Source organism: Comamonas sp. HJ-2, from assembly GCF_053615495.1.
Window position 1 is genome coordinate 1 of sequence record NZ_JBSIFD010000022.1, and the last position, 54,431, is coordinate 54,431.

55 protein-coding genes and 1 pseudogene are annotated in these 54,431 nt (G+C 63.2%); 28 read left to right on the plus strand and 28 right to left on the minus strand.

What is annotated here, in order from left to right; all coding sequences use genetic code 11:
• Positions 1-246 precede the first annotated feature (246 nt).
• The 6 genes from ACWGXF_RS17705 to ACWGXF_RS17730 form a co-directional block, all read right to left on the minus strand.
• Positions 247-1,014 carry a class II glutamine amidotransferase gene (locus tag ACWGXF_RS17705; RefSeq protein WP_003068169.1) on the minus strand — a complete coding sequence of 256 codons (768 nt, stop codon included), beginning with the start codon at positions 1,012-1,014 and terminating at the stop codon, positions 247-249.
• A gap of 157 nt (positions 1,015-1,171) precedes the next feature.
• The gene (locus ACWGXF_RS17710) at positions 1,172-1,360 is read right to left on the minus strand and encodes a 4-oxalocrotonate tautomerase (protein ID WP_003060524.1); all 189 of its coding nucleotides are present in this window, start codon (positions 1,358-1,360) and stop codon (positions 1,172-1,174) included.
• Positions 1,361-1,462: 102 nt separating this feature from the next.
• Complete coding sequence (locus ACWGXF_RS17715) at positions 1,463-1,651, minus strand: 4-oxalocrotonate tautomerase (protein ID WP_003060526.1); 189 nt, start codon at positions 1,649-1,651, stop codon at positions 1,463-1,465.
• A 54-nt stretch (positions 1,652-1,705) separates the two neighbouring features.
• On the minus strand, positions 1,706-1,924 hold the full coding sequence (locus tag ACWGXF_RS17720) for a cysteine-rich CWC family protein (protein ID WP_039050272.1): 219 nt from the start codon (positions 1,922-1,924) through the stop codon (positions 1,706-1,708).
• Between the two features lie 191 nt (positions 1,925-2,115).
• Positions 2,116-4,308 (minus strand): malate synthase G, encoded by a 2,193-nt coding sequence (locus ACWGXF_RS17725; RefSeq protein WP_039050227.1) that lies wholly within the window; start codon positions 4,306-4,308, stop codon positions 2,116-2,118.
• A gap of 183 nt (positions 4,309-4,491) precedes the next feature.
• Entirely contained in the window at positions 4,492-4,704 is a 213-nt protein-coding gene (locus tag ACWGXF_RS17730) for a hypothetical protein (RefSeq protein WP_452102220.1), read from the minus strand.
• Positions 4,705-4,799: 95 nt separating this feature from the next.
• Between ACWGXF_RS17730 and ACWGXF_RS17735 the strand changes: the two genes are divergently transcribed.
• The gene (locus ACWGXF_RS17735; RefSeq protein ID WP_003068180.1) at positions 4,800-5,159 is read left to right on the plus strand and encodes a hypothetical protein; all 360 of its coding nucleotides are present in this window, start codon (positions 4,800-4,802) and stop codon (positions 5,157-5,159) included.
• Between the two features lie 64 nt (positions 5,160-5,223).
• On the opposite strand, the gene ACWGXF_RS17740 is transcribed toward ACWGXF_RS17735, so the two are convergent.
• Together ACWGXF_RS17740 and ACWGXF_RS17745 are read right to left on the minus strand one after the other, a co-directional pair.
• Positions 5,224-5,910, minus strand: a complete 687-nt coding sequence (locus ACWGXF_RS17740) for a response regulator transcription factor (RefSeq protein ID WP_039050226.1) — start codon at positions 5,908-5,910, stop codon at positions 5,224-5,226.
• Positions 5,911-5,922: 12 nt separating this feature from the next.
• Complete coding sequence (locus ACWGXF_RS17745; RefSeq protein WP_202787835.1) at positions 5,923-7,116, minus strand: sensor histidine kinase; 1,194 nt, start codon at positions 7,114-7,116, stop codon at positions 5,923-5,925.
• 388 nt (positions 7,117-7,504) lie between these two features.
• Here ACWGXF_RS17745 and ACWGXF_RS17750 point away from each other — a divergent pair, with 388 nt between their 5' ends.
• From ACWGXF_RS17750 to ACWGXF_RS17785, 8 genes are all read left to right on the plus strand, one after another.
• Complete coding sequence (locus ACWGXF_RS17750; RefSeq protein ID WP_034355246.1) at positions 7,505-8,440, plus strand: LysR family transcriptional regulator; 936 nt, start codon at positions 7,505-7,507, stop codon at positions 8,438-8,440.
• Positions 8,441-8,524: 84 nt separating this feature from the next.
• Complete coding sequence (locus tag ACWGXF_RS17755; RefSeq protein ID WP_452102221.1) at positions 8,525-8,971, plus strand: DUF2214 family protein; 447 nt, start codon at positions 8,525-8,527, stop codon at positions 8,969-8,971.
• Between the two features lie 378 nt (positions 8,972-9,349).
• Positions 9,350-11,059, plus strand: coding sequence for an arginine--tRNA ligase (argS, locus tag ACWGXF_RS17760; RefSeq protein WP_452102222.1), 1,710 nt, complete (start codon positions 9,350-9,352; stop codon positions 11,057-11,059).
• Between the two features lie 101 nt (positions 11,060-11,160).
• Positions 11,161-11,862 (plus strand): SPOR domain-containing protein, encoded by a 702-nt coding sequence (locus ACWGXF_RS17765; RefSeq protein ID WP_039050223.1) that lies wholly within the window; start codon positions 11,161-11,163, stop codon positions 11,860-11,862.
• A 159-nt stretch (positions 11,863-12,021) separates the two neighbouring features.
• Entirely contained in the window at positions 12,022-12,672 is a 651-nt protein-coding gene (locus tag ACWGXF_RS17770) for a thiol:disulfide interchange protein DsbA/DsbL (protein WP_256629049.1), read from the plus strand.
• A 130-nt stretch (positions 12,673-12,802) separates the two neighbouring features.
• Positions 12,803-13,459 carry a lipopolysaccharide transport periplasmic protein LptA gene (gene lptA / locus ACWGXF_RS17775; RefSeq protein WP_003068194.1) on the plus strand — a complete coding sequence of 219 codons (657 nt, stop codon included), beginning with the start codon at positions 12,803-12,805 and terminating at the stop codon, positions 13,457-13,459.
• A complete protein-coding gene (lptB, locus tag ACWGXF_RS17780) occupies positions 13,456-14,238 on the plus strand; it encodes an LPS export ABC transporter ATP-binding protein (RefSeq protein ID WP_012840179.1) in 783 nt (260 codons plus the stop codon). The genes lptA and lptB overlap by 4 nt, the downstream gene beginning before the upstream one ends.
• A 145-nt stretch (positions 14,239-14,383) precedes the next feature.
• Positions 14,384-15,985 carry an RNA polymerase factor sigma-54 gene (locus ACWGXF_RS17785; RefSeq protein ID WP_256629047.1) on the plus strand — a complete coding sequence of 534 codons (1,602 nt, stop codon included), beginning with the start codon at positions 14,384-14,386 and terminating at the stop codon, positions 15,983-15,985.
• 189 nt (positions 15,986-16,174) lie between these two features.
• Here the strand turns inward: ACWGXF_RS17785 and ACWGXF_RS17790 are convergent, their stop codons facing one another.
• The 3 genes from ACWGXF_RS17790 to ACWGXF_RS17800 all read right to left on the minus strand — a co-directional run bounded on the left by ACWGXF_RS17790 (position 16,175) and on the right by ACWGXF_RS17800 (position 18,859).
• Positions 16,175-17,095 (minus strand): aspartyl/asparaginyl beta-hydroxylase domain-containing protein, encoded by a 921-nt coding sequence (locus ACWGXF_RS17790; protein WP_080746150.1) that lies wholly within the window; start codon positions 17,093-17,095, stop codon positions 16,175-16,177.
• Between the two features lie 135 nt (positions 17,096-17,230).
• On the minus strand, positions 17,231-18,463 hold the full coding sequence (locus ACWGXF_RS17795; RefSeq protein WP_256629044.1) for a DUF711 family protein: 1,233 nt from the start codon (positions 18,461-18,463) through the stop codon (positions 17,231-17,233).
• Between the two features lie 57 nt (positions 18,464-18,520).
• Complete coding sequence (locus ACWGXF_RS17800) at positions 18,521-18,859, minus strand: tRNA-binding protein (RefSeq protein WP_039050220.1); 339 nt, start codon at positions 18,857-18,859, stop codon at positions 18,521-18,523.
• Positions 18,860-19,038: 179 nt separating this feature from the next.
• Between ACWGXF_RS17800 and ACWGXF_RS17805 the strand changes: the two genes are divergently transcribed.
• The gene (locus tag ACWGXF_RS17805; protein ID WP_452102223.1) at positions 19,039-20,337 is read left to right on the plus strand and encodes a THUMP domain-containing class I SAM-dependent RNA methyltransferase; all 1,299 of its coding nucleotides are present in this window, start codon (positions 19,039-19,041) and stop codon (positions 20,335-20,337) included.
• Positions 20,334-20,825, plus strand: a complete 492-nt coding sequence (locus ACWGXF_RS17810; RefSeq protein WP_256629041.1) for a PIN domain-containing protein — start codon at positions 20,334-20,336, stop codon at positions 20,823-20,825. Before ACWGXF_RS17805 ends, ACWGXF_RS17810 begins: the two co-directional genes overlap by 4 nt.
• Positions 20,826-20,945: 120 nt before the next feature.
• Here the strand turns inward: ACWGXF_RS17810 and ACWGXF_RS17815 are convergent, their stop codons facing one another.
• Positions 20,946-21,356 carry a VOC family protein gene (locus ACWGXF_RS17815; RefSeq protein ID WP_256631288.1) on the minus strand — a complete coding sequence of 137 codons (411 nt, stop codon included), beginning with the start codon at positions 21,354-21,356 and terminating at the stop codon, positions 20,946-20,948.
• Positions 21,357-21,753: 397 nt separating this feature from the next.
• On the opposite strand from ACWGXF_RS17815, the gene ACWGXF_RS17820 reads away from it, so the two are divergent.
• Both ACWGXF_RS17820 and ACWGXF_RS17825 read left to right on the plus strand, forming a co-directional pair.
• The gene (locus ACWGXF_RS17820; RefSeq protein WP_452102224.1) at positions 21,754-22,071 is read left to right on the plus strand and encodes a DMT family transporter; all 318 of its coding nucleotides are present in this window, start codon (positions 21,754-21,756) and stop codon (positions 22,069-22,071) included.
• 122 nt (positions 22,072-22,193) lie between these two features.
• Positions 22,194-23,330, plus strand: a complete 1,137-nt coding sequence (locus ACWGXF_RS17825; protein WP_256629039.1) for a 3-deoxy-7-phosphoheptulonate synthase — start codon at positions 22,194-22,196, stop codon at positions 23,328-23,330.
• Positions 23,331-23,430: 100 nt separating this feature from the next.
• On the opposite strand, the gene ACWGXF_RS17830 is transcribed toward ACWGXF_RS17825, so the two are convergent.
• The 5 genes and pseudogenes from ACWGXF_RS17830 to ureE all read right to left on the minus strand — a co-directional run.
• Complete coding sequence (locus ACWGXF_RS17830; protein ID WP_012840170.1) at positions 23,431-23,946, minus strand: GNAT family N-acetyltransferase; 516 nt, start codon at positions 23,944-23,946, stop codon at positions 23,431-23,433.
• A 625-nt stretch (positions 23,947-24,571) separates the two neighbouring features.
• Complete coding sequence (gene ureG / locus ACWGXF_RS17835; RefSeq protein WP_003068221.1) at positions 24,572-25,231, minus strand: urease accessory protein UreG; 660 nt, start codon at positions 25,229-25,231, stop codon at positions 24,572-24,574.
• Positions 25,232-25,263: 32 nt separating this feature from the next.
• On the minus strand, positions 25,264-25,596 hold the full coding sequence (locus ACWGXF_RS17840) for an antibiotic biosynthesis monooxygenase family protein (protein ID WP_003068222.1): 333 nt from the start codon (positions 25,594-25,596) through the stop codon (positions 25,264-25,266).
• Between the two features lie 13 nt (positions 25,597-25,609).
• Complete coding sequence (locus ACWGXF_RS17845; protein ID WP_256629037.1) at positions 25,610-26,326, minus strand: urease accessory protein UreF; 717 nt, start codon at positions 26,324-26,326, stop codon at positions 25,610-25,612.
• A pseudogene (gene ureE, locus ACWGXF_RS17850) lies at positions 26,313-26,831 on the minus strand (urease accessory protein UreE); the annotation flags it as partial. The gene ACWGXF_RS17845 and the pseudogene ureE, both read right to left, overlap by 14 nt.
• 109 nt (positions 26,832-26,940) lie before the next feature.
• Here ureE and ACWGXF_RS17855 point away from each other — a divergent pair.
• On the plus strand, positions 26,941-27,447 hold the full coding sequence (locus ACWGXF_RS17855; RefSeq protein WP_256629035.1) for a gamma-glutamylcyclotransferase family protein: 507 nt from the start codon (positions 26,941-26,943) through the stop codon (positions 27,445-27,447).
• On the opposite strand, the gene ureC is transcribed toward ACWGXF_RS17855, so the two are convergent.
• From ureC to ACWGXF_RS17880, 5 genes are all read right to left on the minus strand, one after another.
• Positions 27,432-29,174 carry an urease subunit alpha gene (ureC, locus tag ACWGXF_RS17860; protein ID WP_256629034.1) on the minus strand — a complete coding sequence of 581 codons (1,743 nt, stop codon included), beginning with the start codon at positions 29,172-29,174 and terminating at the stop codon, positions 27,432-27,434. The two genes, ACWGXF_RS17855 and ureC, sit on opposite strands and share 16 nt — an antisense overlap.
• A 23-nt stretch (positions 29,175-29,197) precedes the next feature.
• Positions 29,198-29,869 carry a LysE family transporter gene (locus ACWGXF_RS17865; protein ID WP_039050214.1) on the minus strand — a complete coding sequence of 224 codons (672 nt, stop codon included), beginning with the start codon at positions 29,867-29,869 and terminating at the stop codon, positions 29,198-29,200.
• 6 nt (positions 29,870-29,875) lie between these two features.
• The gene (locus ACWGXF_RS17870; RefSeq protein ID WP_039050213.1) at positions 29,876-30,199 is read right to left on the minus strand and encodes an urease subunit beta; all 324 of its coding nucleotides are present in this window, start codon (positions 30,197-30,199) and stop codon (positions 29,876-29,878) included.
• A 54-nt stretch (positions 30,200-30,253) separates the two neighbouring features.
• The gene (locus ACWGXF_RS17875) at positions 30,254-30,871 is read right to left on the minus strand and encodes a HupE/UreJ family protein (RefSeq protein ID WP_452102225.1); all 618 of its coding nucleotides are present in this window, start codon (positions 30,869-30,871) and stop codon (positions 30,254-30,256) included.
• 64 nt (positions 30,872-30,935) lie between these two features.
• Positions 30,936-31,238 carry an urease subunit gamma gene (locus ACWGXF_RS17880; RefSeq protein WP_003068240.1) on the minus strand — a complete coding sequence of 101 codons (303 nt, stop codon included), beginning with the start codon at positions 31,236-31,238 and terminating at the stop codon, positions 30,936-30,938.
• Between the two features lie 65 nt (positions 31,239-31,303).
• Between ACWGXF_RS17880 and ACWGXF_RS17885 the strand changes: the two genes are divergently transcribed.
• From ACWGXF_RS17885 to urtE, 9 genes are all read left to right on the plus strand, one after another.
• Entirely contained in the window at positions 31,304-31,534 is a 231-nt protein-coding gene (locus ACWGXF_RS17885) for a hypothetical protein (RefSeq protein ID WP_256629030.1), read from the plus strand.
• A complete protein-coding gene (locus ACWGXF_RS17890) occupies positions 31,527-33,596 on the plus strand; it encodes a TonB-dependent receptor (protein ID WP_256629028.1) in 2,070 nt (689 codons plus the stop codon). The genes ACWGXF_RS17885 and ACWGXF_RS17890 overlap by 8 nt, the downstream gene beginning before the upstream one ends.
• A 14-nt stretch (positions 33,597-33,610) precedes the next feature.
• The gene (locus ACWGXF_RS17895; RefSeq protein WP_256629026.1) at positions 33,611-34,342 is read left to right on the plus strand and encodes a DUF4198 domain-containing protein; all 732 of its coding nucleotides are present in this window, start codon (positions 33,611-33,613) and stop codon (positions 34,340-34,342) included.
• Positions 34,342-34,572, plus strand: a complete 231-nt coding sequence (locus ACWGXF_RS17900; protein WP_152965007.1) for a hypothetical protein — start codon at positions 34,342-34,344, stop codon at positions 34,570-34,572. The genes ACWGXF_RS17895 and ACWGXF_RS17900 overlap by 1 nt, the downstream gene beginning before the upstream one ends.
• Positions 34,573-34,828: 256 nt before the next feature.
• Positions 34,829-36,097: an urea ABC transporter substrate-binding protein gene (urtA, locus tag ACWGXF_RS17905; protein WP_224649186.1), complete on the plus strand. Its 1,269-nt coding sequence runs from the start codon at positions 34,829-34,831 to the stop codon at positions 36,095-36,097.
• 106 nt (positions 36,098-36,203) lie between these two features.
• Positions 36,204-37,817: an urea ABC transporter permease subunit UrtB gene (gene urtB / locus ACWGXF_RS17910; protein WP_256629022.1), complete on the plus strand. Its 1,614-nt coding sequence runs from the start codon at positions 36,204-36,206 to the stop codon at positions 37,815-37,817.
• A 165-nt stretch (positions 37,818-37,982) separates the two neighbouring features.
• The gene (gene urtC / locus ACWGXF_RS17915; RefSeq protein WP_256629021.1) at positions 37,983-39,191 is read left to right on the plus strand and encodes an urea ABC transporter permease subunit UrtC; all 1,209 of its coding nucleotides are present in this window, start codon (positions 37,983-37,985) and stop codon (positions 39,189-39,191) included.
• Entirely contained in the window at positions 39,188-40,063 is an 876-nt protein-coding gene (gene urtD, locus ACWGXF_RS17920) for an urea ABC transporter ATP-binding protein UrtD (RefSeq protein ID WP_034355169.1), read from the plus strand. Before urtC ends, urtD begins: the two co-directional genes overlap by 4 nt.
• 212 nt (positions 40,064-40,275) lie before the next feature.
• On the plus strand, positions 40,276-40,968 hold the full coding sequence (urtE, locus tag ACWGXF_RS17925; RefSeq protein ID WP_256629018.1) for an urea ABC transporter ATP-binding subunit UrtE: 693 nt from the start codon (positions 40,276-40,278) through the stop codon (positions 40,966-40,968).
• Between the two features lie 77 nt (positions 40,969-41,045).
• Here urtE and ACWGXF_RS17930 read toward each other — a convergent pair whose 3' ends face one another.
• Together ACWGXF_RS17930 and ACWGXF_RS17935 are read right to left on the minus strand one after the other, a co-directional pair.
• Positions 41,046-42,035, minus strand: coding sequence for a TauD/TfdA dioxygenase family protein (locus tag ACWGXF_RS17930; protein WP_054073684.1), 990 nt, complete (start codon positions 42,033-42,035; stop codon positions 41,046-41,048).
• 27 nt (positions 42,036-42,062) lie between these two features.
• The gene (locus ACWGXF_RS17935) at positions 42,063-43,130 is read right to left on the minus strand and encodes a tripartite tricarboxylate transporter substrate binding protein (protein WP_229227759.1); all 1,068 of its coding nucleotides are present in this window, start codon (positions 43,128-43,130) and stop codon (positions 42,063-42,065) included.
• Between the two features lie 166 nt (positions 43,131-43,296).
• On the opposite strand from ACWGXF_RS17935, the gene ACWGXF_RS17940 reads away from it, so the two are divergent.
• Positions 43,297-44,127, plus strand: coding sequence for an urease accessory protein UreD (locus tag ACWGXF_RS17940; protein ID WP_012840152.1), 831 nt, complete (start codon positions 43,297-43,299; stop codon positions 44,125-44,127).
• A gap of 28 nt (positions 44,128-44,155) precedes the next feature.
• On the opposite strand, the gene ACWGXF_RS17945 is transcribed toward ACWGXF_RS17940, so the two are convergent.
• The 3 genes from ACWGXF_RS17945 to ACWGXF_RS17955 all read right to left on the minus strand — a co-directional run bounded on the left by ACWGXF_RS17945 (position 44,156) and on the right by ACWGXF_RS17955 (position 49,023).
• Positions 44,156-45,463: a hypothetical protein gene (locus tag ACWGXF_RS17945; RefSeq protein WP_256629014.1), complete on the minus strand. Its 1,308-nt coding sequence runs from the start codon at positions 45,461-45,463 to the stop codon at positions 44,156-44,158.
• A gap of 118 nt (positions 45,464-45,581) precedes the next feature.
• Complete coding sequence (locus ACWGXF_RS17950; protein WP_256629013.1) at positions 45,582-47,933, minus strand: cytochrome P450/oxidoreductase; 2,352 nt, start codon at positions 47,931-47,933, stop codon at positions 45,582-45,584.
• Positions 47,934-48,036: 103 nt separating this feature from the next.
• Positions 48,037-49,023 (minus strand): Bug family tripartite tricarboxylate transporter substrate binding protein, encoded by a 987-nt coding sequence (locus ACWGXF_RS17955; protein WP_256629011.1) that lies wholly within the window; start codon positions 49,021-49,023, stop codon positions 48,037-48,039.
• A gap of 230 nt (positions 49,024-49,253) precedes the next feature.
• Here ACWGXF_RS17955 and ACWGXF_RS17960 point away from each other — a divergent pair, with 230 nt between their 5' ends.
• On the plus strand, positions 49,254-50,096 hold the full coding sequence (locus ACWGXF_RS17960; protein WP_256629010.1) for an IclR family transcriptional regulator: 843 nt from the start codon (positions 49,254-49,256) through the stop codon (positions 50,094-50,096).
• Between the two features lie 3 nt (positions 50,097-50,099).
• On the opposite strand, the gene ACWGXF_RS17965 is transcribed toward ACWGXF_RS17960, so the two are convergent.
• Positions 50,100-50,927, minus strand: coding sequence for an IclR family transcriptional regulator (locus tag ACWGXF_RS17965; protein WP_012840147.1), 828 nt, complete (start codon positions 50,925-50,927; stop codon positions 50,100-50,102).
• A 147-nt stretch (positions 50,928-51,074) separates the two neighbouring features.
• Here ACWGXF_RS17965 and ACWGXF_RS17970 point away from each other — a divergent pair, with 147 nt between their 5' ends.
• The 3 genes from ACWGXF_RS17970 (at position 51,075) to ACWGXF_RS17980 (ending at position 54,389) form a co-directional block, all read left to right on the plus strand.
• Positions 51,075-52,031, plus strand: a complete 957-nt coding sequence (locus tag ACWGXF_RS17970; protein WP_256629008.1) for an MBL fold metallo-hydrolase — start codon at positions 51,075-51,077, stop codon at positions 52,029-52,031.
• A gap of 254 nt (positions 52,032-52,285) precedes the next feature.
• Positions 52,286-53,956 (plus strand): FAD-dependent oxidoreductase, encoded by a 1,671-nt coding sequence (locus ACWGXF_RS17975; protein WP_039050263.1) that lies wholly within the window; start codon positions 52,286-52,288, stop codon positions 53,954-53,956.
• Positions 53,957-54,122: 166 nt separating this feature from the next.
• The gene (locus ACWGXF_RS17980) at positions 54,123-54,389 is read left to right on the plus strand and encodes a DUF2783 domain-containing protein (protein ID WP_003068276.1); all 267 of its coding nucleotides are present in this window, start codon (positions 54,123-54,125) and stop codon (positions 54,387-54,389) included.
• The last annotated feature ends 42 nt before the right edge of the window (positions 54,390-54,431 follow it).

A 54,431-nucleotide genomic window follows, 5' to 3' on the forward strand; every position in this document is an offset into this window, starting at 1 on the left:
AACAGGACAGTGAAACGACTTTGCGCCGATGATAGTGCGGGTTCCCGTGTGAAAGTAGGTCATCGTCAGGCTCTTACAGTGAAAACCCCGTAGTCGAAAGATTACGGGGTTTTTTATTGGGTGCTTCGAAACGAGGAGCGCCTGTCGTACGCAGTCAAAGCATTGCAGCTGCAAAAATACCGGAAACCCATAAAAAGAGAGCGCTAGGCGCTCTCTTTTTATTTCTCAATGCCGGCCTGGCGCACTTCAATAAGGCGCCGCCTGACCATGCACAAACACGCGCAGCTCGCCGTTCTGGAAGGGGGTCCACTGCTCGTTCTGTGTCAGAGGGGCGGTGACGATGATGGCCACCTTGTCCTGGGGGGTGGTTTCGCGGGAGAAATCCACGCTGAGGTCTTCGTCGGACAGCTGCGCCTGGGTGAAGGGATGGCGGCGCTCGACATAGCAGAGGTGGGTCGTGGCATGGGCCCAGAGCGCTTCGCCGTTGGAGAGCAGGAAGTTGAACGTGCCGTGCGGTGCGATCTTGGCGGCCAGCTCGCGCAGGGTGTGGGTCAGCTCTTCGATGCTGGGCACGCCGGCATGGGACTTCCACAGCTCCTGCATGATCCAGCAGAAGGCCTGCTCGCTGTCCGTGTTGCCAATGGGCTGGAAGTGGGCGTGCAGCTTGGGGGCGAAGTTCTTGAGATCGCCGTTGTGCGCGAAGACCCAGTTGCGTCCCCAGAGCTCGCGCACAAAGGGATGGCAGTTCTGCAGGCTGACCACGCCCTGAGTGGCCTTGCGGATATGGGCGATGACGTTGGTGCTCTTGATCGGGTATTCGCGGATGAGCTTGGCGATCTGGGAGTCGATGGCGCGTTCGTGATCGACGAAGTGGCGCAGGCCCTTGTCTTCGAAGAAGGCGATGCCCCAGCCGTCGGTGTGGTCGCCGGTGTTGCCTGCGCGCTGCGTGAAGCCTGAGAAGCTAAAGCGCACATCGGTAGGCGTGTTGCAGTTCATTCCAAGCAGCTGGCACATGGCTTCGTCATATCTTTCAAGCAAAAAAGCTTTATAGCCCAAGAATCTATGGATGATCTCGTCAATGATGGTGCTGTATGGCAGAGATCGTCAACCGCTGCCCAGCCGGCATGAAAAAAGCAGCCTAAGCTGCTTTGCGCAAGAGGGCGGCGATGGCCTATTCGCGGTCCAGCCAGAGCTTGCCGCCGGTGGCCCAGTCGTGACGCTTGATGTCGGTGATGATGATGTCCACCGATTCGGGCGAGCCGCCCAGCACTTCAACGCTGACGCGGGTGATTTCTTCGACCAGCTTGCGCTTTTGTTCGACGGTTCGGCCTTCCATCATTTCGACATGGTAGGTGGGCATGTGCAGGTTTCCTTGCTGGCTTGGGGTTGGGAAAAGAGGTCCATCATAAGGCCGGGCTGGGCAAGAGCCGTCCCAGGACGGCCTCGGCCGCGTGCGGGTCGGTCAGCTTTGCTCCGACCAGAGCTTGCCGCCGGTGGCCCAGTTGTGGCGCGGCACGTCGGTGATGATGATGTCCACGGACTCGGGGGCACTGCCCAGCACCTCGGTGGTCACGCGGGTGATTTCTTCGGCCAGCTTGCGCTTTTGTTCAACGCTGCGGCCTTCAAACAGTTCAATGCGATAGGTGGGCATCAAGGTCTCCTTGCTGATGTTGAATGCCCGAGCTGCAAGGCGGTGAGCGCAGGATCAGGCAGGGGTGGAATCGTCGGCGACCGGCCGCGCACAGGCGGGGCAGATGCAGGCCTTGCCACGTGCGTCTGCGGGCAGTCGCTGCAGCGCGTCCGGGGAAACCGGGATCTGCATGCACCAGCAGCTGTTCGGCGGCAGGCCGGCGCTGATGGCGCACTGGTTGGGCTGGCCGCACAGAGGGCAGCGGCTGGCGTCTATGAGGGGATCGGTGGGCATGGCAGCAGTGTAGAAGCCATACCGCACCACTAGGGCCGTGGCCAAGAAAAATGCACTCGATGTGCTGACATGGAGTGCATTTTGATAGCGGATTGCGCAATTGAATCAATGGATTCGAGTAAAAATGTCTTTCAAATCCATTGGTATCAAGCGGGAGCCACTCCTTGTTCAGGAGCGGCCTTGCCCGGCCATCAGGCGCCGGCCTTGACCTTCAGGCGCCAGGCGTGCAGCAGGGGTTCGGTGTAGCCGGAAGGCTGTTCCTTGCCCTTGAACACCAGGTCCAGAGCCGCCTGATAGGCTGCGCCATCGGGATTGGCCACCAGGCTCTTGTAGGCTGCGTCGCCGGCGTTCTGCTCGTCAACGATCTTGGCCATGCGGGCATAGCTGTCGCGCACCATGGCTTCGGTGACGATGCCGTGCTGCAGCCAGTTGGCGATGTGCTGGCTGGAGATGCGCAGCGTGGCGCGGTCTTCCATCAGGCCCACGTTGTGGATGTCGGGCACCTTGGAGCAGCCCACGCCCTGGTCGATCCAGCGCACCACATAGCCCAGGATGCCTTGCACGTTGTTGTCCACTTCCTGCTGCTTTTCCGCATCGCTCCAGTTGGGGTTGGTGGACACGGGCACTTGCAGGATGGCGTTCAGCAGCTCGTCGCACTCGGCGTCGGCGTTGGGGCTTTCCAGACCCTTTTGCACTTCGGCCACATTGATCTGGTGATAGTGCAGGGCGTGCAGCGTGGCGCCGGTGGGCGAGGGCACCCAGGCGGTGTTGGCACCGGCCTTGGGCTGGGCAATCTTCTGCTCCAGCATGGCCTTCATCAGATCGGGCATGGCCCACATGCCCTTGCCGATCTGGGCGCGGCCGCGCAGGCCCATGTTCAGGCCGACCAGCACATTGTTCTTTTCATAGGCGGGCAGCCAGGCGCAGGTCTTCATGTCGGCCTTGCGGACCATGGGGCCGGCATACATGGCGGTGTGCATTTCATCGCCGGTGCGGTCCAGGAAGCCGGTGTTGATGAAGGCAACGCGTGCCGGGGCGGCTGCAATGGCGGCCTTCAGATTGGTCGAGGTGCGGCGCTCTTCGTCCATGATGCCCAGCTTGACGGTGTTCTCGGGCAGGCCCAGAACCTTTTCCACGCGGCCGAACAGTTCGTTCGCGAAAGCGGCTTCGGCAGGGCCGTGCATCTTGGGCTTGACGATGTAGACGCTGCCGGTGCGGCTGTTCCTGATGCCGTTGGCACCGTTGCCCTTGAGGTCATGGATGGCGATGGCGGTGGTCACCAGCGCGTCCATGATGCCTTCGGGGATTTCCTTCTGCTCGGGGCCCCACAGCACGGCGGGGTTGGTCATCAGATGGCCCACGTTGCGCACGAACATCAGCGAGCGGCCGTGCAGCTTCACGGGCTTGCCGTCGGCGCCGGTGTACTCGCGGTCGGGGTTCAGGCCACGGGTCACGGTCTTGCCGCCCTTTTCAAAGGATTCGGTCAGCGTGCCCTTGAGAATGCCCAGCCAGTTGGCGTAGCCGTTGACCTTGTCTTCGGCATCCACGGCGGCTACGGAGTCTTCCAGATCCAGAATGGTGGACAGGGCGGCCTCGACCACCACATCGGCCACGCCGGCAGCATCGGTGCTGCCGATGGGGGTGGACTTGTTGATGATGATGTCGATGTGGATGCCGTTGTTCTTGAGCAGCACCGACTTGGGAGCCGCAGCATCGCCCTGGTAGCCGATGAACTTGGCTTCGTCCTTCAGGCCGGTCTTGCTGCCGTCCTTCAGGGACACGACCAGCTTGCCGCCTTCGACGGCGTAGCCGGTGGAGTCCTTGTGCGAGCCGGAAGCCAGGGGCACGGCCTGATCGAGGAAGTTGCGTGCGAATGCGATGACCTTGGCGCCGCGCACAGGGTTGTAGCCCTTGCCCTTCTCGGCGCCGCCTTCTTCGCTGATGGCGTCCGTGCCATACAGCGCGTCGTACAGCGAGCCCCAGCGGGCGTTGGCGGCGTTCAGCGCGTAGCGGGCGTTCAGAATGGGCACCACCAGCTGGGGGCCGGCCTGAATGGCCAGTTCGGCGTCGACGTTTTCGGTCGTGGCCTTGGCGTCCTTGGGAGACTCCACCAGATAGCCGATGCTGGTCAGAAACTGGCGGTAGGCCGCCATGTCGGCGATGGGGCCGGGGTTGGCCTTGTGCCAGGTATCGAGCTGCGTCTGCAGGCGATCGCGCTCGGCCAGCAGGGCTGCGTTCTTGGGCGCCAGATCGGCCACGATGGCGTCGAAGCCCTTCCAGTAGGTGTCCTGGTCCACGCCCGTGCCAGGCAGCACTTGCGTGTTCACAAAGTTGTACAGCTCGGTGGCGACTTGCAGGCCGTGGACTTGGGTGCGATCAGTCATTGGAAACCTCTGGTTGTGATGTCTCGGGATTCAGGAGTCGTTGCCCATCACGGGCAGCATGTGTGGAGACTGTATTTGAATTCTTTGAGTACATAAATAGCCTAAATAGTTCAGAACTCATGATGTTTTTATATGGAGTCCCTGGGGTTTATGCGTTTTACGTACCCAAGGCGCCAGAGTTCGTCAGTTCTGACCGGTATGCGCTGCGGCTGCGGCAGTGACGGGCTCAGCAATAGATGGCAGAGACTGGAGGAGGCGGCGCGAGGTCTCTCCCGAAGCAATAGCTTCAATTGCTTGCCAGGCCTGAGCTGGCGGCAGATTGGACGGTGTTTTACGCGTCTTGTCTTTGCTTTGAAGTAAGTGCGTGCCATCAAATGACAAGGCTTTGTCTGTCATAAGTCGATATCCGCGCTCAGAAATGATTTGTTAATCTTGAAACACATTGAGCATCTTCCGATATCGGCCAGCCAATCTTTACCAAGGAGCTCCTGATGGCGAATCTGAACGAAAGCCTGCAAGATCTGATGACCCTGGATGGCGCCATGTGCGCGGCAGTGGTGGATTACAACAGCGGCATGCTGCTGGGCAGCATAGGTTCCGGCGTGGACCTGGAGCTGGCTGCCGCCGGCAATACCGAAGTGGTGCGCGCCAAGATGAAGACCATGAAGTCCCTGGGTCTGAACGACAGCATCGAAGACATTCTGATCACCCTGGGCAAGCAGTATCACATCCTGCGCCCTGCCGAGAAGATCAACGGCATCTTCATCTACTACGTGCTGGACAACGGCCGTGCCAACCTGGCACTGGCCAGGCGCAAGGTTTCGGATGTGGAGTCCAAGTTCGTCATGTGATTCAGCCGGACTGAAGACACGCAACGGGCCTGGAGGCCCGTTCTTGTTTTTCGCGCCGGATTGATCAGGCCGCGATCAAGGGGGCGCGGAACTGGTAGCCCACTTTCTGCTGGGACTGCAGCGGCACGGCCACGGGCGTCGCCCTTTCGATGCGGCGGCGCAGGCGGTAGATGGTGGCGTGCAGGTTGTTGTCGGACTCGGCTGCGCTGGTATGGGCCAGCAGGCTGCGGATATGGTCGCGGCTGACGGTTTCGCCCTGGGCCTGCAAAAAGCACTCCATCAGCATCAGGTCGGTGGCGCCCAGCTCCACGCTCTGGCCATCGGGGGCGGTCAGCAGACTGCGGCGGCTGTCCAGCTTCCAGGCCGTGGCCGTCCGGGCCGTGGTCATGATGCGCCGGTGCACGGCGCGCACGGCCAGTTCCACCTGCTCGAAGGTCACGGGCTTGGTCAGATACATATCTGCACCGGCGTTGATGACCTCGGCAAATACTTCGGGCCCCAGGCGCCCCGAGACAATCAGCACGCCGGCCTGGCTGCGCTTGCGGATGATGCGCAGCAGCTCGGTGCCAGCCACCCCGGGCAGCATCAGGTCCAGTACATAGAAATCAAAGCGATAGGGTGCGTCGTCGGTCAGCAGGTCGCTGCTGTCGCTGTATGCCGTGACCTCCACGCCCTGGCCGCGCAGATGCTGGGCCAGAAATTCGCAGTACTCGGTGTCGTCGTCGACCAGGGCAAGAGTGGCAGGCAGCATGGGCGGCGGACCTCATTCGGCAAGACCTTGGGGAATGACCAGGCGCATGATCGTGCCATGCGGGCTGTGCGGCAGAGCTTGTACTGTACCTTGGTGCAACTGCAAGACCGAATGCACGATGAACAGGCCCAGGCCGGCCCCGGGGCGGCTGTGGTTGCCGCGCGAGCCTTTTTCGAACAGACGCGGGAGCAGCTCCTCGGAAATGCCGGGGCCCTGGTCCACGACTTCCAGAATCAGCGCCAGCGGCTCGTCGGACTCGGAGATGCGCAGCTGCACCCGGGTATCTGCGGGCGCATAGGCCAGGGCGTTGTTGAGCAGATTGCGAAGCGTCAGCCGCATCAGCGCCGGATGCAGCTGTACGGTGCGTGCCGTGGTCAGCCATTGCACATCGATGCGCGGGCGCAGGTCGGCCGCAATATCGTGCAGCACCAGCTTGATCAAGGTCGGCAGATCGGTTTCGCTGGAGGCTCCGGCCTTGCCGCCAGCGGCCAAAATCGTGCCGGCGGTCAGGGTGTTGTCCAGTGTGCCTATCACCTGCTGCAGCACATGCTCGGCGCGCAGCAAGGCCCTGGCGGCGGGCGCGGCATCGGCCAGATGCAGATCTTCGATGGCCTTGAGCGTGGCCTGCATGGCAGCGGAGGCATTGTTCAGCGGCTGGCGGATTTCATGGGAGAGCAGCTGCAGCATTTCGTTGTGTTCGCTCAGCATGGCCGTGCGCCAGTCCAGCAGGGTACGCAACCTGTCGAGCTCGCCCGCGTCCTGGCGGCTGCTGCGCAGTTGCTCGTGCAAGGCCTGCAACTGCTCGCGCTGGCGTGCAATGACTTCACCACACGCATATTCACGTCCTATGTCGCTGAGCTGCATCAGCACCTCGTGCCGCCCCTGGGCATCGGCTGAGCCGGGCGTGAGCTGTATGCGGCGGTGGTGCTGAGAACCGGAATCACCGGGCCGTATGTCGTCATATTCCTGGTGCAAGCCCTGGGCGGCGGCGGTAAAGCGCGGGCCGTGGACTTGCCAGATCTGGGCTGGCAGCAGACCCTGCAGCGGCTGGCCGATGGGACTTGCGTCCTCTGGCATATCCAGCCATTGGCACCAGGCGGGAGTGGCCATGAGCAGCAGCCCTTCGGCATTCCAGAGCGCACAGCCCTGGCCGGAGCGGCCCAGCAGATCGGCCAGATGGGCGGCAGAAACGGGTGAAAAGCTCATGACGGCGGGCGGCAGCGGATTTGTAAATGTGTTTTGCAAATCATAGGTTTAACGCCTGGCTCTGCCCAAGAGCTCATGGCGCCGGCGAATAAGCGATATTCCTGCCTCAGGGAAAACGGTAAATTTTGATATAAACATATATAAACATCAAAGATTCACTGGCAACTTGTGACTTCTAAGTAAGATATATCGCAATGAAGTCGCATGCGGGACAGGCATGCAGCGCTGATTGATGACTTTTATAGTGATGGCAGTCAGCGCTCTTGTTTAAAGAACTTTCGATAAAAACATTTGAGAAATCAAGACTGCTTGTGCGGTATGTGCTCTTGTATTAATAGTGCACGCTACCGCAGCAGGAGACAACACGGACCAGACAGGAGCAGCGGTCATGGACAAACTCAAGGCATTTGAGTCTTTTGTATCGGTAGCGACCAGGGGCAGCTTGACGGCTGCCGCCAAGGCCGAAGGTGTGGCGCCCGCCATCATGGGGCGCCGTCTGGATGCTTTGGAAGAGCATCTGGGCGTCAAGCTCATGGTGCGCACCACGCGCCGCATCTCGCTGACCCACGAAGGCAGCGCCTTCCTGGAAGATTGCCAGCGCCTGCTCTCCGATGTGTGCAATGCCGAGGCCAGTGTGTCGGCCGGCGGTGTCAAGGCCACGGGCCATCTGCGCATCACGGCGCCTGCCGGTTTCGGGCGCCGCCATGTGGCGCCGCTGGTGCCGCGTTTTCGCGACCTGCACCCCGATGTCACCATCTCGCTGAACCTCAGCGACCGCGTGGTCGATCTGGCGGGCGAGGGCTTCGATTGCGCGGTGCGCGTGGGGGATCTGCCGGACTCGGCCCTGGTCAGCGTGCGCATTGCCGACAACCGCCGCCTGTGCGTGGCCACGCCCGGCTATCTGGAGCGCCGTGGCACGCCCAAGCACCCCAGCGAACTGACCCAGCATGACTGTCTGACGCTGTCGTCCGACGCCTCGCAGACGCGGGGCTGGGCCTTCCGTATCCCGCATCCCGAAAGCGGCACCAGCGAGGTCGTGCACTTCAAGCCGGGTGGCCCGCTGGACTGCTCCGATGGTCAGGTGCTGCACGACTGGTGCCTGGGGGGCTGGGGCATTGCCTGGCGCAGCACCTGGGAGGTGGAGGCCGAGATCGCCGCCGGTCGCCTCGTGCCTGTGCTGGAAGAGTTTGCCGCGCCGCCCAACGGCATCTTCGTGGTCTTCCCCCAGCGCAAGCACATGCCACTGCGCGTGCGCATGTGGATCGACTACCTCAAGCACCACTACAACCAGCCGGACTTCTTTCGTCTTGGCGTGGATATCTGAGCGGGCCTGAAACGGTAGACAATGGACCGGTCGCCGTGGCCTGATACAGGCCGCTGAACCCGTCCTTTTTTCTACTGTGAAGCCATGACCTTTGAAGCTGTTCTTGCCAGCGCACATCTGCTGGCGATCCTGACCCTGGTGGTGTTTCTGACCAGCCAGGCCGCCCTGTGCCGTATGGAATGGATGAATGCCGCCGTGGTGCAGCGCCTGGCCAGGCTGGACATGATTTACGGCATTGCCGCCATCGTCCTGCTGCTGACCGGTATTGCGCGCCTGCTCTGGTGCGTCAAGGGCATGGGGGCCTATACGGCCTCGCCGCTGTTCCATCTCAAGATGACGCTGTTCGTCATCGCCTTTTTGCTTTCGCTCAAGCCCACGCTGACCTTCCGCCGCTGGAAGAAGACGCTGGATGCAAGCGGTCAGCTGCCGCCGCCCGAGGAAATCAAGCAGACCCGCAAATGGGTGATGTGGCAGGGCCATGTGGTGCCGGTGATCGCCGTGGTTGCCATCTTCTGGGCGCGCGGCATGTAATCTGCCCCCAGACCCTACAAAAGACAAAGGCCGCTGCAAAGCGGCCTTTTTCATGTCTGCGGTAGGTGGTCCAGAGGCGCAATATGTGCTTGGGCGTGTAGGTATTGATGCCAGATCCTGGTGGTTGATGTCGCGCTCGCAGGTGTTGCGGTTGAAGGTGTAGCCGGCAAACAGGCTCCACCTGCGGCTGAACTCGCCGCTGAACGTGGGCATGGCCTGCATTCGGGGTTCAAGCGAGAATGACTTCCATTTGCGCAATGACCGGGTGTGGCCGCCGAAACATGCGGATACCGCCCTGCAGCCTGTGAACCGGCCCTGGAACAAGGGTGTGGCGCCAGCGATTCGGCAGGACTTGAATCCGGCACGTAAAATCCCGCGATGCTCTCCGTCAAACAGGAATTGCTCGCAGCCCTGGCTGCTGAGCTCGAAACACTCTCGCCCGGCGCCGGCGCACGCGCTGCGTTTGAAAACCCCAAAGTGGCAGCCCATGGCGATTTCGCCTGCACGGCGGCCATGCAGCTGGCCAAGCCTCTGAAGGCCAACCCGCGCGCCCTGGGCGAGCAGCTCAAGACCGCGCTGGAGGCTACAACCGCCTTCCAGCAGTGGGTGGATGCGATCGAGATCGCGGGTCCGGGCTTTCTCAACATCCGCCTCAAGCCTGCTGCCAAGCAGGAGGTGGTGCGCGAAGTGCTGGCGCAAGCCCAGAAGTTCGGCTACCAGGCCGATCGCGGTGAAAACATCCTCGTCGAGTTCGTCTCCGCCAACCCCACCGGCCCTCTGCATGTGGGCCATGGCCGCCAGGCTGCGATCGGCGACGCCATCAGCAACCTCTATTCCACCCAGGGCTGGAAGGTTCACCGCGAGTTCTATTACAACGACGCGGGCGTGCAGATCGACACCCTGACCAAGAGCACCCAGCTGCGCGCCAAGGGCTTCAAGCCTGGTGACGAATGCTGGCCCACCGACAGCGAAAACCCGCTGGCCAAGAATTTCTACAACGGCGACTACATTGCCGACATCGCCAAGGCTTTCCTGGCCAAGGAAACCATCAAGGCCGATGACCGCGAGTTCACCGCCAACGGCGATGTCGAGGATTACGACAACATCCGCCAGTTCGCCGTGGCCTATCTGCGCAACGAGCAGGACAAGGACCTGCAGGCCTTCAACCTCAAGTTCGACGAGTACTACCTCGAGTCCAGCCTCTATGAAAACGGTCATGTCGAGGCGACGGTCAACCGCCTGATCGCCAACGGCAAGACTTATGAGCAGGACGGCGCGCTGTGGCTCAGGTCCACCGACTACGGCGACGACAAAGACCGCGTGATGCGCAAGACTGACGGCGGCTACACCTACTTTGTGCCCGATGTGGCCTATCACATCCAGAAGTTCAAGCGCGGCTTCACCAAGGTGGTGAACATTCAGGGTACGGACCACCACGGCACCATTGCCCGCGTGCGCGCCGGCCTGCAGGCTGCCGATGTGGGCATCCCCGAGGGCTACCCCGACTACGTGCTGCACACCATGGTGCGCGTGGTGCGCAACGGCGAAGAGGTCAAGATCAGCAAGCGCGCCGGCTCCTACGTCACGCTGCGCGATCTGATCGAGTGGACCAGCAAGGATGCCGTGCGCTTCTTCCTGCTCTCGCGCAAGCCCGACACCGAGTACACCTTCGACGTGGATCTGGCCGTGGCCCAGAACAACGACAACCCCGTGTACTACGTGCAGTATGCCCATGCGCGCATCCAGTCCGTGCTGCGTGCCTGGCAGGAGGCCGGTGGTGCAGGCCTGGCGGCACTCAAGGATGTGGACCTGTCCGCTCTGGAAGGCCCGCAGGCCCAGGCGCTGATGCTGCTGCTGGCCAAGTACCCCGAGATGCTGACTGCTGCTGCCGAAGGCAACGCACCGCACGACGTGACCTTCTATCTGCGCGATCTGGCCTCCAGCTATCACAGCTACTACGACGCAGAGCGCATTCTGGTGGACGACGAAAAGGTCAAGCTCGCACGTCTGGCCCTGGTCGCTGCCACGGCCCAGGTGTTGCACAATGGTCTGGCGGTGCTGGGTGTGAGCGCACCCGAGCGCATGTAATCCCAGTTTCCTGTCCATCGATCACCTTGCCGGCCTTGCCTGTCAGGGGTCGATGGATCTGAGAATGGAATAACTGAAGCAGAAAGCGTTAAGCGACTGATATGAAGAACCAGCAACGCGGTGGAACCATTCTGGGGCTTATCTTTGGCATGGTCATCGGTCTGGCTGCGGCCCTGGCCGTGGCCATCTATGTGACCAAGGTGCCGGTGCCCTTCCTCAACAAGGGTGGAAACAACACTCAGCGCGATGCGGCCGAGGCCGAGCGCAACAAGAACTGGGACCCCAACGCACCGCTGCAGAGCCGCCAGCCTGCACCGCCCCCGGTGACACCACCAGTTCCTCCGAGCGACGTGACGGTGTCGCCGCCCACGCCTGCGGTACAACCTACTGCAACCGGCGGAGTCACCACGCCGCCGCCCTCTACGCCGGAGAAGCCTGCCAAGCCTGCATCGGGTGATCCGCTGGGTGATCTGGTCAAGGAGCGCTCCGCCGCCGCCGACAAGGCAGACAAGGCGCGTGCAGACAAGGAAAAGGCGGCCGCGCAAACGGCATCTTCTTCGGACTCTGCGTTCAACTACTTTGTGCAGGCCGGTGCTTTCCGCGGCCAGAGCGAAGCGGAAGCGCAGCGTGCCAAGCTGGCCATGCTGGGCTGGGAGTCGCGCATCAGCGAGCGTGAGCAGAACGGCATCACCGTTTTCCGCGTGCGCGTGGGGCCGTTCAGCAAGCGTGACGACGCCGAGCAGCTCAAGGGCAAGCTCGACGGTGCGGGCGTGGACTCGACTCTGGTGCGCGCGGCCAGATAACAAGACCCCTGAGGCGCTGCGCGCCGGGGACTGCAGCGTAGCTGCGGGGCGGCCCTTGCTTGAGGCCTCTGGCTTGTGCCATTGGTAGTTTTGACAAAGCTGAACTTTTTTGGGCCTGTTGGCTCTGATACTGCAGACCTGATACAGGAGTTTGTTTAGATGAAACGTCGCGAATTCTCTCTGGCTGCCTCGGCAGCTGCTGCCGGTGCCCTGAGTCTGGGTGCCTCCTCCAGCTGGGCCCAGGGCGCTGCGCCCAAGGAAGGCAAGGACTACATCAAGCTGGGCAAGCCCGCCAGCGTGAGCGCGCCGGCCGGCAAGGTCGAGGTGGTCGAGTTCTTCTGGTACAGCTGCCCGCATTGCAATGCCTTCGAGCCCCAGTTCGAAGCCTGGGCAAAGAGCCAGCCTGCCGATGTGGCGGTGCGCCGCGTGCCCGTGGCCTTCAATGCCTCTTTCGTGCCTCAGCAAAAGCTGTACTACGCTCTGGAGGGCATGAACCTGCTGCCCCAGCTGCACGCCAAGGTGTTCCGCACCATCCACGTGGATCGCAATCTGCTCAAGACCGACGACGCCATCTTTGACTGGGTCGGCAAGCAGGGCGTGGATCTGGCCAAGTTCAAGGAGGTCTACAACTCCTTCACCGTGGCCAATCAGGCGCGCAAGGCCGCTCAGCTGCAAAACGAATATGACGTGGAAGGCGTGCCCGCCATGGGTGTGGCCGGCCGCTACTACACGGACGGCACCAAGGCCGGCAATATGGACAATGTGCTGCGCGTGGTCAATGCGCTGGTCGCCTCCAGTCGCAAGGCCTGAGATCAGCCAGCAGACGTCAGTGACGTTTGACGCCCAACAAGCCCGCCGCCGTGCGGGCTTTTTTGTGGGTGTTTTTTACGCAAGTTGCAAAAAGGGAATGACTACAATGGATGCAAGAAACGTGCCTTCCATGAAAAAAACACTCCTACCTCTTGCGCTGGCCTGCGCCCTGGCAGCAGCGACCGGCATTGTCCATGCCGAAAAAGCCGACAGCGCCAAGCCCATGAATATCGAGGCGGATGCGTTGCGTCATGACGAGCTGCAGCAGACCAGTGTCTTTACTGGCAATGTGGTGATGACCAAGGGCTCCATCGTGCTGCGCGGTGCTCAGCTCGATGTGCGGCAGGACGCCGAGGGCTATCAGTACGGTGTGATCAAGGCCGAGGCCGGCAAGCGAGCGTTCTTCCGTCAGAAGCGCGATACCGTGGCCGGTCAGCCCGAGGAGTTCATCGAGGGCGAAGGCGAAGTCATCGAGTACGACGGCAAGGCCGATATCGTCAAGTTCATCCGTCGTGGCGAGATGCGCCGCTACCGTGGCGGTCAGCTCAGCGATCAGGTCACGGGCTCCATCATCGTCTACAACAACATCACCGACGTCTATACCGTCGATGGCCAGAAGACCAGCGGCGGCCTGCCGAGCTCCTCCGTGGGACAGGGTGGCCGTGTGCGCGCCATCATGGCGCCCAAGGACGGCACGCCGGGAGCACAGCCCAAGCCTGCAACACCTGCCACGCAGCTGCGCCAGAGCATGACGCTGGGCGGTGAGAAAGCCGACGAGAAGAAATGAGCGAGCCGACTTTCTCCAGCAGCCGCAGCGGCGAGTCCGACAGCCGCCTGGAGGCCAAGCATCTGGCCAAGTCCTACGGCAGCCGCAAGGTGGTCAAGGATGTGTCCCTGTCCGTGCAAAAAGGCGAGGTGGTCGGTTTGCTCGGCCCCAACGGTGCAGGCAAGACCACATCGTTCTACATGATCGTGGGCCTGGTGCGCAGCGACGGCGGCGAGATCTTCATCGACGGCCAGCCGGTGGGCGGCATGCCGATTCACCAGCGTTCGCGCCTGGGCCTGTCCTATCTGCCTCAGGAAGCCTCCATCTTTCGCAAGCTCAGCGTGGAAGACAATGTGCGCGCCGTGCTGGAGCTGCAAAAGGACGAGCAGGGCAAGACGCTGACGCGCGACGAGATCGAAAAGCGCCTCACGGGCCTGCTGCAGGAGCTGCGCGTGGAGCATCTGCGCCAGTCGCCGGCGCTGGCGCTGTCCGGCGGTGAGCGCCGTCGCGTGGAAATTGCCCGCGCCCTGGCCACGCAACCGCGCTTCATTCTGCTTGACGAGCCGTTTGCCGGCATCGACCCGATCGCGGTGATCGAGATCCAGCGCATCATCGGCTTCCTCAAGGAGCGCGGCATCGGCGTGCTGATCACCGACCACAATGTGCGCGAGACGCTCGGCATCTGCGACCACGCCTTCATCATCAGCGACGGCCATGTGCTGGCCGAAGGCACGCCCGAGGAGATCGTGGAGAACGCCGATGTGCGCCGCGTCTATCTGGGCGAACATTTCAGAATGTGATGACCCCCACGCTCCCTCACTTTGTGTGGTCGCTGTCCCCGGAAGGGGCCCTGACCGGCTGCGCCGGGGTTTGCCCTGGGGCGGCCCGGCGGCAAGTCCATAGCACTGCGCGCGTTTGCGATGATTGTCTGGGAGCCGCGCCTCGATGAAGCCAGGTCTCTCGCTACGCGTTTCGCAGCATTTATCGCTTACGCCGCAGCTGCAGCAATCCATTCAGCTGCTGCAGCTCTCCACCCTGGAGCTGGCGCAGGAAGTCGAGCAGATGCTGGTCGACAACCCTTTTCTGGAACGTGCGGGCGATGAGGCAGAAACTGCGGGGGATGCTCCTGTAGATGTAGCTGCTAGCGCCAGTGAATACAGCACTTCAGATGGTATTCATGCTGAAAGAGATGCATCGCAAGCGCAACAAGCTACTGAAACGGTAGCGGAGACATCAAACCCCGAAACCCCGGAAACGCTGAACTGGGAGGCCGACGGCATGGACGGCCAGGACGGGGAATGGGGCGGCGAATCCAGCAGCGAGTGGGATACGCCCTCGGCCAGCAGCTCCACGCGCAACCGCGACGGCGATGACGAAACCGATGCCATCGATCTGGCGCGCGAGCACCAGAGCCTGACCGACTTTCTGCACCGTCAGGCGCTGAGCCTGCATCTTGGTGCGGCGGACATGGCTGCACTGCGCTTTCTCATCGAGTCGCTCAGCGACGACGGCTATCTCGAGGATTCCCTGCAGGAGTTGGCGCAGAGCCTGGCTGGCGACGACTTGGAGGAGCGCGAGGAGCTGGAGCAGCACTTTGCCATTGCGCTGAAGCTGCTGCAAAGCCTGGAGCCCGTGGGTGTGGGCGCGCGCGATCTGGCCGAGTGCCTGCAGCTGCAGCTGCGCGATCTGATCCGCACGGCCGAGGACGAGGGCACGACCGAGGCGCATATGAGCCGGCTGCTGCTGGCGCAGGCCATCTGTGCCCAGCCCATGGACCTGCTGGCGCGGCGCGATCTGCGCAAGCTCACCAGCCTGTGCGGTGCGCGAGAGGAGCAACTGCGCGAAGCCATGGCCCTGATCGCCAGGCTGGAGCCGCGTCCGGGGCGCCGCTTTGTCGACGTGGAACGCCATATCGTGGTGCCCGATGTCATCGTGCGCCCGGTGCGGTCCGGCTCGGGCCGGGTGGACTTCTCCGTGCAGCTCAACCCCGAGGTCATGCCGCGTCTGCGCGTGCACGACATCTATGCCAGCGTGCTGCGCCGCCACAAGAACAGCGACGGCCATGCGGCGCTGCAGCAGCAACTGCAGGAGGCGCGCTGGTTCATCAAGAACATCCAGCAGCGCTTCGACACCATCTTGCGTGTTTCCGAAGCCATCGTGGAGCGGCAGAAGAACTTCTTTGTGCATGGCGAGCTGGCCATGCGCCCGCTGGTGCTGCGCGATATCGCCGACACCCTGGGCCTGCACGAGTCCACCATCAGCCGCGTGACCACGGCCAAGTACATGGCCACGCCCCAGGGTACCTTCGAGCTCAAGTATTTCTTCGGTTCGGGCCTGGGCACGGAAACCGGCGGCAGTGCTTCCAGCACGGCCGTGCGTGCGCTGATCAAGCAGTTTGTCGATGCCGAAGATGCCAGAAAGCCGCTGTCGGACGCCAAGCTGGCCGATATGCTCAAGGAGCAGGGCATCGAGTGCGCGCGCCGCACCGTCGCCAAATACCGCGAGCAGCTCAAGATACCGACGACCACGCTGCGCAAGGCGCTGTAGGGCACCGCAGAAACAAGAAAGCCGCTGATGCATCGCACAGCGGCTTTCTTGTTCTGTATTTAGGGCGGGAGCCTTGATAAGGCATTCCTCAAGCAAGGGGCAGCGAGCAAGAGCCGCCCTTGCGGCGATGCTGCCGTCCCCCTTGGGGGCGCCCGGCCAGGGGAAGGCGCGTAGCGCCTCAGGGGGTTATCAAGAAACCAACCACCAGATAAACCAGACCAGCACGCCGATCATCAGGCCGAACTTGAGGATCTTGTAGAAGGTCGGATTCCAGTCGCGGAAGGCACGGCGGTACTTGCCCGCATAGAACGAGATCTTGAACAGCTTGCTGATCATGCCGCGCGGATCGCCCTCGTTGTTGGGCGAGCTGGCGGCGGCCACCACGTTCTTGCCCAGCCAGTGATTGAGCCACTGGGCAAAGCCATTGGTCATGGGGCGCTCCACATCGCAGAACAGCACGATGCGATTGCCTTCCGAGCGGTTCTCGGCCCAGTGCATAAAGGTCTCGTCGAAGATCACGCCTTCGCCTTCGCGCCAGCTATAGGGCTGGCCGTCGACCTCGATCATGCAGCGGTCGTCGTTGGGCGCCAGCACGGCCAGGTGATAGCGCAGCGAGCCCGCATAGGGGTCGCGGTGCAGATTGAGCTTGGCGCCGGGCGGCAGCTCGGCAAACATGGCGGCCTTGACGCTGGGAATCGATTTCACCAGGGCCGTGGTCTTGGGGCACAACTCCATGGCCGAAGGGTGGGCGTCGCCGTACCACTTGAGGTAGAAGCGCTTCCAGCCGGTCTTGAAGAAGGAGTTGAAGCCTGCGTCGTCGTTGTTGGCTGCGGCCTTGATCTGCATGTTCTTTTGCAGATTGACGGCTTCCTCGCGGATCTCGCGCCAGTTGGCCTGCAGCGGCGCCAGCTCGGGGAAGGTGCTGGTGGGCAGATAGGGCGTGCGCGGCACCTTGCTGAACATCAGCATGAAGACGTTGAACGGCGCTGTGAACGTGGAGTGGTCAAACAATTGCTTGACCACCTTGTGGCGCACCTTGCCGCGCAGATGCATGTACAGCCCGCAGCCAAAGAAGAGCAGCACCAGTGCCAGAACGATAATTTTTGCCATAAGGACCAATTTTACCGGGGGCACCCCGGCGGCCACCATGGGGGCAGGTCAAACAGAACCGGGGTAGGGGAATATCAAAAGCAATAGCTGCCGGCGCTTGACGGCCAAGCGCAGCAGCCGGTCGGGATCAGATACTCAAGGCAGGGCCAGCACGGCGCAGTTGCAAAGGTCGGCGCTCTCGAAGGCTGTTCTGTCGCCGGCTTTGAGGCCCGGTACGGGGAACAGGCGCACCGTCAGCGGCTTGTTGAGGCGAAACGCCATGGTGCCTGTATCGCGCATGACGGCGGCGATCTGCTCGGCGCTGCTGTCGCCCGGCACCGGCACGGTATCGAGGCCGATGCCGCAGACGCTGCTGTAGGTCAGCAGGGCGCGGATATCGAACTCGTCATTCAGACTGGCCTGGGCCAGGCCTTGGTCCTCGGTCACGGCCAGCATCAGGCCGCTGAAACCGATCTGTGTCACGCCGTTGACCGATTTGAAGACGCGGGTCAGCAGGGCCGAGGCTTCCACCGTGCCGCTGGCGCCGAAACAGGGCACGCCCAGCAGTTGGTAGACATCGACCATGGAGGCGCAGGATTTGGACGGCGCGGCCGAGGTGTCCATGCCCGCGATATGCCAGCCCTCGGCCAGTTTCACGCCGTCGGCACAGCGCTGGATGGCAGTGGCATGCTCGTTCAGGGCCTGGCTCAGGCGCTCGAATGCGAGCCTGAACCACGCCGCGTGATCGAGCTGCAGGCGCTGCTGCTGCAGCTTCTGCAGTTCCGCCACCATGAGGTCTGGCGTTTCCAGACCCAGCACCAGGGCGCCGTGGTGCTGGCCGCGGTGGTAGCTGGCCGGGAAATAGGGAATGCCGGGCGCGCAGTTGAAGTTGACCGTGAAGTTGAAATTGCCTTCGCCGCGCGGCGTGGTGCACGCGATCTGCTGAATTGCCTGCACGCTGCTGGCCAGCAAGCCGGTCTGCAGAAAGCCATGTTCATCCAGATCGATATTCACGCAGGCGTTGCACAGGTCGCCATAGGCGGCAATCAGCTGCGGCAGCAGGGCCACTTCCTGCGCATTGCGCGCCTCGCCCACGGCAAAGCGGATGCGGCGTTTGCCGGTGTTGATGGCCTTGAGCGTTTCGGCAATGCGCTGCAGGCCGGCAAGGGCGCTGTCTATGCCGCTGACGTCCAGGTATTCTCCGTACGGGTTACTCACAATGCGGATGGACTGCACCTGATAGCCCTGGGCCTCGATGGCATCGGCCACGGCATCGCATTGCTGCTTGGCCTGGGTCAGGCCGGCCTGCCACTGTGCCTCATCGGCGCTCAGGTTGACAAAGGCGGTGACGGTGCGCACGCGCACCAGCGGGTTGAAGCTGATATTCATAGCAGTATCCGTAGGCGGGAGAATGGCTGGCGGCCATTTTGCCTCTGAATACGCCGATCACAGCAGGCGCGTGCCCAGCGGCACCTGCTTGTCGGGCACGCACAGGGCCACAGCTCCCGTGGCATCGTGAAAACCGGTCACAAGACATTCGCTCATCAAGGGACCAATCTGCTTCTTCGGAAAGTTGACCACGGCCACCACCAGCCGTCCTATCAGCTCCTCGGGCCGGTAGTGTGCCGTGATCTGCGCGCTGGACTTGCGCTGGCCCAGCTCGGGACCCAGGTCCACCAGCAGCTTGTAGGCGGGTTTGCGGGCCTCGGCAAATACCTCGGCCTGCAGCACGCGGCCCACGCGCAGCTCCACCTTCATAAAGTCGTTCCAGCTGATTTCTTCCATGTCGTCATTGCTCCTTGGCCTGGCATCATGCCTTGGGTCCTGCGAGCATCTGTAGAGCAACGCTTGTCGTGCGCGGGCACCGGAAAAGGCCTAGCGCGTATGCTTATGCCCTGTAAAGCGCACAACAGGCTCCCGTGAGCGTCCGGCGCCTGCGCCGTTGCTGGCGCGCACTGATTTCTATGAACCAACTGCATTTGTTTCTGCCCTGCGCCGCCGGCGTCGAGGGCTTTCTGGCCGACGAGGTCCACGCCATCACCGGCGCCAGCGGGCAGGATCTGCTCGTGGGCCGGGGCGGCGTCATGCTGCGCGGCATGTGGCGCGATGCCATGCTGCTCAATCTGCACAGCCGTCTGGCCCAGCGCGTGCTGATCGAGCTGTCGCACACCATGTACCGCAGCGAGAACGATCTGTACCGTGCCGCCAGCGAGGTGGCCTGGGAGATCTGGTTCACGCCCAAGGAAACCTTCAAGATCGAGGTCACGGCCCAGCACAGCCCGCTGACCAGCCTGAACTTTGCGGCGCTCAAGGTCAAGGACGCGATCGCCGACCGTTTTCGCGCCAAGCGCAACGGCGTGCGTCCCAGCGTGGAGACCCACTACCCCGATGTGCGCGTACATCTGCACCTGACGACCGACGGCGCCACCATCTATATCGACACCTCGGGCGAGGCGCTGTTCAAGCGCGGCTGGCGCGAGGACAAGGGCGATGCCCCGCTCAAGGAAACCCTGGCCGCGGCCATGATTGCTGCCTCGGGCTGGAACCCGCATGGCGACAATCCCCAGCCGCTGTACGACCCCTGCTGCGGCAGCGGTACCCTGGTGATCGAGGCCGCGCAGATCGCGCGCAGGATTCCGGCCGGCATTCTGCGTCGCTTTGCGTTCGAGAAGCTCGTGCCCTTTCAGCGTCATGTCTGGGAAGCCATGCTGGATGAGGCAGAGAGCCAGATCCTGCCTGAATCGCCGGTGGGCATTTACGGCTCGGACATCGCTTTCCGCATGGTGGACTTTGCCCAGCGCAATGCCGAACGTGCGGGTGTGTCCGGTACCGTCAGCCTGCGCGGTGGTGATGCCTTGCAGCGCATGCCGCCCAGCGAGCAGCCCGGCATGATGCTGCTGAACCCGCCCTACGGCGAGCGTATCGCGGCCGCCGGCAGCGCAGGCCGCAATGCGGCGGAGCGCATGGGCCAGGTCGAGCGCGCAGGCCGTGAAACCGCGCAGACCGAGGATGGCGGCGAATTCTTCAACCAACTGGCCAGCCACTGGAAGAAGAACTACAGCGGCTGGAGCGCCTGGATGCTGACGCCCGACCTCAAGCTGCCCAGCAAGATGCGCCTCAAGGAGTCACGCCGCACGCCCATGTGGAACGGTCCTATCGAGTGCCGTCTGTTCCGCTTCGACATGGTCAAGGGCGCGGTCAAGCCACGCAAGCCCGCGGACGATGCTGCTCAGAGCGGCAAGCCGGAAGGCCGGCCTCAATGAAGATCGCACCCCTGCGCTGGCCGGCCTGCAACGCCGGCTACGACGGCCCTTTGCCGCGTCCCATGATTCTGGACACCAATGTGGTGCTGGACATGCTGATTTTTGACGACCCGGATATTCCCGCCATCCGCGAGCTGGTCGCCCGTGGCGAAGTGCGCTGGATTGCCGATGAGGCCCAGCGCATCGAGCTGGGTCGTGTGCTGCACTACAGCCAGATTGCGCCGCGCGTCAGCTACTACGGCAAGACGCCCGAAGGCGTGATGGCCGCTTTTGATGCAGCCGTCGAATATGTGTCCGCCGCACCCAAGATTCGCTTCACCTGCACCGATCCCGACGACCAGCATTTCCTCGATCTGGCCAGCCTGCACAAGGCCTTGCTGGTCAGCAAGGACAGGGCCGTGCTCAAGCAGCGCAAGCGCGTGGCAACGCACTATGGCGCGACGGTGGGCAATGTGGTGGTGATGGAAGAGGAGCGGCTGGCCGCCTAGTGTGGCGAAGCAAGGCGTGCACCCCGGTATTGACTGGCAGCGCTACTTGGAGCTGCTGTGTCAAACAGGCTCTTGCACCTGTTTTGGCCTGAATATTGCTTCCGTTGCCTGCTTGTTGGCTCAGTCGAAAAACCGCATGCCCGCATAAGGCCGCAAGCGGCATTGCGCCAGGCGGCTTTCCAGCGAACCGACATGGGCTTCGAGCTGGTGGCCGTCCGGGTCCAGAAAGTAGAAGGAATCGCCTTCGCTGTGGTTGCTCTTCCACTCCCGGACCCCGCATGACCTGGCATGCTCCACAAAGTGCGCGAAGTCCTGCTGAGCAAGGGTGAATGCGTAGTGGGTGTAGTCAGAGCTGCAGGCCTGTCTTCGCTGTTCGTCTGACGACAGGCACAGCCACAGATTGCCGAGTCCCAGATAGGCACCCGTATCCCACTGCGCGCGTGGACGAAAGCCCAGCTCGCGCACATAGAAATCCAGGCTGAGCGGCAGATCCGCGACGGCCAGAGTGAGGTGGTTCAGTCCTGAAAGCATGGTGGCGATGGGCAGGCTTGGCACAAGCCACCCAGTGTGCCATTGCCTTGCATCCGCTCTGTCCCTGCATGGCGCAGTCCTCGCGGGCCAGCAGGAGCTGCGCACCGCCTGTGTTGCGCCCACGGCATCCAAGGCGCCGCTCCTGTCGGCATCGGGCCTGCCGAATCCGTCGCAGTCCGTCAAACCTTGCATTGCCCCATGGAATCCGCAGGCGTTGACGGCCGGAGCCAACGAAGCGCCGGCCCATGGTGTGGCGGCCGAACCACCCATGGCTGGCCCGGATTTGCCCATGCGGATTAGGATTCATGCCGCAGGGACGACCTTGCCGGACCATGCGATGCATGGCCTGTATTCCTGCCGGGACGGCCTGGCCATTCGATCTTCAAAGAGGTTTTCTATGGCTTGGGTTTATCTGCTGGTGGCCGGCGTTCTGGAAGTGGTCTGGGCCTTCACCATGAAGCAGTCCCATGGTTTCACCAACCTCAAGTACAGCGCCATCACCATCGTGGCCATGATCGCCAGCTTCAGTCTGCTGTCGGTGGCCATGCGCACGCTGCCCCTGGGCACGGCGTATACGATCTGGACCGGAATCGGCGCCGTGGGTGCATTCCTGGTGGGCGTCACGGTGCTGGGCGAGCAGCTCAGCGCCATGCGCGTGGGAGCGGCCGTCCTGATCGTCAGCGGTCTGGTGCTGATGAAGCTGTCAGCGGAGTGAATGCCCGGGCTTCGTCCCGGACAGTGCTGCAGTTCCATGCGGAACTCGCTCTCGATCTCCTGGTGTGAATGGATGCGGGGGACGAACGCGTGGGGTGAAGCGCATGGCGCGACAATAACGGGATGACATCCTCCACGACGCCCCTGCATCCCAGCGCAGCTTCGGCCCGCAAGGCCCAGCCCAAACTGACCACGCTGGACAAGACCCGCATTGACGACACACGCATCAAGATCGTGCGCCCGCTGCTGACTCCAGCACTGCTGGAAGAGTGGCTACCCGTGACCGAAGAGGCGCAGCAACTGGTCGAATCTAGCCGTGCCGCCATCTCGCGCGTGCTGCATGGCCAGGATGACCGGCTGGTGGTGGTGGTCGGACCCTGCTCCATTCACGATCACGATCAGGCCATGGATTACGCGCGCCAGCTCAAGGTCCAGGCCGATGCGCTCAAGGACGATCTGCTGATCGTGATGCGGGTCTACTTCGAGAAGCCGCGCACCACCGTGGGCTGGAAGGGCTATATCAACGATCCGTACCGCGACGGCAGCTTTGCCGTCAATGAAGGGCTGGAGCTGGCGCGCCGCCTGCTGCTCGATGTGCTGGCGCTGGGCCTGCCTGCGGGCACGGAATTCCTGGATCTGCTGTCGCCGCAGTTCATCAGCGACCTGGTCAGCTGGGGCGCGATTGGCGCGCGCACCACGGAGAGCCAGAGCCATCGCCAGCTGGCCAGCGGTCTGAGCTGCCCCGTGGGTTTCAAGAACGGCACCGACGGTGGCGTGAAGGTGGCCAGCGATGCCATTTTGGCCGCCCAGTCCTCGCATGCGTTCATGGGCATGACCAAGATGGGCCAGAGTGCGATCTTCGAGACACGCGGCAATCAGGATTGCCACATCATCCTGCGCGGCGGCAAGGCTCCCAACTACGACGCGGCCCATGTTCAGGCAGCGTGCGAAGTGCTGGAAAAAGCGGGCCTGCATCCGCAGGTGATGATCGACTTCTCGCATGCCAACAGCAGCAAGCAGCACCGTCGCCAGATCGATGTATCAGCGGATGTGGCCGAGCAGATTGCCGGGGGCGACACACGCATCACCGGCGTGATGATCGAAAGCCATATTCACGAAGGCCGTCAGGACATCGTGGAGGGTGAGGCGCTGGCCTACGGCGTCTCGCTGACCGATGCCTGCATCAGCATGGAGCAGACGGTGCCGGTGCTGGAACAACTGGCAGCCGCCGTGCGCGCACGGCGCCTCAAGGCGGCCTGAGGCCAGGCACACGAAGCTGGATGAACAAGAGGCGCCGTGGCGCCTCCTGTTCTTTTCAAGGGGAGAGTCCTTTTGGACATCGGGCGGAATGCCCGTATCTTCAAAGCTCCAGCGTCAGCTTGAGCATGTCCTTGTGCTGCACGCCGCGCTCCCACAGCGGCGTGGTGTAGTTCTGCAAAAAGAAGTCGCGCTCGATGTCGGTGACGCGAAAACCCAGGCGTTGATAGAACAGCAGCTGGTCGCCAAAGCTGCCAGTTCCCACTTCCAGCTGTTGTACGCCGCGTTCGCGCATCTCACGGATGGCGCGCTGCAGCAGGGCCGAACCTATGCCCTTGCTCTGCCAGGCCGTGGATACGGCCATATTCATCAGCTCCCATCGTTGAAGGCCGTCGCCCTCGGGGACCAGCACGCATACGCCGATCAGGGCGCCGAGGCCGCTGGGCGTGAACTGGGTCGTCTGGCGCGCTCCAAAACAGGTGGAGCCGGGCAGATAGCGCTTGACGCGCTCGCGCGAGGGGTCGGCCAGCAGCAGCAGATGCCAGGGGGCTTCTGCGGGGTTCATGGTGGTGATATGCCAGGAGTCGGTCGTGCCCGGGCCGGCCAGCGTGGAGCTCATGCGCGCACTCCCTTGCGGCGGAAGGCGGGCGCTGCATATCGGCCGGGCTGGATGTCGGCATTCACTCGATGGGACGAAAGCCCGTCCATCTGCTGCAAACCACAATCTCGCGCCATTTCCACTTTCCACCTGCGGGAGTTGTGAGCCCGCCACAAATATTGTCAACAGGCCATAGCGTAGCAGTCGGAGGGCAAATTCGGTGACGTACTGGTGAAAAGTACAGCGTTCTGCGGCAATTTTGATGCAGGAATCTCGCAAATATTGATCTGCACAGGCCTTGCAACTGCGTGAGCAGGTACTTCAAGGCAGTGCATTGACGAGGCTGACGCCCTTTGCGCAGGACGGGCTTTGCAAAAGCGGAGATAGTGGTTTATACTTAGCCGAAAGGGTTAACCCTTAAGGTTTAACCCGCGAATGACAGCACATGAGATGCGTGCTGTCCATCGCTTGAAGTGCATCTCTTGATTTCATAGAAAGCTCATCATGCGCCAAGCTATCAACTCCCTGATCGAATTCATCCAGGAAGCTCGCGAGTTCCATCTGGATCTGGCCAACCAGTAATCACGCACTGGTTCGAGAAACAGCCGCCGCTCAAGGCGGCTTTTTTTCGTCCCGAAAGAGATGATCAGGCCGCCAACAGGCCCTGTTTCTCTATGAAGGCGACCACCTCGTCCAGACCTTCCAGTGTCTTGAGGTTGGTCATCACAAAAGGCTTGAGCCCCTTGGGCGTGGTGCGCTGCTTGATGGTGTCGCTGCGCATGATGTCCAGATTGGCGCCCACATGGGGGGCCAGGTCGGTCTTGTTGATGACGAAGAGATCGCTCTTGGTGATGCCGGGGCCGCCCTTGCGCGGAATCTTCTCGCCTGCTGCCACGTCGATCACGTAGATGGTCAGATCGGACAGCTCGGGGCTGAAGGTGGCAGCCAGGTTGTCGCCGCCCGATTCGATGAAGACGATGTCGGCATCGGGGAAGTCCTTGAGCATGCGGTCGATGGCTTCCAGGTTGATGGAGGCATCCTCGCGAATCGCCGTGTGCGGGCAGCCGCCGGTCTCCACCCCCATGATGCGCTCGGCGGGCAGGGCACCGCTGATGGTCAGCAGGCGCTGATCCTCCTTGGTGTAGATGTCGTTGGTGATGGCAACCAGGTCCCATTTGCCGCGCATGGCCTTGCAAAGCATCTCCAGAATCGTGGTCTTGCCCGAGCCCACGGGCCCGCCTATGCCCACGCGCAGCGGCGGCAGCTTCTTGGTGCGGTTGGGGATATGGTGCAGTGCGGTCGACATGGTGAGTTCTTTAGTGAATGAGAGGGTTGCGATCAGCGGGCCTTGCCGTAGGCACGCTCCACCTTGGCAATGCGCAGCTCGAAATGCTGGTACCAGGTGGTGTGACCTTTTTCCTGGGCGATCTGGTGTTCGGCGTTGTGCTTCCATTGACGGATGGCTTCCTCGCTTTCCCAGTAAGACACGGTGATGCCGAAGCCTTCGGCATCGCGGGTGCTTTCAGCGCCCAGATAGCCTGCCTGCTGGCCGGCCAGCTCCACCATGCGGTCGGCCATCTCGCCATAGCCCTGGTCCGTCTGGGTGCGCAGGGAGGTGAAGATGGCGGCGTAGTACGGTGGTTGGGGTGTGGCGGCAAACAGTGCAGACATGGCGGATGGAGGTTCAGCTACGGAAAAGTCGAGAATACTGGTGTTCATGCTGGGCCGAGAGAATGGCCAGCATGGGCGAGAAAGCCTGTCTTGCGTTGTCCGGCAATGCCAGCGCGTATTCGACGGCGGCGGGAATCTCGGAAGTCAGACGCGCCAGGATGCGCTGGCCGGCGTTCTGGCCCAGGGGCATGGCCTTGATGGCGGCCTGAACCATGTTCTCGGCCCAGCCAAAGGCATAGGCCAGCAGTGCATCACGCGGTGTGGCGCCGGTGCATTGGGCTGCCAGCGAGAAGGCGATGGGGTAGCTGGCATCCTGCGTGGCCAGCCAGTGGACGTCGGCCAGCGCGGCTGCTTCGTCGGCGTAGCGGTTTTTCAGCCACTCGGTCAGCGAGCGGCCCATCTGCTCGGTCTGCAGGCGAAGCTCGCTGGTTTCGCGCGTGACTCTTACCCACTGGTTGAGACGGGCAATGCGCGCCAGATCCTCGCTTTTCCAGGCCGGCATGGCCTGCGCAATCACGGCCATGTCCCCGCGAGACTGGGTCAGATGCAGCTGCTGCAGCAGCCAGCCGGCGGCCTCTGATTCGGTTGTGACCAGCGCCGCATTGATGGCCGCTTCAAGCCCTTCCGAGTAGGAAAAACCGCCGATGGGCAGGGCCGGCGAGGCCAGCCACATCAGTTGCAGAAAGCTCTGCGCGCCAAGAGCCAGCAGTGGCTCAGTGGGCGTGGTCATGCGAGTGTCCATGGCCGTGATGATGGTGGCTGTGGCCATCATTGGTCACATGGCCGCCATAGGCGCCTCCTTCGGGCTCGAAAGGCAGATCGGCTTCGACCACCGTCATATGCATGCTGCGCAGCATATCGGCCAGCACATGGTCGGGTTCGATCTTCAGATGGTCGGGCTGCAGCTCGATCGGCACATGGCGGTTGCCCAGATGGTAGGCCGCGCGCATCAGGTCAAACGGCGTGCCATGCTCGGCGCAGGCCGTGATGTGCAGCACTTTTTGCGGTGCGGCCAGCACGCGGATCAGGCTGCCGTCTTCGGCCACCAGCACATCGCCGCCGCGCACGGCCTGGCCGCGTGGCAAGAAGACGGCCAGCTCGCGACCCTGGCTGTCGGTGGCAGCAAAGCGGCTCTTCTGACGCACGTCCCAATCCAGTTCCACGGACGCGGCGCGTTTGAGGATGACGGTGGAAAGGCCCTGGCCCTGGAGCAGCAGTTTGTTGGCAGTGAGCATGGTGAATTCACAATGAAATAAAAGGCCCGAACCAGATTGGCGCGCATGTTGCATGCCCAGCGCATATCAGTGATTTTGATGGACAACTCTTTTGGAAACTTCGACAGAAATGGCAGCTCCGACCTCTTTGCATGATGCGCCTGCCGACTGGCAGGGCTGTGGCGCAGCCTATGTGGCGGTGTATGGCACTTTGCGTGCCGGTGGCATCAACGATATTGCAAGGCTCCAGCCAGGCGTTGCCTGTGTCGGCAGGACCCAGCTGACCGGCACTTTGCATGACCTCGGCTGGTACCCGGGCCTGAGGCTGCAAGGCTCGCAGACCGTGCTGGCCGAGGTCTACCCCATGGACGCAGCGCTGGAGCGGGCCATGGACCGCATCGAAGGCCTGTGGCCCGAAGACCTGGGCGAATACGCCAAGCGCATTCTGACCCTGCCCGTGATGCTGACCCAGGGCGGTCAGCAGTCCATCACTGTGCTGGTCTACGAAGCCTTGCCCGCCACCGTGAGCGCTGCGCCGGAGCTTGCCGTCAGTGACTGGCTGGCCTGGTTTGAGGGCAAGGGCATGCAGCATCCGGATTCGGAGTTTCAGCTCAACACCGCTCAGAACAGAAAATAGCGCTGTGCCATGGGCAGGCTGACCGCGGGCTCGCAGGTCAGCAGATCGCCATTGGCGCGCACGGCATAGGTCTGGGCATCCACCTCCATATGCGGCGCCAGATCGTTGTGGATCATGTGCTGCTTCTTCACATTGCGTATGCCCTTCACCGCCGACAAGGTCTTTTGCAGGCCGAAGCGCTGGCCAATGCCGGCGGCAAGCCCTGCCTGGGAGACAAAGGTCAGCGAGGTCCTGGCAAGCGCTCCGCCAAAGCTCGCGAACATGGGGCGGTAATGCACGGGCTGAGGCGTGGGAATGGAGGCGTTCGGATCGCCCATGGCCGCCATGGCGATGCTGCCGCCCTTGAGTATGCAAAACGGCTTGACGCCAAAGAAGGCCGGCTTCCAGATCACGATATCGGCCCACTTGCCCACCTCGATGCTGCCCACCTCGTGGCTGATGCCATGGGCAATCGCGGGATTGATGGTGTATTTGGCGATGTAGCGCTTGATGCGGAAGTTGTCGTTGCGCGCGCCGTCGCCGCTCAGGGCGCCGCGCTGCAGCTTCATCTTGTGTGCCGTCTGCCAGGTGCGCAGTATGACCTCGCCCACGCGGCCCATGGCCTGGCTGTCGGAGCTGAACATGCTGATCGCGCCGATGTCGTGCAGGATGTCCTCGGCAGCAATCGTTTCCTTGCGGATGCGGCTTTCGGCAAAGGCCAGGTCTTCGGCAATGCCGGCGTCCAGGTGGTGGCAGACCATGAGCATGTCCACATGCTCGTCCAGCGTGTTGATGGTGTAGGGGCGCGTGGGGTTGGTGGAGCTGGGCAGCACATTGGCCTCGCCCACCACCTTGAGGATGTCGGGCGCATGGCCGCCACCCGCGCCTTCGGTGTGGAAGGTGTGAATGGTGCGGCCCTTGAAGGCGGCCACGGTGTCCTCCACAAAGCCGGACTCGTTGAGCGTGTCGGTGTGGATGGCGACCTGGGTGTCGGTGTCCTCGGCCACATCGAGGCAGTTGCTGATCGCTGCCGGCGTGCTGCCCCAGTCCTCGTGCAGCTTGAGGCCGATGGCACCGGCACTGATCTGCTCGTGCAAGCCGCCGGGCAGGCTGGCATTGCCCTTGCCCAGAAAGCCCAGATTCATGGGGAAGGCGTCGGCGGCCTGCAGCATGCGTTCCATATGCCAGGGGCCTGGCGTGCAGGTGGTGGCGAAGGTGCCGGTGGCCGGGCCGGTGCCTCCGCCGATCATGGTGGTCACGCCGCTGGTCAGTGCTTCTTCGATCTGCTGCGGGGCAATGAAATGGATATGGGTGTCGATGCCGCCTGCGGTGACGATATTGCCTTCGCAGGAGATGATCTCCGTGCCCGGGCCGATGATGATGCTCACGCCCGGCTGGGTGTCGGGGTTGCCGGCCTTGCCTATGGCCACGATGCGGCCGTCCTTGAGGCCGATGTCGGCCTTGACGATGCCCCAGTGGTCCAGGATCAGTGCGTTGGTCAGCACGGTATCGACCGCGCCACCTCCGTCAGGGCCGGTTCCCGTCCCGTCGCGTGTGCGCTGGCTTTGCGCCATGCCGTCGCGGATGGTTTTTCCGCCGCCGAACTTCACTTCCTCACCATAGCCGCCAGCGGCCAGGGTGTAGTCTTTTTCGACCTCGACGATGAGTTCGGTATCGGCCAGGCGCAGGCGGTCGCCCACGGTGGGGCCAAAGGTTTCTGCGTAGGCTCGTCGGTCCATGGTGGCCATTGAGAAATCTCCGATTCAGGTGTTCAGCGCAGGGACTGCTGCTGGGCCGCCGGTGGCTGGGCGGCGGGGCTTGTGCTGAGCAGGTCGCGCAATGTGCCCAGTGCCAGGGCCAGCAGCAGGGCAGCGCAGCAGCGGTAGGTAAAACGGCTCCAGTGCGCGGCAGCGCGGCGGAAAAGCCGGTCCACCAAGGCTGCGCAGACAAAGCACCAGAGCAGGGACGAAGTCATGAATCCCGCGAAGAAGACCCCGTAATCGCTGGCGCCGGGCTGTGCCACGCCCACCGCCCCGAGGGCGCTGCCCATGGCGGCCCAGTAAGCCAGGTTTTGCGGGTTGGTCAGCGACAGGGCCATGCCGCGGCGCAGGGCCTGCTTCTGCGTGGCGGCGGCGGTGTTTGAAGCATCGAGCCGGTGTTCGGTACGCGCGGCCTGCCAGCTGTCCCAGGACAGCCAGAGCAGGTAGGCAGCGCCCGCCAGGCCAATCGGCCAGCGCAAGGCGTTGATCTGCATGACCAGACCAATGCCGGCCAGGCCCAGCAAGGCCCAGCTCGCATCGCCCACCAGGGAGCCCAGCTGCACGGCCAGCGCCGGACGATAGCCGCCGCGCACACCTTGGCGCACGGTCTCTGCAAACACTGCTCCGGGCGCTGCGTTGAACACCAGGCCCAGCACAAAAGCAGAAGCAAACAGCATCAGCATGGCAGGTCAGTCCCTGGCAATTGCGGGCAATGCACCCTGGACCAGACCGCGAAAACCATAGATCTGGCGGTCGCCGCCGATCTCGACCAGCTCCACCGTGCGTTGCTGGCCCGGCTCGAAGCGCACGGCCATGCCGCTGGCAATATTCAGGCGCATGCCGTGGGCGGCCGCGCGGTCGAAATCCAGGCCCGCATTGGTTTCGGCGAAGTGGTAGTGCGAGCCGACCTGAATCGGCCGGTCGCTGGCATTTTTCACCACCAGCGTGAGCGTGCTGCGGCCGGGGTTGAGTGCATGGCTGCCCTCGTCAAGAATCAATTCACCGGGAATCATCTTTCGTTTCCTTGCGCAAAGGCCTTGTGCTGCGTTGTGCCAGGGTGTTTCATATCAGACCAGTTTCGTCAGCATGAAAGCGCCGAGTGCGGCAGTGGTTGCACCGCCGAACCTGGCCGCCCATTGGTGGCGCTGCATGACGGCATGACCGAGCACCATGCCGGCGATATGCAGTGTGGCCGAGCCCAGAGCAATGCCCAGCAGTGCGCCGACGGCTGCCAGACCGCTGTCTCCAGCCAGCTCAAAGCCGTGCGCAGCGCCGTGGAAGAAGGCAAACACCGCAGTCAGGGCGGCGGCGGCGGCCCAGGGCATTTTTTGCTGAACCAGAACCAGCAGGCCCAGCACCAGCACCGATGCGGCAATCATGGGCTCCACGCCCGGCACCCACAGGCCGGCAAAGCCGGCCACGGCCCCCGCCACCAGAAGGGCCACAAAGGCCGCAGGTGCACGCCAGGCCGTGCGCAGGCTGGGCATGGTCAGCGCACTCCAGGCACCCACGGCCAGCATGGCGGCCAGATGGTCAGCACCGGTAAACGGGTGGGCAAAGGCATGACCCAGGCTGTCGAGAAAGTGGTGATGGCCGCCTGCATCGGTGCCCATATGTGCGAGGGCGGACAGGGGCAGTGCAGTCGCCGCGGCGGCTGTGGTGGCAAGGAGCTTATTGAATTTCATAGCTATCTGCGCTTGATGGATAAGGGTTTGATGGCTGAAAGGCTTGAAGCCTCTGGAGGCTGCTTCAGGCGATGGGCTCATGCACGGTGACCAGCTTGGTGCCATCGGGGAAGGTGGCTTCGATCTGGATGTCGGGAATCATTTCGGGGATGCCCTCCATCACATCGGCGCGGGTCAGCACGCTGCGGCCTTCGCTCATGAGCTGGGCCACGGTCCTGCCATCGCGTGCACCTTCCATCACAAAGGCACTGATCAGCGCCACGGCCTCGGGGTAGTTGAGCTTGAGGCCACGAGCCATGCGCCGCTCGGCCAGCAGGGCCGCAGTGAAGATCAACAGCTTGTCTTTTTCGCGTGGTGTCAGTTCCATCTTCTTCAATCCCTCAGTCGGCACGCGCATCCGGCAGGGCTGAATGAACGCGAGGAGTCAGTTTCATGCCCTTTTATGTAGCAAGTGCCATGCCAAAGGCCAGTCTTTATTGCCAGCCTGCAGGCAAGCCGCCGCAGGTGTTTTGCACCTTGTTGGTGCTGTCGGCACGCAGTTGTGCACCACGGCGTATCGGTGAGGCAGCGATGGTGCTTTATGGTGCATTGTCGATCCGTGGCGGTGCATTGCATGGCACGAACTTTGCTGTTCTGGTGCATGTACAAAAGACCATTGAATAGGGGATTCGCTCAGGGCCTGGGTACCACGGCAAGACTCGGAGTGCTGGTCTTGGGCGGTACGCTGTGGACGGCTTCAGCCGTACAAGCGCAAACAGCCGAGGAAGGCGACAAGGTATTGCCCGAGGTGAGGGTGAGTGCCATGGTCAAGGGACAGGCACTGGATGAGGCGCAACGCGCGTTTTCCGTCACCGAGTTCAGGCGCGACGAAATTCGCGAGCAGCCCAGACAGGAGGTGGAATCGTTGTGGAGCCAGGTACCTGGCATGCATGTCAATCACTACCAGCTCAGCGGTGTGGCCAACGGGCTGGTGCTGCGCGGCTTTGGCGGCGGCGGCCACGGCGGCGATGTGGCGGCCACACTGGATGGAATCCCGCTCAACGAAGCCATGTCGCATGCGGATGGCTATTTCGATCTCAATGTGGTGGTGCCGCTGGAGCTGGACAAGGTCAATGTCTATCGCGGTCCCGTGTCGGTGCTGCAGGGCAATTACAACCGCGCAGGGTTGCTAGAGCTGCGCACGCGGCGCAACGGCAGCTATGCGGAGTTCGATGTCAGCGCCGGCTCGCATGGCATGTTCGATGCACAGGCCGCTATCGGGCGCGAGCTGGAAGGCGGGGATCAGCTCAACCTGGCGACTCAGCATGCACGCGGTGATGGCGCGCGGCCCAGCGCGGGCTATGAGCGAAGCACCATCAGCGGTACCTGGAAGCATCATGTGCATGAAAAGCTCGATATCTCGCTGTCCGGTCGCTGGCATGAGGCGCGTGGCGACTCGCCCGGCTATCTGACTGAAACGCAATGGCGGCAGGACCCACAGGGCAAGGACAGCCGCGTGGTGGGTGATGGTGCCAACAAGCACTTTGGCACGCTGCGCCTGGATGCGCAGTACGCACTGGATGCCGATACCCGTCTGCTGGGCTTTGTCTACGGCACGCAGCAGGATTTTGTGCGCTGGTTCACCCGCCCGCGCAGCACCACCTGGATGCAGCGCGAGGAGCGCTATGACCGCAGCGTGCTGGGAGTGGGCCTGAATCTCAGCGGCAAGTCGCTTCTGGCGGCGCGCGAGTTGAACTGGATGCTGGGCCTGGAGCAGGTGCGCGAGTCAACCGACTATGGCTACTGGGATGGATTGCTGGATCGCCGGCGTACCGGCCCTGCACTGAATGATCGCAATACGCGGCTCGACAACACGGCGATCTACGGCCAGGCTGGCTGGCAGTCAACGGCCTGGTTGCAGACCACGGCGGCCTTGCGCTGGGACCGTTTTGACGGCCGCTGCCGTCTGCTGGGAGCGGAGGCCGGTGGCGATGAATGCAATCGCATGCAGGGCCGCAGCCATGCCAGCCCCAAGCTGGGAGCACTGGCGCAGCTCAATGCCCGCACAGCCGTGCGTGCCAGTTGGTCGCAAGGCTTTGCGCTGCCCAGCGACTTTGCCAAATACGCGCTGCGCAACAGCGATCTGCACGCCAATGTCTTTCGCCAGAGCGAGCTGGGCGTGGAGTGGAAACCATCAGACCATTGGCTGATCGATGCCTCGCTCTACCGCATCAGCTCCAGCCATGAAATACGCAGCACGGCACCTGGTGAGTATGAAAACCTGGGCGCGACCGTGCGCAAGGGCGCCGAGCTGCAGCTGCACTGGCTGCCCAGCCGCGATTGGCATATGGAATGGGCTTATGGCCACAACCGCTCCGAAGTCACGCAGAACGCGGATGCCGCACTGCTGGGCCGGCGCGTGGTGGCCGTGCCCGAGTACTCCAGTACCTTGCATGCGCGCTGGATGCCGCGCAGCGATGTCACCGTGCATGGATTGCTGCGCCATGTGGGGCGTGCGCCCATCAACGCCAGCAATACCGAATGGGCCGGCAGCTATCGCTGGCTGGACCTGGGTCTGCAATACCGATTGCCCGCAAGCCTGGCGCGTAATGCCAGCCTGAGCCTGTGGCTGCGCAACGCCGCCAACACCCGCTATGCCAGTACCACCACCATGATTGCCGGCCAGCGTCTGGTCGCCCCCGGCGCGCCGCGCAGCGTGCAGCTGGGCCTGCAATTTTCCTTATGATTTCCGGAGCTTCCATGTCTGTTTGCAGCACACGTAAAAACATCATCGCGCGCATTCTGTGCACCACGGCCGCAGCCTGGCTGCTATGCGCCCATCCGGTCTCTGCCCATAACGTCTGGCTGGAGCCTGATGCGCAGGGCGGCTATGTCTTGCAGTTTGGCGGTCATGAAGGCAGGACAGAAGCCTTCGATCCGGCCAAGCTGCAGCGTGTGCATGCCTATGACCTGCGCGGACGTGAAGTGCCCAGCGCCATACAGAATGTGCAGGGTGGCATCCGCATCAAGCCCGATGCCAGTGCTGCGCTGATCGCTGTGGAACTCGATAACGGCTATTTCAGCAGTACGGGTGCCGAGGGCGCCATGCTGCCTTTGCCCATGGACCAGAACCCCGGTGCGGTGCGCGGCGTGCATGCGCGCAAGTTCCACAAGACCGTGGTGCGCTGGGGCGCCGTCATGCAAAAGCCGCTGGGGCAGATGTTCGAGGTGGTGCCGCTTCAGGGGCAGTCTCCCCATGCCGGTCAGCCGCTCAGGCTGCAGGTGTTGCTGCATGGCAAGCCGCAGTCTGGCGTGAGGCTGTCCTGGGGTGAGAAGGGCTCTCCCACGATGACGGACGCGCAGGGGCTGGCGACCATGACGCCTGCTGTCGGCAGCAATACGCTGCAGGCCATACTGCGTCAGCCTGTGCAGGGCGACCCCAGGACCACCGAGAACAGCTACGAATATCTGCTGCGCTTTGCCGTGCATTGATGAAGCTGCGCTCCGTCGGCCTTCGCACCGGAGAGCAGATTCTGCAAGGCATCCGCGAGGCGAGGATTTGGCGTGCAGATGAGCAAGCTGCATGTCTATGCGGTGCAGGACGGCAAGGCCTGCAAACAACTCGATCCGCGTTGCTGCAGGCTGAGACCAAGACTGCTCTCGATCCGTGGACTGGCAAGCTGCGCAGCGCGGCCTTGCCGGCATGCCTGCAGCCGGTCTGAGGTGACAGGCTGTCGTGCACTTCAATAGTGCCGGCTGGTTTGCGCGGTCTGCATCTGGTGCATGCAGCACTGCAATGGTGCCTGTATGTGGTCGATGCTGATCGCACAAAGTTGCATTCGGCCTGTGCTCGGCAAAAAAGCGGCAGCAGCGCCGCAGTATGCAGTGAGCAAGCCATGGTGGGTGGTGCTGGCACGGTAATTGCACTTCAGTTTTTGCGGTCAATGTGACCGAACAAAACCTCCTGGGAGTGCTGAAATGAATCGTCGCGGAACCCTCACAACACTGGCTGCATCCATGGCTCTGGGCCTGGGCTTGACTTCTCAGGTGCTGGCTGCAGACACCATCAAGGTGGGTGTGTTGCACAGCCTCTCGGGAACCATGGCCATCTCCGAGACCGTGCTCAAGGACACGGTGCTGATGGCCATCGACGACATCAATGCCAAGGGCGGCGTGCTCGGCAAAAAGCTCGAGCCCGTTGTGGTGGACCCCGCCTCCAACTGGCCGCTATTTGCCGAAAAAGCCAAGCAACTGATCACCCAGGACAAGGTGGCCGTGGTCTTCGGTTGCTGGACCAGCGTGTCGCGCAAGTCCGTGCTGCCGGTGTTCGAGCAGAACAACGGCCTGCTGTTCTACCCCGTGCAGTACGAGGGTGAGGAACTCTCCAAGAACGTCTTCTACACCGGCGCCGCACCCAACCAGCAGGCGATTCCCGCTGTCGAGTACCTGATGAGCAAGGAAGGCGGCGGTGCCAAGCGCTTTGTGCTGCTGGGCACGGACTATGTGTATCCGCGCACCACCAACAAGATTCTGCGTGCCTTCCTCAAGTCCAAGGGCGTCAAGGATTCCGACATCATGGAAACCTACACTCCCTTCGGCCACAGCGACTACCAGACCATCGTGGCCGATGTGAAGAAGTTCTCCACGGGCGGCAAGACCGCCGTGATCTCCACCATCAACGGCGACTCCAACGTGCCCTTCTACAAGGAGCTGGGCAATGCGGGCCTCAAGGCCAAGGACGTGCCGGTCGTAGCCTTCAGCGTGGGTGAGGAAGAGCTGCGCGGCGTGGACACCAAGCCTCTGGTCGGTCACCTGGCGGCATGGAACTACTTCATGAGCGTGAAGAACCCGACCAACACGGCCTTCATCAAGCAGTGGGGCGATTACGCCAAGGCCAAGAACATCGCAGGCCACAAGGACAAGCCACTGACCAACGACCCGATGGAAGCCACCTGGGTCGGCATCCACATGTGGAAGCAGGCCGTGGAGAAAGCCAAGAGCACGGATACCGACAAGGTGATCGCGGCCATGGCTGGCCAGACCTTTGCCGCACCCAGCGGCTTCACGCTGAAGATGGACGAGAAGAACCACCATCTGCACAAGCCCGTGATGGTCGGCGAGATCAAGGCAGACGGCCAGTTCAGCGTGGTCTGGAAGACCAAGGGCCCGGTCAAGGCCCAGCCCTGGAGCCCCTTTATCGAAGGCAACGACAAGAAGAAGGACGAGCCCAACGGCAAGAGCTCCTGATTCGCTCCCTAGGACTGGAGAGGTCTGGTGGGTTCTCCAGTCCTGAAAAGATAGCTGCTTGCGCTTTATTGGTAATGGATGCAGCGCTAAATATCCGAGATATTTTATGAAACTACTGCGCAAGTCATGGCGGCTGGTATGGGCCGCCGGGCTGGGCTCCTTGCTGAGCTTTGCCAGTCACGCACTGACGACCGAGCAGGCCTATGCCATGGCGGCGGCAGACGACTCCGAGCAGCGCGTGCAGGCCATCAATCAGGCCGTGCTGGCACCCGATGCGCAGAGCGGCGGCGGTCGCCTCGCGGCCTATCTCAAGGCGCTGTCCGACGATGAAGTGCGCGTGTCCCAGGGCCGGGCCTATGTGGTCAGCGGCGATGCGGTCAGCGATGCGGCGACCGGCGCAGCCGTCAAGCTCCCGCCCGATGCTGAGGAGGTCGTCAGCAACAACTATCTGCGCTCCGTCATCGACACGGCACAGGCCGCGCTGGCGCTGGGCAGCAGCGATGTGCAGGCGCGCCGCAAGGCCGCCGAGCAACTGGCCGCCGAGCCGGATGCCGAGCGCCTGCCGCTGATAGAAAAAGCGCTGGCTGCTGAACAGGACGGGCAGGTCCGAGCCCTGCTGGAGCGCAGCCTGGCTGCCAGCCTGCTGGGCAGCGACGACGCTGGGCAGCGCCTGAAGGCGGTTCAGCAACTGTCGCATCAGCAGACGCCGGAGACGCAGTTGCTGCTGAACCAGCGCCTGTCCGAAGAGTCCGACCCCGGCGTGCAAAAAGCCATCAAGGCCGCGCTGGCCGGCATTGCCGAAGGCCTGGCCTGGGGGGACAGGCTGGGGGCGATCTTCAGCGGCATCAGCCTGGGTTCCGTGCTGTTGCTTGCGGCGCTGGGTCTGGCTATCACCTACGGCCTGATGGGCGTCATCAATATGGCGCATGGCGAGCTGATCATGATCGGCGCCTATGCCACCTATCTGGTGCAGCTTCTGTTCCAGCGCTGGCTGCCCGAGGCCTGGTTTGGCGGGTATCTGGTGGTGGCGATTCCCGTGGCCTTTCTGGCCTCGGCGCTGGTCGGTGCGGTGCTGGAGCGTGGCGTGATCCGCTTTCTCTACGGCCGCCCGCTGGAGACGCTGCTGGCCACCTTTGGCATCAGCCTGGTGCTGCAGCAAACCGTGCGCAGCCTTTTCGGGGCGCAGAACGTGAGCGTGGAGAACCCCGTCTGGATGAGCGGCGGCATTGCGCTGCTGCCCAATCTGACCCTGCCTTACAACCGCATCGCCATCATCGTCTTTGCGTTCGCCGTGCTGGCGGGTGTGGCCTTCATGATCGCCAGAACGCGGCTGGGCCTGTTCGTGCGCGGCGTGACGCAGAACCGCGCCATGGCTTCCTGTGTGGGCGTCAACACGGCACGCACCGACACCTATGCGTTTGCGCTGGGCTCGGGCATTGCCGGGCTGGCCGGCTGCGCCCTGAGCCAGATCGGCAATGTAGGCCCGGATCTGGGGCAGAACTACATCGTGGACAGTTTCCTGGTGGTGGTGCTGGGCGGTGTGGGGCAGCTGGCGGGCACCGTCTATGCGGCTCTGGGCCTGGGCGTGCTCAGCAAGCTGCTGGAAGGCTGGACCGGGGCCGTGCTGGCCAAGATCGCCGTGCTGCTGTTCATCGTGGTCTTCATTCAAAAGCGTCCACAAGGCATCTTTGCCCTGAAGGGCCGCAGTGCGGAAACATGAAACACCCCCTGAGTCGCTTCGCGCCTTCCCCCGCTCTCGCATTGCTGCGCGCTGCGGGCAGGGGACGACACCCTCGCTGCGGGGCGGCCCTTGCTCGGTGTCTCGTACCTGGGCCGCGCCAGTTGCTCAGGCCATGTGCCTTGCTCGACATGAGGGAAAACTGACATGACAACCCAATCCATATCCATCGAACTGCCCAAGCCCGCGCCGCTGCTATCCGCCAAGGGCTGGACGGCATTTCTGCTGGCCCTGACCATGGTCTGCGCCGTGGCTCCCGCACTCAATCTGTGGGTGCCCGAGGACAGTGCGCTGCACCTTTCCGACTACATGCTCGGCCTGCTGGGCAAGTTCATGTGCTATGCCATCTGCGCGCTGGCGATTGACCTGATCTGGGGCTATACCGGCATCCTGAGCCTGGGGCACGGTCTGTTCTTCGCACTGGGCGGCTATGTGATGGGCATGTACCTGATGCGCGAGGCCGCAGGCCCCGATGCATTGCCCGCCTTCATGGGGTTTCTGGACTGGAAGGAGCTGCCCTGGCACTGGGCGCTGTCGGGCAGCTTTGCCGCCACCGTGCTGCTGGTGTTTCTGGTGCCGGGCCTGATCGGCGGGCTGTTCGGCTACTTTGCCTTTCGCTCGCGTATCAAGGGCGTGTATTTCTCCATCATCACCCAAGCCCTGACCTACGCCGCCATGCTGCTGTTCTTCCGCAACGAGACCGGTTTCGGCGGCAACAACGGCTTCACGGGCTTCAGGACCTTGCTGGGTTTTTCCGTCAACTCGCAAGCCATGCATGTGCTGCTGTTCGCGCTGTCGGGGCTGGCATTGCTGGGCTGCTTTCTGTTCTCGCGCTGGCTGATACGAAGCAAGTACGGCCGTGTGCTGCAGGCCGTGCGCGACGCCGAATCGCGCACCATGTTCTGCGGCTACAACCCGCTGCCCTACAAGCTGTCGATCTGGGTCATCTCGGCCATGATGTGCGGCCTGGCGGGTGCGCTCTATGTGCCCCAGGTGGGCATCATCAACCCCAGCGAGATGAGCGTGGGCAATTCCATCGAAATGGCGGTGTGGACGGCCGTGGGCGGACGTGCCTCGCTGGTCGGCCCCATCATCGGCGCGTTTGCCGTCAATGGCGGCAAGAGCTGGCTTACCGTGGCCGCCCCCGAATACTGGCTGTACGTGCTGGGTGCGTTGTTCATCGTCGTGACGCTGTTCATGCCGGGAGGACTGATTCGCTTGCCGCAGCAGCTTCGCCAGTGGCGTGAGAAGCGCAAGGCCCAGGTCAAGGCGCCGTTGAACCAGACTGCAGCCGCAGCTGCCAAAACCGCTGCCGAACCGGCTTCTGCCGATGCCATCGAAGGAGTGCGCGCATGACCCCCGATCTCATGCAGGAAGGCGAGCAGCGCCTGGCCTCCTACCAGCAGCGCGAAGCCGCGCTGCGTACCGAATCCGGCGGTCGCAATGCCAGTCTGGCGCGCCCCGTGGTGGCCGGCGAAGTGGATGTGACCCATGGCCGCATCCTCTATCTCGAAGACGTGCATGTGAGCTTCGACGGCTTCAAGGCCATCAACGGTCTGAGTCTCGATATCGCGCCCGGCGAGCTGCGCTGCATCATCGGTCCCAATGGCGCTGGCAAGACCACGATGATGGACATCATCACCGGCAAGACCCGGCCCGACAGCGGCACGGTGTTCTTCGGCTCCACCATCGATCTGCTGCGCTACAAGGAGCCCGAGATCGCCGCCATGGGCATTGGCCGCAAATTCCAGAAGCCCACGGTGTTCGAGCAGCTCAGCGTGTTCGAGAACCTGGAGCTGGCGCTCAAGACCCATAAGGGCATTGCCTCCTCCATGCTGTTCAAGCTCAGCGGCGCGCAGAAGGACCGCATTGCCGAGGTGCTGCACACCATTCATCTGGCAGGCAGCGTAACGCGCCAAGCCGGGCTGCTCAGTCACGGACAGAAGCAGTGGCTGGAGATCGGCATGCTGCTGGTGCAGGAGCCCAAGCTGCTGCTGCTCGACGAGCCTGTGGCCGGCATGACCGACGAGGAAACGGTGCGCACGGCCGAGCTGTTTCTGACGCTCAAGGGCAAGCATTCGCTGATGGTGGTGGAGCACGACATGAGCTTTATCGACACCATCAGCGAGAAGGTCACGGTGCTTTGCGATGGCTCGGTACTGGCCGAGGGAACGCTGGCCGAGGTCCAGGCTGACGAGCGCGTGATCGAGGTGTACCTTGGGAGGTAACCCCCTGAGGCACTTCGCCTGGGCGGCCCCGCGCCTTCCCCCTCTCTCTACGCGCTTCGCGCTAAGGGAGGGGGACGACTGCTTCGGTGCGCGGCGGCGCTTCCTCGCTGTCTCTTTGATTGAGCAGCGCCAGTTTCAAACGCCATGCGCTCCGCAGATAGTCAAATTAGATAGCATGCTTGCGCATGCTGTGTAAGCGTTAGAGGTCGAAAATGCTTAAAGTTCAGAACCTGCATCAGTACTACGGCGGCTCGCACATCCTGCGTGACGTGAATTTCACGGCCGAGATCGGCAAGGTCACGGTGCTGCTGGGCCGCAACGGCGTGGGCAAGACCACCTTGCTCAAAAGCCTGATGGGGCTGGTTCCCATCAGAAGCGGCGGCATTGAATGGCAGGGCCGCGATATCGCGCGCAGGACGCCCTATGAGCGCGCGCGCAGCGGCATCGGCTATGTGCCCCAGGGGCGCGAAATCTTCTCGCGGCTGTCGGTGGAAGACAATCTGCGCATGGGTCTGTCCTATTGCTCGGCAGACACCCGGATTCCGGGCGAGCTGTACGAGCTGTTTCCTGTGCTCAAGCAGATGCTGCACCGCCGTGGCGGCGATCTCTCGGGCGGGCAGCAACAGCAGCTGGCCATTGCGCGCGCACTGGCGCCGCAGCCCAAGATCCTGATCCTGGACGAGCCCACCGAGGGCATACAGCCCAGCATCATCAAGGACATCAGCCGCGTGATCCGCATGCTGGCCAATCGCGGAGACATGGCCATTCTGCTGTGCGAGCAGTACTACGACTTTGCCGAGGAGTTGGCCGACCACTATGTGGTGATGGAGCGCGGCGAGGTGATCGCATCGGGCCCGGGCAGCGAGATGCAGCAGAAGAATGTGCGCTCGCTGGTGGCGATTTGAATATCGGGCGAAGAAAAAAAGGTGCCGCAAGCGGCACCTCAAAGCCTCAGGCCATGCCCGGAGGACAACTCATTTCGTCAATACGCTGCGCCGTGCGCGGCCAGCACCGGATTGCCCTGTATGGCAGTGCTGGCGCGGCCGTCCGCGCCCAGGGGGACTTCGCCCACCAGCGTGGTGCGGTAGAGCTGGCGATCGAACTCCAGTGCAAAGATATCTTGTGGTGCCACATGGGCCGTGGAGCGGTTGTCCCAGAAGGCCAGCGAGCCGGGTTCCCACTTGAAGCGCACGGTGAACTCGCTGCTGACGGCGTGCTCCCAGAGCAGCTCCAGCAGCACGCGCGATTCGCGAGTATTGAGTTCCACGATGGACTTGAGAAAGCCGGGGCTGATGTAGAGCACCTTCTCGCCGGTCTCGGGATGGATCGTGACCAGCGGGTGTTCGCTGATCAGGGTGTTGTCGCGCACCAGATCCAGATATTCCTGCGATGCGGTGGCTCCCTGTGGGGCGCTGAAGCGGTGCTCGCCACGCAGGCCCTGCAAAAAGGCCTGAAGCGGTCTGGAGAGCGCTTCGTAGGCAGCTGCCAGATTGGTCCATTGCGTGTCGCCGCCATAGGGCGGAATCGTCACACCGCGCAGAATCGATGCGGCAGGCGGGTTGTGGGCTGCCGTCACATCGGCATGCCAGCCGGTCCAGGGGCGCTGTTCGGCCTGGCCGCTGTGGCGGTTGGCCTTGCGGTGCTTGGCAATCGAATACAGCTCGGGAAAGCCTTCGACATGACCGAAGACGGGGTGGCCGGGCGTGAGCTCACCAAACTGGCGCGAAAAGGCGATCTGCTGCTCGTGGCTGAGGTGCTGGTCGCGAAAGAAGATCACCTTCCAGCGCAGCAATGCCGAGCGGATGGTGTGCACTTCGGCGGCACTCAAGGCCTGCTTCAGATTGACGCCGCTGATCAGCGCTCCGATATGCGCCGACTGCGGCGTGACGCGGATATGCGGAGTGATGTTGCTTGCGGAGCTCAGGCGTTCGTCCAGATGCTGCAGCGGAGCGTGGGGCAGGGGCATGTTCATGGGATTTTTCCTGATGAAAGCGGGGCTTCAACGCGCCTGGGCAATACGGGAGGCGCTGGGCGGCAGCAGGCCGAGTTCGTTCAGCAGAGCATGGCTGCGTTCGACCTGGGCATGCAGTGCGCGAGCCGTGTCCTGCGGGCCGAGGAAGATGGGCTCCCACTGGTTCAGCGCCACAAACTCCTTCCATTCCCGGGTTTCGGAAACCTTGCGCAGCGCATTCACCCAATACGCCTGTTGCGCGGTGCTGGCACCGGGTGCCGTCATCACGCCCTGAAACGAATCGCTGACATAGTCGATGCCCTGCTCCTTCCAGGTGGGCGACTGAGCGAACACGCCTTCAAGCCGCTTGTCGGCGGCAATCGCCAGCACGCGCACGCGGCCCGACTGCAGATAGGGCAGCAGGTTCGGCGTGGTGGCCGAAACCACATCGAGATGGCCGCCTGCCAGCGCCACCATGGATTCGGCGGAGGATTTGTAGGGGACGATGCGCAGCTTCTGGATATTCACGCCGCCCTGCTGCAAGGGCTGGGCCACGCCCAGATGGATGTGATTGCCCAGCGTGGTGGCGATGCCGATGGAGTATTTCTCGGGGTCCTTGCGCAGCTGGGCGATCAGGTCCTGGGCATTGCGCAGCGGCGAATCCGCACGCACGACCACGGTGGTGAACTCGCGCAGCAAGGTCACCAGCGGCGTGCCTTTCTGAAGGTGTGCGGGCAGGGCATTCTGCGCCAGGCTGTTGCCGTAGCTGGTGCTCAGCGTCATCAGCGTATGGGCGTCGCCAGGGTGGCGGTGCAGGCTTTCCAGCGCGGCGATCGCATGCGCGCCGGACTTGTTGCTGACCACGAACTGCGGTGCATGGCCATCGCGTGCCAGCAGCTCGGTGAGCTTGCGGGCCGCCTGATCCAGCGCCGCGCCGGCTCCGCTGGGGACAATGAATTCCGTGGACTTGCTGGGCTTCCAGGCCTGTGCCGCTGCGCCGCCGGCTTGCGCGGCAGCAGGGCCAGTTGCCAGCGTGCAGCACAGCACTGCCATCGATGTCAGCCACGGGGCCAGAGTGCGATGCAGGCGGGAATGCGTTACGGTAGCGACCGACATGAATGCTCCTGAAATCAATCGCCATATGCTTGACAAGCTGGCGTGCGAGAGACTGTAGAAGCGCTGCTGCGATACAACAACGAATGAATTTTCATGAGTTAGTAAGCAAAAGAGCTGAGCTACCCGGGCCTGAGCGGCAGGCCTGCTTGAAGAGGCGAGAAAGACAATGACCTGGCATGCGCAACTGGCGCTGAACTATTCCCTGCAGGCCGGCAAGACCTCGGTGCATTTCACGCACGATGGTCCGCTGCGCATCCTCAAAAGTCTGTATCCCGAAGGTCCTGCCATCTGCCACAACGTGCTGGTGCACCCACCGGGCGGGCTGGTGGGCGGCGATGTGCTGGACATTGATGTCCATGTCGCAGAAGGTGCGCATGCGCTGGTCACCACGCCCGGTGCCACGCGCTTTTACAAAAGCAACGGGCAGCAGGCCATGCAACGCACCCGGTTGCGTCTGGACCCCGGTGCGAGGCTGGAGTGGCTGCCGCTGGAGGCGATTGCCTACAACGCCTGCGATGCTGTCAACCAGCTGGAGTTCGACCTCGCCGAAGACGCGCAACTGCTGACCTGGGATGTGACGGCGCTGGGCCTGCCGCTGGCGGACCAACCCTATACCTGCGGCAGGTTCGAGCAGCACATCGAATGGCCGGGCCGTTTTCTGGAGCGCGGCGTGATTGATGCACAGGACGAACTGCTGCTCAACGGCGATCTGGGGCTGGCCGGGCATCGCTGTCTGGGCAGTCTGATCTTTGCCAGCGGCTCAGCCATGGCGCGCCATCAGCGCGAAGCCTTGCTGGAAGGCACGCAGGAGCTGCTTGCCAAGGCCGCTCCTGCGGTGTTGAGCGGTGTCACCGCTCCCAATGAAAACATGCTGGTTCTGCGCTGTGCATCACCTGTGGTGGAGCCTGTGATGATGCTGTGGAAAACCGTGTGGAGTTTTTGGAGAAAAGAACTCTGGAGCCTGCAGGGAGGCACGCCGAGAATCTGGTCCATGTGATCGCTGTTGCGCGGGCCTCGGCGCCGTTTCAGCGCAGCAACTGTTTTCTGCATCGGGCCAGCTCGGCCCCGGTCCAGTTCAGGCGTTCGCGCAGTTGGGGGCAGGCGGCACCGGCGTTTTGCGGCTCGCGTTCCGTGCAATGCTCCTCGACCATGGATATCAGGGTGCGCGTGTGGCGGTTCTGCTCCAGGGTGCAGGCGTGCGTACCTGCTTCGGCTCGCGTTCCGCCTTGCGAGCGTGTGCCGGGCGGCACGGCCGTCCAGCCCCGGTTGTGCCAGGGCGAGAAGGAGGCTGAAGGCGTGATCTCTATGTCATTCACGCGTCCTTCCAGGCCGGGAAATGTGGACAGCATGGCGGCTGCCACCAGGGCCGGGTCGCTCATGCGTCCCAGGGCGGTATCGCAGTCCATGACATCGGGATTCAGGCCCGGCGGCAACAGCCTCAGCACGCCATAGATGCGGGTAGCATCGGTTTCCAGCTCCTTGACGCTGCGTCCGTTGCTGCCCGGCACCAGGCCCATGCCGACCAGTTGGTACTGCGTGTCGCGCAGGGCGGTATCGGGGCCAGCATGGATCTCGACCGTGCCCGGGGCCAGGCCCGCGAACATGAGCAGCCTGAAGGCATCCGTGGAGAACAGCGCCTGCACCTCCAGATGGCAACGGGCCAGGGCGGCGGGACGCAGTACGCTTGACCAGTCCTTGGCTGCGTCGCGGTGGACCAGCATGGCCGTGCGCGGCAGTATCTCCACGGCGATCCGTGCCTTGTCCAGGTTTACGGTGGCCGCCACGCTGGCGTCGATGGAGTCGACCGTGGGAAATTGCGCCAGTGCCTTGAAGCCGGGCTGCATCGCGGACAGTCTGTCGCTGCTGACGATGCCGCCTGTTGCGATCTCCAGGCGCCCGTCCGCAAAGCGGTAGTAGCTGGGCACTTCGTCGGTTTCGGTGTAGCTGCCATGGCGGGTGGAGACCCGATAGCGGATCTCGCGTCCGCCCATCTCCATGAAGGAGCTCAGCGTCTCCAGCAAGGCCTGGCGTGTGGCGGCATCGTCCTGGCGCAGTGTGATCTCCACGCGTGTCGAGCCATAGCCCAGCAGCTTGTCGAACGCATGGCGCATGACGGCCTGATTCGGGAAAGTGATGACTGCCCCCACCATGCCCGCCAGGGCCGCGACGCCGCCGAGCACCAGCGGCCAGGTCGAACGCTCGTCAGCGCGAGTGCCAGTCATGGCGCTCCAGATGGCTTGCGCGCCATGGCTCAGCCAGGTGGTGGCCATGAAGGCGATGAGCGCTGCAGTCGGCGCCCACACAAGAATCAGCAGTATTTGCAACAGGCCCATATGGGCAGTGATTCTAGGCAGAAGCCATGCATGGCCTGGCTACAGCAGCTCGCCTGGGGCTGCCCGCCCGGGGCTACCCCCCCTGGGGCTACCTGCCCGGGGCTGCCCGCCGGGGACACTACAGCGCCAGAACGATTCTGGACTCCTGCGTCCTGGCGCGCGAGCAGCAGCTCATCATCTTGGTACAGGCTGCGCGCTCGGCACGGGTCAGCACCATGTCGCGATGATCGATATCGCCTTCGAGCACCGGCACCTCGCAGGAGCCGCACAGGCCTTCGCGGCAGTCGCACTCGATATCGATATTGGCGCCGCGCAGCGCATCGAGCAGGGTTTCATCGTTGCGCACCTGCAGCGTGATGCCGGATTCGCGCAGCTCGACTTCGAAGCCGTGCTCCTTGCCCGGGTCCAGCGCTCCCAGGGTGCTGGAGAAATGTTCCACGCGCAGACTGTCCTCGGGCCAGTGCTGGCTGGCCTGGGCCAGCCCGTCGAGCATGCGCTGCGGACCGCAGGCATAGATCTGTGCGCCGGGCCTGACCTCGGCCAGCAGTGCCGCGTAATCGGCACGCCGGCCTTCCGCGCCCACATAGATCTGCAGACCCTCGCCATGCCGTGCCTGCAATGCATCCAGGAGCGCCATGCGCTCGCGCTGGCTGCAGCTGTAGTGGATTTCATAGGGGATGCCCAAAGCCTGGGCGCGAGCCGCCATGGCCGCAACCGGCGTGATACCTATGCCGCCGGCGACGAGAATCAGCTGCTGCGCGCCTTCGTCGAGCCTGAAGTGGTTGCGCGGGCCGCGCATCTGCACCTTCATGCCGGCCTGCAGTGCCCCATGTATCCAGGCCGAACCGCCACGGCTGTGCTCCTCGCGCAGCACGGCGATCTCGTAGGTATCGGCTTGCTGCGGATCGCCGCATAGCGAGTACTGGCGCGAGATGCCGGTGTCGCCGCAGTGCAGGTCGATATGCGAGCCCGGGGTCCAGCGTGGCAGCTCGCGTCCGTCGGGCGCCTTGAGGCGCACGCGCAGCACGTCCTGCGCAATCAGCTCGGTGCTGTCCACCAGCATGCTGCGGCTGACGCCGCCTTGCGAGGATTCGCCGATGCGCACCGGCTGTTGTTCGGCCAGCACGGCGGGGTTGGCGCGCTCGGGGTTGCGGCTCACATCCCATTGAACCCACAGATGTTCGGGGCCGCGGAACGAGGTGTTGGGCACATAGGTGAAGCGTTGCTCAGCCAGCTGCATATGGGGCAGGCGGCGCGTGAACTCTTCAAGGAAGATCTGCATTTCCATGCGGGCCAGATTCTTGCCCATGCACTGGTGGGAGCCGTAGCCGAAGGTCAGGTGATCGCTGGCATTGTCGCGGTGGATGTCGAACAGGTCGGCATCGACAAAATGCTGCTCGTCGTGGTTGGCCGAAGAGGTGACGATGAGCAGCTTGCTGCCGGCCGGAATGGCCTGGCCGCCGATCACCACATCCTTGGTGGCCAGGCGCCGCCAGGCGGCTACTGAGCCGTTGTGGCGCAGGCATTCCTCCACGGCATTGGGGATCAGCGAGGGGTCGGCGCAGATCTCCTGCCAGACCTTGGGGTGCTGCAGCAGCAGCTTGACGGCATTGGCCGTGGCGTTGGCCGTGGTCTCGTGGGCGGCGACCAGGCCGGCCATCATCATCGAGTGCAGATAGGAGTCGGTGACGACATCGGGCAGTTCCTTCTGCTTGCGAATGCCGTATTGCATCCAGCCTTCGGCATCGGGGTCGGCGCGCATCTTGTCGAGAATCCGGCCCGCGTGCTGCCAGAAATTGCCCACGGCATGGGCCACGGCCACCTGCTCCTCGGCCCGGGGGCGCCCCCAGGTGTTGACGGTGTGGGCAATGCTGTACTGGCGCAGCGTGTCCATATCGTCTGCGGGCACGCCCAGGAAATGCATGGCCACCGTCAGCGGCACTTCCCACAACATTTGGTCGACGAGATCGGCGCGGCCGTCGTCGATGAAACGGTCCACATATTCGCGGGCCAGCCGGCGCACCATGGGCTCGTGGTGCTTGAGCTCTTCGGGCGTGAAGGGCTGCATCAGCGCGCGGCGGCGCGGCATGTGGGCGGGCTCGTCCTCGTTGACCAGAGTGCGGTTCAGCGCAAAGCCGTAGCTGGCGAGCACGGCATTGGCTTCATCGCCTGTGGGCGTGATCTTCTCCAGCGCGATCGAGGGGCTGAAGGTCAGGTTGTCGCGGAAGATGGCCTTGATGTCGTCGAAGCGCGTGACCACCCAGTAGCCCAGCTGCGGGCTGTAGAACACGGGCTCCTGTTCGCGTGCCCAGCGCACATACTCGGGCGGGTCCTGCTGGTAGCCGTCGGCAAAGGGATCGAAGCCGGCAGCCCCGTGGCTGATGGGGCAGCCCGTAGGGCCGCTCTGGCCGGTGGGCTTGCCGAACTGGCTGTGATCGATGGGGCAACGGCTGGGGGTGGAAACGGTCATGGCTCGCTCGCAAACGCAAAGAGGCAGGAGATGGCTTGCGCCATCGGACGAGAGCGCAGAGGCGGCCTGCCGCCAGCCTCTGCGGCATGGATCAGCGGGGCAATCAGTCCAGCGTGATGTTCAGATCCTTGATCAGCTTTTGCCAGCGTGCGCTTTCGCTGTGGATCAGTGTCTGGAACTGCTCGGGCGTGTTGCCCACCGGCTCCACGCCAAAGTCGATGAGCTTTTGCTTGACGGCAGGCTCGTTGATGGCGGCGACCACCTGCTTGTTCAGCGCCGTGACGACATTGGCCGGTGTCTTGGCCGGAGCCACCATGCCGACCAGGGCCGCAGCCTGCACGCCAGGCAGGCCCAGCTCGGCAAAGGTGGGCACATCGGGCAGCTGGGGCAGGCGCGTGGCATTGGCCACGGCCAGCGGACGCACCTTGCCACCCTTGATGAAGCCGGCGCCGGCGGCCAGGTCCACCATCATCACGGGAATCTGACCGCCTGCCACATCGGCCAGCGCCGGAGCCGCACCGCGATAGGGCGCATGGGCGAGCTTGAGGCCGGCCTCGGACTTCAGCAGCTCCATGGCCAGGTGATGGGGGCTGCCCGCACCGGCGGAGCCGTAGTTCACGCCCTCGGCGCTGGCCTTGGCGGCGGCAATGAACTCCTTGGCGGTCTTGGCCTTCTCGGCGGGGCCGGCCACCAGAATCATGGGAAAGCGGCCCATGAGCGTGACGGGCGTCAGATCCTTGCCGGGGTTGTAGCTCAGGCTCTTGTAGAGCACCGGGTTGAAGATCAGCGTGCCGTTGTCGGCCGACAGCACGGTATAGCCGTCAGCCGGTGCGCGCGCGGTCTCCGAGGCGCCTATGGCCGTGTTGCCGCCCGGGCGGTTGTCCACGACGATGGGTTGATGGGCCTGGGCGCCCCAGGCCTGGCCTATGGTGCGGGCCAGGAAGTCCGAGCCGCCGCCTGCGGCATAGGGAACGATCCAGCGCACGCTCTTGCTCGGGTACTTGTCCTGGGCCGCGGCGGTGCCTGGGGCTGCGGCCAGCCAGAGCATGCTGGTGGCCAGAACCGAGGCGGTGAAGAGGCGTTTTTTCATTGAGGGTGTCTCCTGGGCTGTGGTGTTGTTTGCCTGCGGGTTAACCAAGCTTCACTCCGCCTGCGATTCCGCTTTAATACGGAAATTGTTTTGCGTAATTTTTATACGCATTGCGTAAATATGCTTCAAGGGATTACCCGAGAGCCAGCACGAGACATGCGTGAAAATGTCTTCAACGGCTTATGAGACAGGCGCAACCAGCTATGAAAATCGAGAAGAAGACTTTGGCGATGGCGAAGCGGCAAGCAGCCAGCTCCGCAGCAAGAGTGGCGTCGCAGAATGCCCGGCAAGAGCCGGATCAACGTCGCCAGCGTGTGCAGGCAGCAGAGACCTGTCTGGCCGTGCTCAAGGCACTGGCCGGGCTGGGCGGGCGCGCCAGTCTCACGGCCATCGGCGCTGCCGTCGATGAAAGTCCGGCCAAGGTGCATCGCTATCTGGCCAGCCTCATGGCCGAGGGCCTGGTGGAGCAGGATCGTGGCGGCACCCAGTACGCGCTCGGACGCGAGGCCATCCATATCGGCCTGGCTGCGATGCGCCAGAACGATCCTGTGCGCATGTCCGAGCCGGCCCTGCAGCATCTGCGCGAGTCCTTGCAGGTCACGAGTTTTGTCGCGGTCATGGGCAATATGGGCCCCACCATCGTGCGCTTTGAAGAGCCCAGCCTGCCCATTACCGTCAATGTACGTGTGGGTTCGGTCATGTCCATGCTGTGGTCGGCCACGGGGCGGGCCTTTTTTGCCTTCATGGAGCCGCAGCCCGAGGTCGAGGCGCTGTTGGCGCGCGAGCTGGAGGCAGCCAGCCCCGAGCATCGCCGTCTGCTGCATGCGAGCAAGCCTCTGGAGCAACTGCGCAGTGAGATTCGCGCAGCCGGCTGTGCGGCGATCCGGGACCTGAATCTGCCTGGCATCAGCGCCGTTGCGGCGCCCTTGCTCGACTACAACGGTCATGTGGTGGCCGTGCTCTGCGCGCTCGGGGCCAGCGGCGGCTTCGACCCCGATCCGCAGGGCCGCATTGCCCAGGCTGTATGCGAAGAGGCGCGCAGTATCAGCGCTTCGCTGGGCTACCGGGCCTAGGTCTCAGGCCCCGGTCAGCACAGCCGGGGCTCCGAGGCGCAGGGATAGCTGACGGGCCTGGGCCTGCAGTTTCTGTGCCGGCAGACCAGCGGGGTCCAGCGTCAGCGTGACCGAAGGGCCGATGGCGGCAATCGCCAGCACCAATTGGCCGAAGCCGTCGAACACCGGCACCGCCAGCGCGCTTACGCCCGACAGCAACTGGTTCTCGACCACGCTCAGGTGGTTGCGGCGGATGGCGTCCAGCTCCTTGGCAAACGCCGGTTCGTCCAGGCTGTGGCCTTCGGCCTGCAGCAGCGGTGCGATACGGGCCGGGTCGCCGAAAGCCGCAAAAATCTTGCCCGTGGCGGTATGGCGCAAGGAGGCCGGCGTGCCGTGGCGCATGGCCACATAGACATGGGTCGGGCCTTCCTCGACGCGGATGATGGTCGGCCCCTGGCCGCTCCACATGGAAACCGACACGGTGTAGCCCACCTCTTGCGCCAGGGCGGGCAGCTCGGCAATCGCCATGCGCACGGGATCTGCCTGCTGCAGGCTGATGAGCCCCATCTGAATGGCCAGCGGCCCCAGGCCGTAATGGCCGCTGACGCGATCCTGCTCCATCAGGCCCAGCTTGCAAAAACTCACCAGATAGGGGTGGGCCTTGGCTGCCGTCATCTCCGCCTCGCGTGCCAGATCCTTGAGCGCCATGCGCCGGCCCGTGCGCGCCAGCACCTTGAGCAACTGGCCGCCGACTTCCACGCTCTGTATGCCGCGCGGTGCGCGCGCGGGTTCGTCGTCACTGGATTCAAGCATCAAACGGGCGTCGGTCGAAGAAGAGTTGGCATGAGGCATGACGGCATTGTGACGGTGGAAAAGCGGCTGGAAAGTCTCAAGGGTTTTTCACTATGACAAATCGATTGTGCAATGTTGAATTTATATCTAGCATTCAGAAATTCGATAAAGCTGAATGCATTTGTTTAAAACAAAGAGATTGCAACGATGAGCACCAAGACCTTTGCCTCCGCCGCCGACCTTGAAGTCAAGAAGGTGAGCTTCGACAAGCTCTCCGAACATGCTTATGCCTACACGGCTGAAGGCGACCCCAATACCGGCATCATCATTGGCGACGACGCCGTGATGGTCATCGACACCCAGGCCACACCCGTCATGGCCGAGGACGTGATCCGCCGCATCCGCGAGGTCACGGACAAGCCCATCAAGTACGTCACGCTGTCGCATTACCACGCGGTGCGCGTGCTGGGTGCCTCGGCCTATGGCGCCGAGCACATCATTGCCAGCCAGGACACCTACGACCTCATCGTCGAGCGCGGCGAGCAGGACAAGGCCAGCGAGATCGGCCGCTTTCCGCGCCTGTTCCAGAACGTCGAGAGCGTGCCCGAGGGCATGACCTGGCCGACCATGACCTTCACCGGCAAGATGACGCTGTGGCTGGGCAAGCTCGAGGTGCAGATCCTGCAGCTGGGCCGTGGCCACACCAAGGGCGATACCGTGGTCTGGCTGCCACAGGAGAAGGTGCTGTTCAGCGGCGATCTGGTCGAGTTCGATGCCACACCCTATGCCGGCGACGCCTATTTCCAGGACTGGCCGCAGACGCTGGATGCGATTGCCGCCCTCAAGCCCGAAAAGCTGGTGCCCGGCCGCGGTGCAGCGCTGCAGAACGCCGCCGAAGTGCAGGCCGGCCTGGCGGGCACGCGCAACTTCATCAGCGACCTGTGGGCCGAGGTCAAGGCCGGCGCCGATGCGCGCCAGGACCTGCGCAAGGTCTACGAGGCAGCCTTTGCCAAGCTGCAGCCCAAATACGGGCATTGGGTGATCTTCAACCACTGCATGCCGTTTGACGTGACACGTGCCTATGACGAGGCATCGGGCCACGTCGACCCGCGTATCTGGACTGCCGAGCGCGACCGCGAGATGTGGCTGGCGCTGGAAGGCTGATCGCCTCCTGGTCCGCCCGGCTGGCAGTCTCTTGCGCAGGCGCGGCGGTCTACGGCGAAGCTATCTAAAACAGGAGCTGCTTGCGCTTGATTTGTAATGAATTCAAATGGAAAAAACATTGAATTCAATGCCTGACGAGCGGTAGCAGCTATCAAAAAAACAGAGTTTGAATCCGGCCGCAAAGAGCCGGAGGGGCGGCTTTTGCCCCAAGAAACAGATCCACGCTTTTCAAGGTTTGCGCACCGATGAACGCCATGTCCACCACCGCCATTTCTCTTGACGCCCTGCGCGGCAGCGCCGCCGACATCCAGTCCATCCAGATTCCTTATCGGCGTCATGCGGACCAGGATGCCGATGCGCCGGCTCGCCACCCCGTGGTGGTGGTCGGCGCCGGGCCCGTGGGCCTGTCGCTGGCCATCGATCTGGCCCAGCGCGGCCAGCCGGTGGTGGTGCTCGACAACGACTGCAAGCTGTCCACGGGCTCGCGCGCCATCTGCTTTTCCAAGCGCACGCTGGAGATCTGGGACCGCCTGGGCGTGGGCCAGCCCATGGTGGACAAGGGCGTGTCCTGGAATCTGGGCAAGGTGTTTGCCAGGGATCAGTCGCTCTACCAGTTCGACCTGCTGCCCGAAGCCGGCCACGAGCGCCCGGCCTTCATCAATCTGCAGCAGTACTACGCCGAAGCCTATCTGGTCGAGCGCGCCCTGCAGCTGCCGCTGATCGATCTGCGCTGGCACAACAAGGTCACGGCGCTGGCGCCGCGCGACGACGGTGCCCTGGTGACAGTGGAAACGCCCGAGGGCGATTACCGGATCGATGCCCAGTGGGTGCTGGCCTGCGACGGCTCGCGCTCTCCCTTGCGCGGCCTGCTGGGCCAGGAAAGCCATGGCCGCATCTTCCGCGACCGTTTTCTGATTGCCGATGTGAAGATGCATGCGGACTTCCCGACCGAGCGCTGGTTCTGGTTCGATCCGCCGTTCCATCCGGGCCAGAGCGTGCTGCTGCACCGTCAGCCCGACGATGTCTGGCGCATCGACTTCCAGCTGGGCTGGGAAGCCGATCCCGAGGAGGAGAAAAAGCCCGAAAACATCCTGCCGCGCATCCGCGCATTGCTGGGCAAGGACGCGCACTTCGAGCTCGAATGGGCCAGCGTCTACACCTTTGCCTGCCTGCGCATGGACCGCTTCGTCCACGGCCGCGTGGTCTTCGCGGGCGACAGCGCGCATGGCGTCTCTCCCTTCGGCGCACGCGGCGCCAACAGCGGCGTGCAGGATGCCGAGAACCTGGCCTGGAAGCTCGACCGCGTGCTGCGCGGTCAGGCCGATGCTGCGCTGATCGCGAGCTACGGCGCCGAGCGCGAATACGCGGCCGACGAGAATATCCGCAACTCCACGCGCGCCACCGACTTCATCACGCCCAAGAGCGAGATCAGTCGCCTGTTTCGCGATGCGGCGCTGGAGCTGGCGCGCGAGCATGAGTTTGCGCGTCGCATCGTCAACAGCGGTCGTCTGTCGGTGCCGGCCACGCTGCATCATTCCTCGCTCAACACGCCGGACAGCGAGGTCTTCGCAGGCTCGCAACTGCCCGGCGCCGTGCTCAGCGATGCGCCCATGCGCCGTCCCGGCAACAGCCAGACCACCTGGCTGCTGCGCGCCCTGGGCCCGGACTTCACGCTGCTGCATTTCGGCCCCACGCCGGCTTGGGCGCGCGAGCTGACCGGTGTGCTCAATCTCTCCATTGCCGCCGAGGGCGATGCCGGGGCCGCGCAAGCCGATCTGCTGGATGCCCAGGGTCTGGCCGCGCAGCGCCTGGATGCGCGACCGGGCACTAGCTATCTGCTGCGCCCCGATCAGCATGTCTGCGCGCGCTGGCGCCGTCCCGACGAGGCTGCCGTGCGTGCCGCGCTGCAGCGCGCCGGCGGTTGAAATGAAGGCTCCCCCTGAGGCGTCCTCTCTTGCTACGCGGGAGGGGGCATACGGGCAACCGACGACAGCCTCGTTGCGGGGCGGTGCGGTCGGCCCAGGCCCTTGCTTGCTGTCCCTGGTGGAGTGCAACACCCTCAGAAGATTCCCCCTTTTTTAGGAGACTGCCATGCTGCTGTCCACTCACCCGAATCTGCAGGCCTGCGACGATTTCTATGAAGCCCTGATCGCCACGCATCAGGGCCTGGAAACCGCGCAAAGCCACGCCCTCAATGCCCGCCTGGTGCTGCTGCTGGCCAATCACATCGGCCATCAAGAGACCTTGCTGCATGCGCTCGAACTGGCCCGCGCCAGCGCAGGATTCGCTCCTGCCGGTGCGGACCCGGCCGAGCGCGGTGCCGTGACACCGGTTGCCCCGGTACACGCTGCCGCTTGAGATGCAGCAAGCCGCCGGCCTGGCGGCAGCTGCGCCATCCCC

Coding starts and splice junctions, on each gene's coding strand:
- ACWGXF_RS17705 (WP_003068169.1), bottom strand. CDS start 1,014: ATGTGCCAGCTGCTTGGAATGAACTGCAACACGCCTACCGATGTGCGC.
- ACWGXF_RS17710 (WP_003060524.1), bottom strand. CDS start 1,360: ATGCCCACCTACCATGTCGAAATGATGGAAGGCCGAACCGTCGAACAA.
- ACWGXF_RS17715 (WP_003060526.1), bottom strand. CDS start 1,651: ATGCCCACCTATCGCATTGAACTGTTTGAAGGCCGCAGCGTTGAACAA.
- ACWGXF_RS17720 (WP_039050272.1), bottom strand. CDS start 1,924: ATGCCCACCGATCCCCTCATAGACGCCAGCCGCTGCCCTCTGTGCGGC.
- ACWGXF_RS17725 (WP_039050227.1), bottom strand. CDS start 4,308: ATGACTGATCGCACCCAAGTCCACGGCCTGCAAGTCGCCACCGAGCTG.
- ACWGXF_RS17730 (WP_452102220.1), bottom strand. CDS start 4,704: ATGACAGACAAAGCCTTGTCATTTGATGGCACGCACTTACTTCAAAGC.
- ACWGXF_RS17735 (WP_003068180.1), top strand. CDS start 4,800: ATGGCGAATCTGAACGAAAGCCTGCAAGATCTGATGACCCTGGATGGC.
- ACWGXF_RS17740 (WP_039050226.1), bottom strand. CDS start 5,910: ATGCTGCCTGCCACTCTTGCCCTGGTCGACGACGACACCGAGTACTGC.
- ACWGXF_RS17745 (WP_202787835.1), bottom strand. CDS start 7,116: ATGAGCTTTTCACCCGTTTCTGCCGCCCATCTGGCCGATCTGCTGGGC.
- ACWGXF_RS17750 (WP_034355246.1), top strand. CDS start 7,505: ATGGACAAACTCAAGGCATTTGAGTCTTTTGTATCGGTAGCGACCAGG.
- ACWGXF_RS17755 (WP_452102221.1), top strand. CDS start 8,525: ATGACCTTTGAAGCTGTTCTTGCCAGCGCACATCTGCTGGCGATCCTG.
- argS (WP_452102222.1), top strand. CDS start 9,350: ATGCTCTCCGTCAAACAGGAATTGCTCGCAGCCCTGGCTGCTGAGCTC.
- ACWGXF_RS17765 (WP_039050223.1), top strand. CDS start 11,161: ATGAAGAACCAGCAACGCGGTGGAACCATTCTGGGGCTTATCTTTGGC.
- ACWGXF_RS17770 (WP_256629049.1), top strand. CDS start 12,022: ATGAAACGTCGCGAATTCTCTCTGGCTGCCTCGGCAGCTGCTGCCGGT.
- lptA (WP_003068194.1), top strand. CDS start 12,803: ATGAAAAAAACACTCCTACCTCTTGCGCTGGCCTGCGCCCTGGCAGCA.
- lptB (WP_012840179.1), top strand. CDS start 13,456: ATGAGCGAGCCGACTTTCTCCAGCAGCCGCAGCGGCGAGTCCGACAGC.
- ACWGXF_RS17785 (WP_256629047.1), top strand. CDS start 14,384: ATGAAGCCAGGTCTCTCGCTACGCGTTTCGCAGCATTTATCGCTTACG.
- ACWGXF_RS17790 (WP_080746150.1), bottom strand. CDS start 17,095: ATGGCAAAAATTATCGTTCTGGCACTGGTGCTGCTCTTCTTTGGCTGC.
- ACWGXF_RS17795 (WP_256629044.1), bottom strand. CDS start 18,463: ATGAATATCAGCTTCAACCCGCTGGTGCGCGTGCGCACCGTCACCGCC.
- ACWGXF_RS17800 (WP_039050220.1), bottom strand. CDS start 18,859: ATGGAAGAAATCAGCTGGAACGACTTTATGAAGGTGGAGCTGCGCGTG.
- ACWGXF_RS17805 (WP_452102223.1), top strand. CDS start 19,039: ATGAACCAACTGCATTTGTTTCTGCCCTGCGCCGCCGGCGTCGAGGGC.
- ACWGXF_RS17810 (WP_256629041.1), top strand. CDS start 20,334: ATGAAGATCGCACCCCTGCGCTGGCCGGCCTGCAACGCCGGCTACGAC.
- ACWGXF_RS17815 (WP_256631288.1), bottom strand. CDS start 21,356: ATGCTTTCAGGACTGAACCACCTCACTCTGGCCGTCGCGGATCTGCCG.
- ACWGXF_RS17820 (WP_452102224.1), top strand. CDS start 21,754: ATGGCTTGGGTTTATCTGCTGGTGGCCGGCGTTCTGGAAGTGGTCTGG.
- ACWGXF_RS17825 (WP_256629039.1), top strand. CDS start 22,194: ATGACATCCTCCACGACGCCCCTGCATCCCAGCGCAGCTTCGGCCCGC.
- ACWGXF_RS17830 (WP_012840170.1), bottom strand. CDS start 23,946: ATGAGCTCCACGCTGGCCGGCCCGGGCACGACCGACTCCTGGCATATC.
- ureG (WP_003068221.1), bottom strand. CDS start 25,231: ATGTCGACCGCACTGCACCATATCCCCAACCGCACCAAGAAGCTGCCG.
- ACWGXF_RS17840 (WP_003068222.1), bottom strand. CDS start 25,596: ATGTCTGCACTGTTTGCCGCCACACCCCAACCACCGTACTACGCCGCC.
- ACWGXF_RS17845 (WP_256629037.1), bottom strand. CDS start 26,326: ATGACCACGCCCACTGAGCCACTGCTGGCTCTTGGCGCGCAGAGCTTT.
- ACWGXF_RS17855 (WP_256629035.1), top strand. CDS start 26,941: ATGGCAGCTCCGACCTCTTTGCATGATGCGCCTGCCGACTGGCAGGGC.
- ureC (WP_256629034.1), bottom strand. CDS start 29,174: ATGGCCACCATGGACCGACGAGCCTACGCAGAAACCTTTGGCCCCACC.
- ACWGXF_RS17865 (WP_039050214.1), bottom strand. CDS start 29,869: ATGCTGATGCTGTTTGCTTCTGCTTTTGTGCTGGGCCTGGTGTTCAAC.
- ACWGXF_RS17870 (WP_039050213.1), bottom strand. CDS start 30,199: ATGATTCCCGGTGAATTGATTCTTGACGAGGGCAGCCATGCACTCAAC.
- ACWGXF_RS17875 (WP_452102225.1), bottom strand. CDS start 30,871: ATGAAATTCAATAAGCTCCTTGCCACCACAGCCGCCGCGGCGACTGCA.
- ACWGXF_RS17880 (WP_003068240.1), bottom strand. CDS start 31,238: ATGGAACTGACACCACGCGAAAAAGACAAGCTGTTGATCTTCACTGCG.
- ACWGXF_RS17885 (WP_256629030.1), top strand. CDS start 31,304: ATGCCCTTTTATGTAGCAAGTGCCATGCCAAAGGCCAGTCTTTATTGC.
- ACWGXF_RS17895 (WP_256629026.1), top strand. CDS start 33,611: ATGTCTGTTTGCAGCACACGTAAAAACATCATCGCGCGCATTCTGTGC.
- ACWGXF_RS17900 (WP_152965007.1), top strand. CDS start 34,342: ATGAAGCTGCGCTCCGTCGGCCTTCGCACCGGAGAGCAGATTCTGCAA.
- urtA (WP_224649186.1), top strand. CDS start 34,829: ATGAATCGTCGCGGAACCCTCACAACACTGGCTGCATCCATGGCTCTG.
- urtB (WP_256629022.1), top strand. CDS start 36,204: ATGAAACTACTGCGCAAGTCATGGCGGCTGGTATGGGCCGCCGGGCTG.
- urtC (WP_256629021.1), top strand. CDS start 37,983: ATGACAACCCAATCCATATCCATCGAACTGCCCAAGCCCGCGCCGCTG.
- urtD (WP_034355169.1), top strand. CDS start 39,188: ATGACCCCCGATCTCATGCAGGAAGGCGAGCAGCGCCTGGCCTCCTAC.
- urtE (WP_256629018.1), top strand. CDS start 40,276: ATGCTTAAAGTTCAGAACCTGCATCAGTACTACGGCGGCTCGCACATC.
- ACWGXF_RS17930 (WP_054073684.1), bottom strand. CDS start 42,035: ATGAACATGCCCCTGCCCCACGCTCCGCTGCAGCATCTGGACGAACGC.
- ACWGXF_RS17935 (WP_229227759.1), bottom strand. CDS start 43,130: ATGTCGGTCGCTACCGTAACGCATTCCCGCCTGCATCGCACTCTGGCC.
- ACWGXF_RS17940 (WP_012840152.1), top strand. CDS start 43,297: ATGACCTGGCATGCGCAACTGGCGCTGAACTATTCCCTGCAGGCCGGC.
- ACWGXF_RS17945 (WP_256629014.1), bottom strand. CDS start 45,463: ATGGGCCTGTTGCAAATACTGCTGATTCTTGTGTGGGCGCCGACTGCA.
- ACWGXF_RS17950 (WP_256629013.1), bottom strand. CDS start 47,933: ATGACCGTTTCCACCCCCAGCCGTTGCCCCATCGATCACAGCCAGTTC.
- ACWGXF_RS17955 (WP_256629011.1), bottom strand. CDS start 49,023: ATGAAAAAACGCCTCTTCACCGCCTCGGTTCTGGCCACCAGCATGCTC.
- ACWGXF_RS17960 (WP_256629010.1), top strand. CDS start 49,254: ATGGCGAAGCGGCAAGCAGCCAGCTCCGCAGCAAGAGTGGCGTCGCAG.
- ACWGXF_RS17965 (WP_012840147.1), bottom strand. CDS start 50,927: ATGCCTCATGCCAACTCTTCTTCGACCGACGCCCGTTTGATGCTTGAA.
- ACWGXF_RS17970 (WP_256629008.1), top strand. CDS start 51,075: ATGAGCACCAAGACCTTTGCCTCCGCCGCCGACCTTGAAGTCAAGAAG.
- ACWGXF_RS17975 (WP_039050263.1), top strand. CDS start 52,286: ATGTCCACCACCGCCATTTCTCTTGACGCCCTGCGCGGCAGCGCCGCC.
- ACWGXF_RS17980 (WP_003068276.1), top strand. CDS start 54,123: ATGCTGCTGTCCACTCACCCGAATCTGCAGGCCTGCGACGATTTCTAT.